37 protein-coding genes and 1 pseudogene are annotated in these 40,583 nt (G+C 35.1%); 16 read left to right on the top strand and 22 right to left on the bottom strand.

Annotated features, from left to right (window positions below):
- The 8 genes and pseudogenes from CIGNP109_RS06770 to CIGNP109_RS06735 all read left to right on the top strand — a co-directional run.
- Positions 1 to 647, top strand: a pseudogene (locus tag CIGNP109_RS06770) (radical SAM protein); the annotation flags it as partial.
- Positions 648 to 996: 349 nt separating this feature from the next.
- The gene (locus CIGNP109_RS06765; RefSeq protein WP_086228695.1) at positions 997 to 1,353 is read left to right on the top strand and encodes an HMA2 domain-containing protein; all 357 of its coding nucleotides are present in this window, start codon (positions 997 to 999) and stop codon (positions 1,351 to 1,353) included.
- Positions 1,350 to 1,934, top strand: a complete 585-nt coding sequence (locus tag CIGNP109_RS06760; protein WP_086228694.1) for a hypothetical protein — start codon at positions 1,350 to 1,352, stop codon at positions 1,932 to 1,934. The genes CIGNP109_RS06765 and CIGNP109_RS06760 overlap by 4 nt, the downstream gene beginning before the upstream one ends.
- 3 nt (positions 1,935 to 1,937) lie before the next feature.
- Positions 1,938 to 2,252 (top strand): hypothetical protein, encoded by a 315-nt coding sequence (locus CIGNP109_RS06755; protein ID WP_086228693.1) that lies wholly within the window; start codon positions 1,938 to 1,940, stop codon positions 2,250 to 2,252.
- Complete coding sequence (locus CIGNP109_RS06750; protein ID WP_086225588.1) at positions 2,249 to 2,608, top strand: hypothetical protein; 360 nt, start codon at positions 2,249 to 2,251, stop codon at positions 2,606 to 2,608. Before CIGNP109_RS06755 ends, CIGNP109_RS06750 begins: the two co-directional genes overlap by 4 nt.
- The gene (locus CIGNP109_RS06745) at positions 2,598 to 2,906 is read left to right on the top strand and encodes a YtxH domain-containing protein (RefSeq protein ID WP_236845884.1); all 309 of its coding nucleotides are present in this window, start codon (positions 2,598 to 2,600) and stop codon (positions 2,904 to 2,906) included. The genes CIGNP109_RS06750 and CIGNP109_RS06745 overlap by 11 nt, the downstream gene beginning before the upstream one ends.
- A gap of 3 nt (positions 2,907 to 2,909) precedes the next feature.
- Positions 2,910 to 5,018 (top strand): heavy metal translocating P-type ATPase, encoded by a 2,109-nt coding sequence (locus CIGNP109_RS06740; protein WP_086228692.1) that lies wholly within the window; start codon positions 2,910 to 2,912, stop codon positions 5,016 to 5,018.
- A gap of 96 nt (positions 5,019 to 5,114) precedes the next feature.
- Positions 5,115 to 5,327 carry a hypothetical protein gene (locus CIGNP109_RS06735; RefSeq protein WP_086228691.1) on the top strand — a complete coding sequence of 71 codons (213 nt, stop codon included), beginning with the start codon at positions 5,115 to 5,117 and terminating at the stop codon, positions 5,325 to 5,327.
- Between the two features lie 109 nt (positions 5,328 to 5,436).
- Here CIGNP109_RS06735 and ccoS read toward each other — a convergent pair whose 3' ends face one another.
- On the bottom strand, positions 5,437 to 5,670 hold the full coding sequence (gene ccoS / locus CIGNP109_RS06730) for a cbb3-type cytochrome oxidase assembly protein CcoS (RefSeq protein WP_086228690.1): 234 nt from the start codon (positions 5,668 to 5,670) through the stop codon (positions 5,437 to 5,439).
- A 2-nt stretch (positions 5,671 to 5,672) separates the two neighbouring features.
- The gene (locus CIGNP109_RS06725) at positions 5,673 to 8,030 is read right to left on the bottom strand and encodes a heavy metal translocating P-type ATPase (protein ID WP_086228689.1); all 2,358 of its coding nucleotides are present in this window, start codon (positions 8,028 to 8,030) and stop codon (positions 5,673 to 5,675) included.
- Between the two features lie 140 nt (positions 8,031 to 8,170).
- Between CIGNP109_RS06725 and CIGNP109_RS06720 the strand changes: the two genes are divergently transcribed.
- The gene (locus CIGNP109_RS06720; RefSeq protein WP_086226873.1) at positions 8,171 to 9,100 is read left to right on the top strand and encodes a ribose-phosphate pyrophosphokinase; all 930 of its coding nucleotides are present in this window, start codon (positions 8,171 to 8,173) and stop codon (positions 9,098 to 9,100) included.
- A gap of 136 nt (positions 9,101 to 9,236) precedes the next feature.
- Here the strand turns inward: CIGNP109_RS06720 and CIGNP109_RS06715 are convergent, their stop codons facing one another.
- The 20 genes from CIGNP109_RS06715 to CIGNP109_RS06620 form a co-directional block, all read right to left on the bottom strand.
- A complete protein-coding gene (locus CIGNP109_RS06715) occupies positions 9,237 to 10,439 on the bottom strand; it encodes a type II secretion system F family protein (protein ID WP_086228688.1) in 1,203 nt (400 codons plus the stop codon).
- Positions 10,440 to 10,451: 12 nt separating this feature from the next.
- Entirely contained in the window at positions 10,452 to 11,975 is a 1,524-nt protein-coding gene (locus CIGNP109_RS06710; RefSeq protein WP_086228687.1) for a GspE/PulE family protein, read from the bottom strand.
- Positions 11,976 to 12,544: 569 nt separating this feature from the next.
- Entirely contained in the window at positions 12,545 to 13,384 is an 840-nt protein-coding gene (locus tag CIGNP109_RS06705; protein WP_236847569.1) for a 3'(2'),5'-bisphosphate nucleotidase CysQ family protein, read from the bottom strand.
- Positions 13,359 to 14,630, bottom strand: a complete 1,272-nt coding sequence (locus CIGNP109_RS06700; protein WP_086228686.1) for a citrate synthase — start codon at positions 14,628 to 14,630, stop codon at positions 13,359 to 13,361. Before CIGNP109_RS06700 ends, CIGNP109_RS06705 begins: the two co-directional genes overlap by 26 nt.
- Before the next feature lie 79 nt (positions 14,631 to 14,709).
- A complete protein-coding gene (locus tag CIGNP109_RS06695; protein WP_086228685.1) occupies positions 14,710 to 15,876 on the bottom strand; it encodes a cation:proton antiporter in 1,167 nt (388 codons plus the stop codon).
- Entirely contained in the window at positions 15,857 to 16,699 is an 843-nt protein-coding gene (locus CIGNP109_RS06690; RefSeq protein WP_236842484.1) for a biotin synthase, read from the bottom strand. The genes CIGNP109_RS06695 and CIGNP109_RS06690 overlap by 20 nt, the downstream gene beginning before the upstream one ends.
- The gene (topA, locus tag CIGNP109_RS06685; RefSeq protein ID WP_086228684.1) at positions 16,692 to 18,776 is read right to left on the bottom strand and encodes a type I DNA topoisomerase; all 2,085 of its coding nucleotides are present in this window, start codon (positions 18,774 to 18,776) and stop codon (positions 16,692 to 16,694) included. Before topA ends, CIGNP109_RS06690 begins: the two co-directional genes overlap by 8 nt.
- A 71-nt stretch (positions 18,777 to 18,847) precedes the next feature.
- Entirely contained in the window at positions 18,848 to 20,254 is a 1,407-nt protein-coding gene (locus tag CIGNP109_RS06680) for an NADH-quinone oxidoreductase subunit N (protein ID WP_086228683.1), read from the bottom strand.
- Entirely contained in the window at positions 20,254 to 21,729 is a 1,476-nt protein-coding gene (locus CIGNP109_RS06675) for a complex I subunit 4 family protein (protein WP_086228682.1), read from the bottom strand. The genes CIGNP109_RS06680 and CIGNP109_RS06675 overlap by 1 nt, the downstream gene beginning before the upstream one ends.
- The gene (gene nuoL, locus CIGNP109_RS06670) at positions 21,726 to 23,531 is read right to left on the bottom strand and encodes an NADH-quinone oxidoreductase subunit L (protein ID WP_086228681.1); all 1,806 of its coding nucleotides are present in this window, start codon (positions 23,529 to 23,531) and stop codon (positions 21,726 to 21,728) included. Before nuoL ends, CIGNP109_RS06675 begins: the two co-directional genes overlap by 4 nt.
- Positions 23,521 to 23,829, bottom strand: a complete 309-nt coding sequence (nuoK, locus tag CIGNP109_RS06665) for an NADH-quinone oxidoreductase subunit NuoK (protein ID WP_086228680.1) — start codon at positions 23,827 to 23,829, stop codon at positions 23,521 to 23,523. The genes nuoL and nuoK overlap by 11 nt, the downstream gene beginning before the upstream one ends.
- Complete coding sequence (locus CIGNP109_RS06660) at positions 23,822 to 24,316, bottom strand: NADH-quinone oxidoreductase subunit J family protein (RefSeq protein WP_086228679.1); 495 nt, start codon at positions 24,314 to 24,316, stop codon at positions 23,822 to 23,824. The genes nuoK and CIGNP109_RS06660 overlap by 8 nt, the downstream gene beginning before the upstream one ends.
- The gene (locus tag CIGNP109_RS06655) at positions 24,316 to 24,813 is read right to left on the bottom strand and encodes a NuoI/complex I 23 kDa subunit family protein (protein WP_086228678.1); all 498 of its coding nucleotides are present in this window, start codon (positions 24,811 to 24,813) and stop codon (positions 24,316 to 24,318) included. The genes CIGNP109_RS06660 and CIGNP109_RS06655 overlap by 1 nt, the downstream gene beginning before the upstream one ends.
- Entirely contained in the window at positions 24,803 to 26,077 is a 1,275-nt protein-coding gene (locus tag CIGNP109_RS06650; RefSeq protein WP_086228677.1) for a complex I subunit 1/NuoH family protein, read from the bottom strand. Before CIGNP109_RS06650 ends, CIGNP109_RS06655 begins: the two co-directional genes overlap by 11 nt.
- Positions 26,074 to 27,453 carry a 2Fe-2S iron-sulfur cluster-binding protein gene (locus tag CIGNP109_RS06645; protein ID WP_086228676.1) on the bottom strand — a complete coding sequence of 460 codons (1,380 nt, stop codon included), beginning with the start codon at positions 27,451 to 27,453 and terminating at the stop codon, positions 26,074 to 26,076. Before CIGNP109_RS06645 ends, CIGNP109_RS06650 begins: the two co-directional genes overlap by 4 nt.
- A gap of 3 nt (positions 27,454 to 27,456) precedes the next feature.
- Positions 27,457 to 28,671, bottom strand: coding sequence for an NADH-quinone oxidoreductase subunit NuoF (nuoF, locus tag CIGNP109_RS06640; RefSeq protein WP_086228675.1), 1,215 nt, complete (start codon positions 28,669 to 28,671; stop codon positions 27,457 to 27,459).
- A complete protein-coding gene (locus CIGNP109_RS06635) occupies positions 28,658 to 29,149 on the bottom strand; it encodes an NADH-quinone oxidoreductase subunit NuoE family protein (RefSeq protein WP_086228674.1) in 492 nt (163 codons plus the stop codon). The genes nuoF and CIGNP109_RS06635 overlap by 14 nt, the downstream gene beginning before the upstream one ends.
- Positions 29,146 to 30,828, bottom strand: a complete 1,683-nt coding sequence (locus CIGNP109_RS06630; RefSeq protein WP_086228673.1) for an NADH-quinone oxidoreductase subunit D — start codon at positions 30,826 to 30,828, stop codon at positions 29,146 to 29,148. Before CIGNP109_RS06630 ends, CIGNP109_RS06635 begins: the two co-directional genes overlap by 4 nt.
- Positions 30,821 to 31,327 (bottom strand): NADH-quinone oxidoreductase subunit B, encoded by a 507-nt coding sequence (locus tag CIGNP109_RS06625; protein ID WP_086225610.1) that lies wholly within the window; start codon positions 31,325 to 31,327, stop codon positions 30,821 to 30,823. Before CIGNP109_RS06625 ends, CIGNP109_RS06630 begins: the two co-directional genes overlap by 8 nt.
- The gene (locus CIGNP109_RS06620; protein ID WP_086228672.1) at positions 31,318 to 31,680 is read right to left on the bottom strand and encodes an NADH-quinone oxidoreductase subunit A; all 363 of its coding nucleotides are present in this window, start codon (positions 31,678 to 31,680) and stop codon (positions 31,318 to 31,320) included. Before CIGNP109_RS06620 ends, CIGNP109_RS06625 begins: the two co-directional genes overlap by 10 nt.
- A gap of 494 nt (positions 31,681 to 32,174) precedes the next feature.
- On the opposite strand from CIGNP109_RS06620, the gene CIGNP109_RS06615 reads away from it, so the two are divergent.
- The 7 genes from CIGNP109_RS06615 (at position 32,175) to argS (ending at position 40,353) form a co-directional block, all read left to right on the top strand.
- Entirely contained in the window at positions 32,175 to 34,466 is a 2,292-nt protein-coding gene (locus CIGNP109_RS06615; protein WP_086228733.1) for a carbon starvation CstA family protein, read from the top strand.
- Between the two features lie 8 nt (positions 34,467 to 34,474).
- A complete protein-coding gene (kcuS, locus tag CIGNP109_RS06610; RefSeq protein WP_086228671.1) occupies positions 34,475 to 34,675 on the top strand; it encodes a KCU-star family selenoprotein in 201 nt (66 codons plus the stop codon).
- Positions 34,676 to 35,027: 352 nt separating this feature from the next.
- Positions 35,028 to 35,801 carry a flagellar biosynthetic protein FliR gene (gene fliR / locus CIGNP109_RS06605; protein ID WP_086225619.1) on the top strand — a complete coding sequence of 258 codons (774 nt, stop codon included), beginning with the start codon at positions 35,028 to 35,030 and terminating at the stop codon, positions 35,799 to 35,801.
- A 60-nt stretch (positions 35,802 to 35,861) separates the two neighbouring features.
- On the top strand, positions 35,862 to 37,898 hold the full coding sequence (locus tag CIGNP109_RS06600; RefSeq protein ID WP_086228670.1) for a hypothetical protein: 2,037 nt from the start codon (positions 35,862 to 35,864) through the stop codon (positions 37,896 to 37,898).
- Positions 37,898 to 38,509, top strand: a complete 612-nt coding sequence (gene gmk / locus CIGNP109_RS06595) for a guanylate kinase (protein ID WP_086228669.1) — start codon at positions 37,898 to 37,900, stop codon at positions 38,507 to 38,509. Before CIGNP109_RS06600 ends, gmk begins: the two co-directional genes overlap by 1 nt.
- Before the next feature lie 36 nt (positions 38,510 to 38,545).
- Positions 38,546 to 38,758: a twin-arginine translocase TatA/TatE family subunit gene (gene tatA / locus CIGNP109_RS06590; RefSeq protein ID WP_086225622.1), complete on the top strand. Its 213-nt coding sequence runs from the start codon at positions 38,546 to 38,548 to the stop codon at positions 38,756 to 38,758.
- Positions 38,758 to 40,353, top strand: coding sequence for an arginine--tRNA ligase (gene argS, locus CIGNP109_RS06585; RefSeq protein WP_086225623.1), 1,596 nt, complete (start codon positions 38,758 to 38,760; stop codon positions 40,351 to 40,353). The genes tatA and argS overlap by 1 nt, the downstream gene beginning before the upstream one ends.
- The last annotated feature ends 230 nt before the right edge of the window (positions 40,354 to 40,583 follow it).

Here is a 40,583-nt window from a genome sequence, read left to right as displayed (position 1 = left end):
GGGGGGGGGGTATAAATAGATTTCACCTTATGGGAGGTGAACCTTTATTACATCCAAGCCATAATGAATTCTTTAAAATTACTAGAAAATACTTTCCAAAAAGTCAAATTTGGCTTGTGACAAATGGAATCTTGCTAGAATCTAGAGATGATGAATTTTGGCAAACCTGTAAAGATGAAAAAATTCAAATCCACCCTACGAAATATCCAATAAAAATTAATTGGAATTTTATAGAAAATAAATGTAAAGAATATGGAATTCCTTTAATATTTTATAATAATGCAAATATAGAAAAAACATCTTATCAACTCTTATTAGATAGAAACGGCAAACAAGATCCATTTCGTAGTTTTATTAACTGTCATCAAGCTAATTGTTGCATAAGGTTCCATAAAGGTAAATTGTGTACTTGTACAGTTGCTGTAAGTATTGAACATTTTAATAAAAAATTTAATAGCGATTTTCCAATGGATGAAAATAACTATTTAGATATTTATAAAGTAGAGAACTATAGTGAAATCTTACGCTTTTTAGCCCAACCTATACCGTTTTGTAGATACTGCAAAATGGGAGAATGGAAAAGTATTGGTTCCTGGAGAAGATCTAAAAAAATAGAGGCTGAATATACTCAAGAATATAAAGAATGATGCAATTTATACAATCAATCCAAATTTAACTCTAGCAGCGCTCATCACTGATACAAATTTACAAATTTTCATATACTATTTTATTTAAAGTAGTTTAACGATAATAAAAAAATAAACAAAATATAAATATTAAACTAATATAATCATATTATCAAAATATATATGATAATGATTTTACAAATATGGTTAAGAAAATTGCGAATTTATCAAATTTTATTATTAAAATATACTAAATTTATTGATTTAATGATATGAAAATCAATATCAATATCTATAAATTTAAGTTAAGATTTATCATCATTAATATATAATTTTACCTGTACAAAATAAGAGAAAATCGAGTAAATTTATGGATAAAAATGATCAGATTTCACTTAATAATCTACAGATAAAACCTAATGATTTAGAGCTTTTAAGTGATTATTTTAGCATTATTCATCACACACCTGGTAGAATTAGGCTACGAGCTAGTCTAAAGCTTAAAAACCTAGCCCAACAAAGCAAAATAGAAGCTAAAGAATTAATAGATAAACTAAATCAAATTCCACTAATCAAAGAGATTAAATTTAATAAATTAATTGGCTCTTTAACCTTGCATTATGATAAAGATATGCTTGAGCCAAGTCTATGGGAAGATGCTATAAATGGGCGCAATCTAGATAAAATTGCTATGATAATAAATAAAAATCTAAAGGATATAAAATGAGCATAGATAATCTTTTAAAAGCGTTAGATGATGAGTATAAAGCTTATAGCTTCTACTTTAGCGCTAGTGAATTTGGAGCACCATTTACTAATCTTTTAGAGGCTGAGGCAAATCATATAAATGCTATTATTTTCCATCTAAATGAGCTTGGTGCGCAAATACCGGCAAATCCTTATAGTTTTGCAACCCCTAAAAGCTTTGAAGAAGCAGCTGCTATAGCACTACAAAACGAACAAGCAAATGTAGAACTCTACAATACTCTAGTAACAAACGAGAACGATGCACAAATAATAGATACATTTTACAGACTTCAAGCAGCTAGCTATAATAATCACATCCCATCCTTGCAAAATGCTCTAAATTTAAATCAAAATAACAATCTTTTAGAACAATTAAATCAAGGTAAAACACTAATAAATGAGACTGCTATAATGGTGAATAAATTAAAAGATGGCTCACTAGGCCAGGATGAATTAGAGGGATTTTTAGGTAAATTAAATTACAGCTTAGTTGGAGGTGCGATTATTGGCGCTTTTAGCGTGATTATCGCAAATGAACTACTAAATAAAAATAAGGAGTAAATAATGGCATTACCATTTATCGCTGGAATCGCATTAGGTGCTGGAATTGCATTTGCATTTAGCAAAAGAGATGAGATAGCAAAATCGCTTGGAAACTTAAATTTAGACAAAAAATTCCAAGATGGCATAACTGCTAGCAAAGCTACTATAACAAACATTAAAGAAAAAGTTCAAGCCAAACCAGAAAGAAAAAAACCAGGCCGCAAACCAAAAGCAAAAATAGAAACTCAAGCGACTCCAAACTCTCAAGATGAGTCAAACCTAAAATCAGCTACCAATCTAAATTTAGAAAATAGCAATCCAAGGATTAATCAATGATAAACACAGGTGCACCTCGTTCAGTGAGCGGACATGCAGTTAGTGGAGCAATTTTGGCACTTATGGCAAGCGGTGCATACCAATATGCTAAATTAAAAGATGGTCAAATCACTCAAGATGAAGCTATTAAAACTACAATAAAATCAACACTTGAAGGGGCTGCAATTGGAGCATGTGCTATTGCCGCATCAAACACCATTGGCAATCCAAATAAAAGCACCTCAACTAAAATAGTAGAAGCTGCTACATATATTGCAATTGGCGGAGCCTTTGTCTATGGCGTCCAAAATGCATTTAAACCAAAAGAGTGTAAAATATTAAAAAATCAACAAAAAAGGTTAAATAATGATAAATAATAATCCTTATATTAAAAATGTAAATTCAAGCTCAAATCAGTCAAATTTAAATTTTCAAAATACACAAAGTAATCAAAATACTCAAAATGGATTTTTAGATGGTATTTTTGGCGCTGGAAATAGTGGCGATTTCTTAAAAGGAGCATTAATTGGCGCAGCTGCTACATATATTTTAACAAATGAAAATGCTCAAAGAGCAATTTTTAAGGGATTTGCTAAAATTTCAACACTATTTGAATGCGGCTTAGAAGAGCTAAAAGAGCGTTACGAAGATGCAAAAGCTGAAGCTAGCGAGTAAGATATGCCTATAAAACTTCTGCACAAAACCAAATCTAGAGCTAGATTTGGCTATGAAGGTAGTGTAGATCCGCTCTTGCTTAGAGTTGCTATAGACTCTTTGCCAAATGTGATAGATGTACGCATAAATGGGATAATCAAAAGTATAATTATAAGCTATGAAGGCTCATTAGATCAAATTCAAAATCAAATTTCAGATATTTTAAAATCTAATGAAATCAAAAGCCAAAGCAAGAGCAAAAAAGATAGCTACATCGCACTAAGAAGCGAAATCCCAAGCTCATCTGAAGTGGTACGTGCTGCTAGTGCTTTAGCTATAGCTCCATTTCTTAGAAGTCCAGGGCTTAGTCTTAGTTTTAGCCTTTTAGCCTCCTTTCCATTGCTAAAAAGCGGATTAAAAGAGACATTTAGCGAAGGCATCACATCTCGTAGCCTTGAAGCTGCAGCCGTAGCAATTTCACTATATTTAAAAGACTATAAGGCAGCAAATTCAACCAATTTTATGCTGACTTTGGGTGAATATATAGAAGAGCTTACAATGTATAAAAGCGATGATCTTATCAAAGAACTAGCTAAGCAAAAAGGCGGTATGGCGTGGGTTGAGAGTATAACTGATAGCAAAGTAACACTGCGTCAAATTCCAAGTGATAATATACAAATTGGCGATATTGTAGTAGTAGGTGCTGGCGATACTATATATATAGATGGTCACATCATCGATGGAGAAGCTTTAATAAATCAAATTTCAATGACAGGAGAAGCTACTCCAGCTAGTAAAAGTAGAGGCGATAGAGTGCTAAGTGGTACAATAGTTCAAGAAGGTAAGATTAAAATATGGGCTGAAGCTGTAGGCGATCACACTGCTACTAATCGCATAAAATCATATATCCAATCTACATTAGACGAGCGTTCAAACCAAGAATTAACTGCTTCAAAAATGGCTGACTCTTTAGTGCCAATTACTCTTAGTCTTGCTGGACTAAGCTATGCTATGACTGGCGAACTAGTGCGTGCTGCTAGCGTGCTTCAAGCTGATTATTCTTGTGCTTTAAAACTCACTACTCCAGTAGCATTTAAATCAGCTATATCAAGTGCTGCTAAAGAGGGAATTATCGTAAAGGGTGCTAAAAGTTTAGAGAGTCTTCAGCTAAGTGAAATCTTTGTCTTTGATAAAACTGGAACGCTAACAAATGGCGATCTAGAAGTATTAAAAGTGCACTCATTTCATCAAGAATGGGATGCTAATCAAGTATTAAATTTAGCAGCAAGCATTGAAGAACACTACTTTCATCCAGTAGCACAAGCCGTAGTAAGAGCAGCTAAAGAGAATAATTTTGACCATTTTCATCATGATGAGGTAACATTTATAGTAGCTCATGGTGTAAAAAGTGAAGTAGGTAAAAAAAGTGTAGTAATTGGCTCAAGACATTTCTTAGAAGATGATGAGTGTATAAGCTTTCAAGAGCACTCTAAAGAGATAGATGAAATATTAAAAAATGGAGATACGCCTTTATTTATCGGATTTGATGGTAAACTATTAGGAGTTATACTGCTTAAAGATACTATTAGACCAAATTCCAAAGAGGCTCTAAAAAGACTTAAAAAAAGCGGTGTAAAAGAATTTATAATGCTTACTGGAGATAGTAAAAGTAAGGCAAAAGCCATTGCTAAAGAGCTTGGTATAACAAATTATTATGCAGAGCTGCTACCGACTGACAAAGCTAAAATTCTAGATGAGATTATACTAAAAGCAGCCAAACATGGTCAAAAAGTTGCTTTTGTAGGTGATGGAATAAATGATGCTCCAGCACTAGTGCGAGCCGATATAGGTATTGGAATGCACAAAGGTGCTGACATAGCCAAAGCTAGCGCAGATGTAGTATTGCTAAGAGATGATATTGAGGCTGTAGCAGATGCTAGAGAGCTGGCTATATCTTGTCTATCAAAGGTTAATAATAGCTTTAAAGTCACAGTGGGGGTAAATTCACTCATATTGATACTAGCAAGTTTAGGCAAACTCTCACCTATACAAACCGCCATAGCGCATAACGGTACAACAATAGCTTTATTGCTTAACGCACTTAGGCGAATTCGTATCAAGAGGGATGGATAATGCCAATTTTAATTGCTATAGGAGTGATTGGTAGCCTAGTATTGAGCGTGCAAACTAATCTAAGAGCATATAAAAAAATCAAAAATAGGAAAAGAAATGAACGCAGTAAAAGAGCTTAAAAAACCAAAAATTAGCCTAGATACTAAAAGAGAAATAGCAAAGATTGGTATGAGTAGTAGCCTGCTTTTAACCGCTAGTACGGCACTATTTATGAAAAATAAAACCGCCAAAGCTGTACATATTGTAAGCGGTGTAGCGCTAGTAGGATTTTGCCTATATCACGCATCGCTTTATCCTAAAGGGAAATAAAATTATCACTAAGTATGAAAGTGTAGTAATATAAAAATTATAACTATGCTTTCATCGTACATATAAAAATAGCATTATCTTATATTGCCGCTTTGCTTAAACTCAAAAATTAATCTGGCGGCTTATAACCCCTATCTTTATCACGCTTTTTCATTAGATCCTTTTTACGATTTTCTAAATTTATAGCATCATTTAATGCATCTTCACTATCAAATTTAGTACCATCTAAAAATTTTGAATAATCATCAAATTGTCTAGTTTTTACTCCCCACAAAAGCCCAAAAAGCGCAGCAGCACCAAGCAAAGTAGAGATCCCTAGCATTATAGCTATTACACCACTCATTTTTATCCTTTTAATTTGATTTTTGTAGAGTTTAATACCACTATAATGGAACTAAGCGACATCGATATTGCCGCAAATAGCGGGATAATAAACCCAGCCATAGCTAGTGGAATAGTAAGGGCATTATATATTAAAGTAAAGCCTAAATTTTGCTTAATAGTTTTAAATGTCAATCTTGAAAGATTAAGTGCTTTTACAAGTGAGCTTAAATTATCATCTAGCAGTACTACATCGCTTCTTTCAACGCTAATTTGCGCTCCACTACCCATACAAATACCCACACTAGCCATACTTAGCGCAACCACATCATTAACCCCATCTCCTACCATAACTACTGGAGTTTTTGCGTTTAATTCCTTAATTATTTGCGATTTTTGCAATGGATCTTTACTAGCATAAAACTCGCTAATTCCTAATCTTTTAGCTATCTTGCTAGCAGTAATTTCATTATCTCCAGTTAGCATCACAACTTTATATCCACTATTTTGTAAAGACCTAATCACATCTGCAGATTCATCCCTTAATTCATCTTCAAGTTCAAATTTAGCCACAACCTCGCCATCTATAGCAAAATAATAATTAAGCCCATTATCCTCAAACTCCCCAAATCCTAACTTACTCATAAATCGCGAACTACCACCATAAATAGTTAAATCGCCATATTTTGCACTCATTCCTAGACCGCTATAGCTTGTTATATCGCTCAAATTTAGCTGTTTATTAATACTAAAATCCCTAATAGCCACACTTACTGGATGAGTAGAAGCAAGAGCTAAAGAGTATAATAAAGATGAATTATACTCTTTTAGTTTTATTGCTTTAATTACACTTAGTTTTGATTTTGATAAAGTACCAGTCTTATCAAAAACTACACAATCACACTTTGCTAAACTCTCAATTACCTTAGCCTCTTTAAAGATTATTCCACCACGCATTGCGCTACCTAAAGCTATTAAAGTAGCTACTGGAGTAGCAAGACTTAAAGCACACGGACAAGCGATGATAATCACACTAATAGCTACTATAATTGCTACACTAATCTCTCCAGAATTAAATAGCCATACCCCAAATGTCCCAAGTCCTAAAAGCAAAATCACTAAAGAGAATTTGGCCGAAATTTGATTAGCTAAAAGCTCTATTTTTGGTTTTTTAAAGCTTGCTTTATTTAAAAGATCTATAATCTTACTAAGAACTGAACTTTTAAAAAGCTCAGTTGCTTCATACTCTATACTTCCATCTATGCACATAGCCCCGCTTATAATCTTCTTACCAGGACCAATCAACACTGGCAAGCTCTCTCCAGTAATGCTACTTAAATCAAAGCTACCAGCCCCACTAACTACACTACCATCAATCATTACACGCTCACCGCTACGCACTTTGATGATATCTCCTAATTTTACATCATTGACATCTTTTAACTCAAATTTATCATTAGATTTTACATAAATTTGATTTACCAAAAGAGAGCCAAGCAGATCAAGAGTATCTATTGATTTTTTCTTGCTAATAACCTCAAGAAATTTACCAACAAATACAAAAGTAATAATCATCGCTACAGAGTCAAAATATACCTCGCCATTTCTACTAAGCATCGCATAAACTGAGTAAAAATAGGCTATACTTGCTCCAGCAGCAATACTTAAATCCATATTGGCTTGGCGATTTTTAATAGCATAATATGCCCCTTTAAAAAACTCACTACCAGTATAAAAAAGTACCGGCGAGGCCAAAATAAACTCTGCAAAATGTAAGATATCTTTTATATCCTTACTCATTCCACTAAAGTATCCGCCATATAAGGCTACAGCCACCCACATAATATTCATCGTACAAAATATCCCTACAAGCATCTTAGCATAAAACTCTCTACGCTTTTGACTTGCTCTTGCATCGGCTTTTTGTGGATCATATGGGATTGGAGTATAGCCAATAGAGCTGATTTTATGCAAAATTTGATCTAATGTGATAATGCTATCATCCCATTTTATATGCGCTTTTTGACTGGCTGAATTTAGCGATACTTCTATAATTCCATCGCTTGAGATTAATACTTTTTCATTTAACCATACACAAGCCGAGCAATGAATTCCTTCTATAATCAGATAAATTTCACAAAATCCATCGCTATTTTTGACATAATTTTTATAAAATGTCTCAGTATCAATTTTAGTTAAATTTGGTGCTTTAAAATGTTTTTGATTGCCTAATTTATCGTAGAATTCAGATAGATTATGAGAATTTAAAAATCCATATACATTCATACATCCATTACAGCAAAACTCATGTCCGCTATCATCTTTTATAGCAACACTTTGATCAAACTCGCCCTTACAGTGCAAACAGATAAAATTTCCCATACTAGCCCTAAATTTTTATAAGATTTTATAATAAATTTACTTACATATCGCTCATAAACTCAAATTTAGCCTACAAAATCCATCTAATTTTTAAGCAAATTTAGGCTAAAATTAACCCTATACTTCCAAAAAGGGCAAAAATGCGTGGATATAAGATTTTTTCTGGGACAGCAAATGTAGAGTTTTCAAAAATGGTGGCTAAATATCTTGGAATTCCGCTTAGCGAAGCTAGTATAAAGAGATTTAGCGATGGAGAGATTAGCGTACAAATAGGCGAAAGTGTGCGGGGTAAAGATGTCTTTATCATTCAGCCAACCTGTGCTCCAGCCAATATAAACCTAATGGAGCTACTAATCCTAACTGATGCTCTAAAACGCTCAAGTGCAAGCTCTATAACAGCAGTGGTGCCATACTTTGGCTATGCTAGACAAGATAGAAAAGCTGCCCCAAGAGTACCAATTACAGCTAAATTAGTAGCAAATATGATGCAAACCGCCGGCATAGATAGAGTAGTTACTATGGATCTTCACGCTGGGCAAATTCAAGGATTTTTTGATATTCCAGTAGATAATCTTTATGGAACTATTGTATTTTTAGACTATGTAAAGAGTAAAAATCTTAAAAATCCTATTGTGGCAAGTCCTGATGTAGGCGGCGTAGCTCGTGCTAGAAGCCTAGCTAAAAGCTTAAATCTAGATATGGTAATAGTAGATAAACGCCGTGAAAAGGCCAATGAAAGCGAAGTTATGAATATCATAGGCGATGTAAATGGCAAGGATGTAATCCTAATCGATGATATGATCGATACAGCAGGCACAATAGTCAAAGCCGCTGAAGTATTTAAGAAAAATGGCGCCACAAGCGTAATGGCCTTTTGTACTCATCCGGTTTTAAGCGGGCCTGCGTATGATAGGATAAATAGCGGAGTCTTAGATGAGCTAGTCACGACTGATACCATCCCACTCAAAGAGCAAAGCCCATATATTAAGGTTTTAACCACAGCGCCACTATTTGGCGAGGTAATCCGCAGAGTATATCATGATGAAAGCGTAAATAGCCTATTTTCGTAAAAGATTATGGATTTTAATGCAAAAGTCTATCTTTTATCATCTAATTAAATAAAATAGTTTTACTCATTATGATTTAAAATGTATTAGCCTTAAATAAAATATTCAAGGCTAATACATAAAGTATAAGTTAAATAAATCAATACAACCCAGAACCACTAGAGAGTTCCCAAAGTGGCATAAAAATTCCAAGCCCCAAAAGTAGTACTGCCCCAGCTATTGCTATTAGTAAAACTGGCTCTAAACTCCCATTTAACCCATCGATAAGCGTGTCATATTTTTGCTTATAAAACTTTGATACATGAGCAAACATCTCATCAATTACTCCACTTGTTTGTCCAGCCTTTATAATCTGGATAGCTATTTTATCATATAAATGAGCACCTTCAAAAGCCTTGCTAAGCGTCTGCCCGCTATGGATATCCATTGCTACAAAAGCGATTTTACTGCTTATATAACTATTTTCTACAACACCATTTGCGATATTTATAGCCTTATCAATTGACATTCCAGCACTTATCAATCGTGATAAAATCAGACTAAATTTAGTCAATGAACCATATAAAATCAACCCCTTAAGCAATGGAATTTTAAGCAAAAAATTATCAAATTTTATCCTAAATTTAGAGTTAAATCTATAAAAATACCAAATCAAAAATCCAATAAAAATTATCCCAAATAATGCCAAAAATCCATAACTAGCAATAAAACTCTCAAGCCCTAAAAGTATTCTAGTAGCCAGCGGAAGCTCTCCGCCTATAGATGCAAATACTCCAGCAAATGATGGTACTACCATCACAATTAATAGATTAAACGCTATTATCAAAGAGAGTAAAACTATCATAGGATAACGAAGCGCTCTTTTAAATTTTGCCTTATTTTCTGCCATCTCATTGAGCATATCACTAAGCATAAAAAGTGCCTCAGGCAACCGTCCGCTATTTTGTCCCAGAGCAAACATCGCTACGCTAACTGCTCCTAGTTCACTTTTAAACCCGCTAAGAGCTTGCTCAAGACTCAGGCCAGAGTGTAAATCTGAGCTAATATCATCTAAAATTTTCCTAAGTATAGGGTTATGACACCCTTGCGCCACGCTAGAAAAAGCCTCAAGAACACTTACTCCAGCCTCCATTAAGGTTCCAATCTGCCTAATATAAATAGCTAAAACTCCGCTATCAATCCGCCTAAATTTTACTACAAACCCAACTTTACTCTCCTCACTAATAGCAATAATCTCGCCGCTTGAAGATAAAATCTCTTTAGCATTTTCTAAATTTGATGCAGTAATAGTACGAGTTATTGTAGCATTATTGGTAATAATTTTAGCATTATATCGTTTCATTGTCTTAACTAATTAAATCAGGCTTAATATCTCTTCAAGACTAGTAACTCCACTATCTACTAGCTCCATAGCGCTTACTTCCATAGGGATAAAACCTTCACGCTTAGCCTCTGCTAGAATAATCCCACTAGACTCGCCACGAGCCATAAGCGAAGCTAAATTCGCACTAATTTCTAAAACCTCACTAATGACAACTCTACCACTATATCCAGTTCCTACACAGTTAGGGCAACCATGAGCCTTATATCGTCCATCCTCAACCATCTCTTTGCAATACAAGCAAAGCTTTCTAGCCAAACGCTGTGCCATAATCGCTATAATAGCACCACTAATAAGATAACGCTCCAACCCCATATCCATCATTCTATCTATAGCACTAATAGCATTATTAGTATGTAATGTACTAAGTACCAAATGGCCAGTAAGAGCTGCGCCCACAGCTGTACGCAAACTTTGATAATCCCTAATCTCACCTATCATTATAATATCTGGATCTTGTCGAAGCGCTGAACGCAACGCCTCTTCAAAACTAATTGCGCTTCTATGCCCAACAGCAACTTGCTGAAGATAGCTCATTTGATACTCTACTGGCTCTTCTATGGTAATAATCTTTTTAGTTGGCCCTTTTAGCTCATTAAGTGCTGAGTAAATAGTAGTAGTTTTACCGCTTCCTGTTGGGCCAGTAACTAAAATCATTCCATAGTTTTTATAAATCGCACGCTTTAAAGTGCTAAAATTCAACTCATTTAATCCTAAATTTTGCAAATTTACAATCATCTTATGACTATCAAGAATCCTAAGCACTACACTTTGCCCATCAATAATAGGCAAAACTGAAATTCTAAAATCAATACTTCTGCCATTTATATCATATGAAAATCTACCATCTTGTGCTTTTTTATGTTCAGCAATATCTAAATTTGCAAGCAGCTTTAACCTACCAATTAACCCAGCGTATATATCACTATCAAATTCAAATAACTCACATAAAACCCCATCAATACGCACTCTAATCACACAACCAAAACTAGTTGGCTCAATGTGAATATCGCTAGAGTTTAGATCTATAGCACTATTTAGCACCCTATCAATAAGCCGTAAAACTGCGCTATCATCATTAGATCCTTTGGAATTGATTTGCACTTTTACCTGTGAAATTATGGCATTTAAACCATAATGAAGCGGAAGTTTAGCAAGTATTCTATCTAGCTTAGCTGGTTGGATGATTAGAGGTTTTATGATTTTATCTTTATAGATATTGCGAAGCCTTAAAAGTGCACTTGTATTAAATGGATTTTTCATAGCAACACTAATGATATTAGCCTCAAATTTAATAGGTAAAATCTCAAATTTAACCATTATATCTAATGGCAAACTATCAGCCAAAGTGTAATCTACCACACTTATATCAGCTATCTCATAGCCAAATTGTTCACTTACAAGCTCACAAATCTCATCTTCGCTTATAGCTAGCTCTTTAGCTGCAGCAGATAGAGTTATGCTAGAGTTTTGCAGCTTTTTTAACATCTCGTTCATAGCGTTCTCTTTAGTTTGAGCTTATTTAGTGTTATTGGCTCGTTAGTTAAAAATAAAATTATAAATTTAAGGTTTGATTATATCGATATATACTTTAAACAAATTTAAATTTAGACAACTTTTATTAGGATATTTGTTATGTTTCATTTTTAAAATAATACATATCCTAATCAAAATACAATACAAATATTTAATACTACAAGCTAATAAAAGAATATCTGCTATTATATAAGGCTATGCCTAAGCCCAGTTGAATTTATCATTTGTTTTAAGCCTTATAGTAATCTCTCGAAAAATGCAAAAACTATTGTAACATAATCTAAAATCTCTATAAGCTCAATCGTCTCTTTTAAAATTTCCATCAATACTCCTTAAACCTAATATATTTAAATATGGAAATTTTTTGATTACTCCATCTTAAATTAGCCCTTTAGGGCCTTTATCCTAAACAAAAAGCATAAGATGTTATTAAATATTGTGTTAAAAAGAATTTAAAATAAAATTATATGGGTAATGTTATTTTTATTAAAAACTATTCATTATAACGATAAATTATTCCATAAATTAGATCAAATAATTTGTAATTTTATATATTCTAGATATCGTTTTAAATTTGACTTTTGACTACGACTCAATGCAATGAAGCTATCATTTAATGTAATTTTTTTAGCATAATTTAACGGTTGAAGCGTACTAAGTGAGAGCATAATCCCGCCACTTTGATGCAATAAAAAATCACCCGCAGCCGTATCCCAAATATGCGAACCATAAAATCTTATAAAAACTCCAACTTCTTGGCTTGCTAGTTTGCTAAATTTAATCGCTGAACCAAGCGTAGCTAAATTTAAATTAAACTCTTTAGCAAAATTTTCAATCTGCGTCATATCAGCTGAACGACCGCTAATTAAAATATTTGAACTATCTAAATTTAAAGTATTATTTACTAGATTTAGACTTTGTAAATTTTCCTTATATTCCCCTATTTTCTCAAAATTTCTAAATACTGGCGCACCTGCAAAGCTACTATAAATCTCTTTGCTAAGTGGAATATATATAACTCCTAAAATAGGCCTAGAATGCCAAATTAAAGCTATACAAACGCAGAACTCTCCATTTCTAGCAATAAATTCCTTTGTTCCATCAAGCGGATCAACAAGCCAAAAAAGCGCATCTTCATTTCGCATATGAAAAGGCAAAATACTCTCTTCAGAACATATAGGAATTTGTGTCGATTGCAAGTGGGTAAATATCGCTTGATTTGCTACTAAATCAGCAGTAGTTAAGGGTGAGCTATCACTTTTTAAAGATAGCTCAAATTTATCATAAACAGCTAAAATAGCCTCTCCTGCAGCCAAAGCTGCAGAGATGGCAATGTCGTGAAGCTTACTCAGGTTGAGATGCTGGTCCAACATATAGCTGTCTTGGGCGAACAATTTTGATATTGTCTTGAGATTTTAGCTCCATCCATTGGCTAAGCCATCCTGGAACTCTACCCATTACAAATATAGCCGCAAACATCTCATTTGGAATTCCTAAAGCTTTTAAGATTACGCCACTATGGAAATCCACATTTGGATATAGATTTCTAGATACGAAATACTCATCATTTAGAGCTATCTCTTCGATTCTAGTAGCGACTTTAATTAGATTGCTATCTATACCGATTTCATCGATTAGTTTATCTCTTAATCCTTTTAAGACTTTGGCTCTTGGGTCAAAGTTTTTATAAACTCTATGCCCAAAGCCCATTAGGCGGAATGAATCGTTTTTGTCTTTTGCTTTTTTGATGAATTCATCAACTCTATCTGGAGTTCCGATCATCTCAAGCTGTCTTATAACGCCCTCATTAGCACCGCCATGAGCATGACCCCAAAGTGCGCCAATACCAGCGCTTATGCATGAGTATGGATGAGCGTGAGTAGAGCCAACTGTCCTAACAGTCGTAGTGGAGGCATTTTGCTCGTGGTCAGCATGAAGCATTAAGATCGTATCAAAGGCTTTAACTTCGATTGGTTTTAGATCTACTCTATTGTGTGGGAATGCTCTTAACATATATAAGAAATTCTCTGTAAATCCACGATCAAGATCTGGATATACAGTTGGGAAGCCACGAACATGACGATAATAAAATGCTATCATAGTAGGGATTTTAGCTACCATTCTTTTAGCTAATTCCATATAATCTTTCATATCATCAAAGTTCATATCTCTTTTATAGTAAGCACTCATAGTAGCTACACTTGCTTGTAAAACCGCCATCGGATGAGCCTTATCAGGGAAACAATCAAATAGTTTTATCATCTTTTCATTTAGATAGCTTCTCTCTTTTAGCTCTTGGCGAAATGCGTCTAGCTCCTCTTGGCTTGGGAGTTTGCTATTAAATAATAGATATACCAAATCTAAATATCTTTTATTTTCAGCAAGCCACGCTATATCATAGCCTCTATGCATCAAAGTCCCAGCCTCACCATCGATATATGTGATAGCTGAACGACACATTGCGGTGCTAGTATAGCCCCTATCAAATGTAAACATACCAGTATCTTTGTATAGATTAGATATATCTATAACGCTAGGCCCTAAAGTACCATCAAGAATAGGAAATTCATAACTTTTTCCATTTCTATTGTCAGTTAATGTTACTGTGTTGCTCATTTTTATCCTTTTATTAAAATTTTTTTATATCTTACCTAAATTTTATTTAAATTAAATTGCCCTTAAATATCTAACTTAATTATTTAAGGCGAAATTTAAGATAATTTGTAAATTTTATTAATATCATAGACAAAATCACCTCAAAAATACTAGCGATAATAAAAGCAAAATATAGCTCTTTTGCTATATTTCCAGCATTATAAGCTACCGTAGCCACCGCTACTAAAAGCGTAAGTGGCATTGAGAGTGATAAGCCAAAAAGAATACTATCATATAATCCAAAACGCTTTACAAATATCATTGAAGATATCACTCGCACAATAATCATAAATATCATCAATTTCATAGCATTATCAAGCACTCCAGGAACCAAAAGATATTCAAGCTCCACGGTTGTACCAATATAGACAAAAAATATTGGCACCAAGAATCCAAACCCAAAGCTACCTAGCTTATGTGGAAGATCTTTTTTGTGATTAAAAAATGTAGCGATAAAGCTCCCAGCGATAAAAGCTCCAAGAACAATCTCTAAATTCAGATATATCATCACCGCTACAGTACTAAAAAATAGTGCCATAGATAGGCGGATATCCTTTTCACTCTTATCATCGTGAGGCATTAGTAGAATTTTGAGATTTGGATACCACCAAAATAGCACTTCAAGCCCCTTAAATCCAAGCACACAAAGCACAATAAATAGTATAAGATAGTATATACTACTAAATAACTCAATAGAATTACCAAATTCAATATAAGCTGACATAAGGGTTAAAAGAGCGATACTAAGCACCTCGCCTATACCACCAGCGATCATAGCAGTATTTAGCCAAGGCTCGTTTTTACCATACTCTTTAAATAGGGTAGATAAAATTCCAACCGACATAAGTGGCACCACCACAATAACCAAAAACGCCGGCGATATAAACGCACTAAAAACCCCAGCTACAATATACAAAATAGTTAGATAAGAAAGAACTAGCTTTATAATGCTTTTTTCTATTTTAAAAAAAGATTTCAGATCTATCTCAGTCCCAGCCAAAAACATTAGATAAAAAAACCCAACTTCAGCTACTATCTTAAATGGCTCACTATGCGGTATAAATCCAAAAAACCCAAAGATTATCCCCATCATAATCTCTATAGGGGCGATTGGGATTTTAGAAATTTTAGAAAAATATGGCGATATAAAGATTATAAACGCCAAAACAAGTAAAATAGAAAGCTCACTAATGGCACTGTGTTGCAAACTCAAAGCCTCGTTTTTTAAGCTCTTCTATATCCTTACTAGCAGCCTCGCCACTAGTAGTGAGATAATCCCCCACGACAATAGCACTAGCTCCATTTTCTAATATCTCATATTGTCTATCGCCAAGGATTACCTCTCTACCGCCAGCTACCATTATTCTAGTGTTAGGTAGAGCCTTAGCGCTATCTCTTAATATCTCTAAGGCTTCATCGGCACTAAGCTTTGGCTCTTTGATTTTTAAAGCGGGATTTGGGATAAAGAAATTTATCGGACTAGTAAATGGATTTAGCTCTTTTAGTGAGTTTCTAAAGCTTATTCTATCTTCATTACTCTCTCCAAGACCATAAATCCCGCCACAGCAAAGCTCAAGCCCAGCTCTTTTGGCATTTAAATTCGTCTCAAATCTCTCATCCCAGCTATGAGTAGAACAAATTTTAGGAAAGTATTCACGGCTTGTTTCAAGATTGTGATTATAGCTGAAAATTCCAGCATTTTTAAGCTCTTTTAAGCTCTCATAACTCGCACTTCCATTACATGCTATCAGCAGCAGTTCGGGCACCTCTTTTTGTAGTGTTTTGGCAGTTTGGCAGATAAACTCAAGCTTTTTATCATCAAGCCCCCTACCGCTAGTAACTAAGCAAAAGCCAAGAGCTTTATTTGCCTTAGCCATTTTGGCCTCTTTTAAAATTTGCTCTATGCTTTTTTGTTTATATCTATTTATATCAGCTTTTACATGAGCACTTTGAGTACAATACGCACAATCTTCAGGGCAGTTGCCACTACTAACATTACATATCGCACATAGCATTACTACTTTATTCATTATTGCTTACCTCTTCTTTAAATTTACATTGTGGGCACTCTTTGAAATTCCCTTTTTTAAGCTCTTTTAAGACCATTTGTGTATTACATTTTGGGCATTTGTCTATAATTGGTCTATATTTACTTATAAAATTACATTTTGGATAGTTGGCGCAGCCATAGAATTTACCTTTTTTACCAATTCTCTCGACCAATTCTCCACCGCAATCAGGGCATTGAATGCCGATTTTAGATGGCTCTTTCTTCTCAAATTTATTAGAGTTAGCTAGGTTTTTGGTATATTTACATTTTGGGAAATTTAAACAGGCTATAAACTCGCCAAATCTACCCTTTCTTTTAACTAACTCCCCACCGCAATCAGGGCATTTCTCACCTATTGGCTCGGCTACTTTTTGGCTTTTTATATTTGTTTTTCCTTCATCAATCTGTTTGATAAAAGGGTGATAAAAATTAGATAAAACCTCTTGCCAATCGGCTTTATTTTCGGCTATATCATCAAGCTTTTCTTCCATTTTAGAAGTAAATTCGCTATCTACAATATCTTTAAAATTATCTTCTAATACTGAAGTTATAGTAAATGCTATATCATTTGGGATTAATTGCTTTTTTTCTACTTTGACATAATCACGGCTAGTTAGAAGCGAAATAGTAGGCGCATAGGTGCTAGGTCTGCCAATTCCAAGGCTCTCTAGCTTTTTGACAAGGCCAGCCTCAGAGTAGCGACTAGGTGGTTCGGTTTCGTGTTTGGTGCTTTTGATACTTTGGATACTCATATTATCATCGATTTTTAAAGGTGGGAGAATTTTATCTTTATCCATATCGCCATAAACTCTATAAAATCCATCGAAAGAAACCTTCTTACCTAAGAGTTTAAACCCGCAATTTTCGCCCTTTATAATGATATTTTGAATTTCACACAGGCTAGGGCTCATCTGTGAAGCCAAAAATCTATTATAAATCAATGTGTATAGCTTTAGCATATCTTTATCTAAATATTGTGAGGCAATTTGTGGTGTAAAGCTCAAATTCGTAGGTCTGATCGCCTCGTGAGCCTCTTGGGCGCCTTTGGATTTTGTGGTGTAGATATTGGCAATTTTTGGTAGATATTTTGATCCAAATTCGCTCTTTATAAGCTCCCTAGCAGCGCTTAAAGCTTCTTTGGCTATATTTAGGCTATCTGTTCTCATATAGGTTATAGCACCCATAAAACCGCTATTTGTCTGGACGCCTTCATATAAACTTTGGGCTAACATCATGGTTTTTTTAGGGCTAAAGCCAAGTCTATTTGATGCACTTTGTTGTAGAGTTGAGGTCATAAAAGGTGGTTGGGGATTAGTTTTACGCTCTTTGGATTCTATGCTTTTGACTTTGAATTTATCATCTTTTATATTATCTAAGATATATTTGGCTCTTTGAGCGTTTGTGATGGTGAGCTTTTCTATCTTTGAGCCTTGAAATTCGATTAACTCAACTTCTAAATCATCTTTAAATTTAGTATCAATGCTAAAATACTCAATAGGTTTAAATTCTCTAATCTCACGCTCTCGATCGACTAGAATTTTAAGCGCTGAGCTTTGGACTCGCCCAGCACTTAAACCTCTTTGAATTTTGATATTTAAAAGCGGACTAAGCTTATAGCCAACAATCCTATCTAATAGCCTTCTTGCTTGTTGGGCATTTACGCTATTCATATCTAATTTTCTAGGATTTGCCAAAGCCGCTTCGATAGCGCCCTTTGTGATTTCGTGAAATACTATTCTAGGTAGGGTTTCGGGCTTTTTGCCAATTGCTGTGGCGATATGATAAGCTATAGCCTCGCCCTCTCTATCCTCATCGGTTGCTAGATAGATGGTATCGGCACTCTTAGCAAGCTCTTTAATCTCTTTTACGATAGCAGAGTGATCGCTGCTAATCCTATACTCAGGAGTAAAGTTATCCCCATCTATCTTAATCCCAAAGCTAGATTTAGGCAGATCTCTAATATGTCCCTTACTAGCTATAACCTTATACTCAGAACCTAAGAAATTTTTTATAGTTTTAGCTTTAGCTGGAGATTCAACTATTATTAATTTACTCATATTTCGCCCCAAATTCAGTTAGGCGTAATTTTACCAAAAAACTATAAAATTGATATAAAACAACTTCAAATTTACCCCATTATAAGATTAAAATATCCTAAAATTGACCCAGCTCCAACTCCTTCAAGCACAATAAATAAAGTGGCTAAAATGCTTAAAATTCCTATCCAGACAGCTCTACATTTTGGGATTATGATAGCTTGATTTGGCGATTTAAAATATATACTAATAATAATTCTTAGATAATAATATACCGATATAATAGTATTTATAATACCAAAAATCGCCAAATACGCATTACCGCTTTCAAAGGCACTTGAGAATACATAAACCTTACCCAAAAATCCCACCGTATATGGAAATCCGATAAATGAAAGGCAGATAAGAGTAAATGCCAACGCCCCAAGCGGTGAACTCTTATAAATTCCAGCAAGAGAGTCAATCTCAACCCTTTGATCTTTAAAAAACGCATTTAAGAGTAAAAATGCAAATCCCGTTGTAATAGCATAAATAGCGATATAATACACCCCAGCAAATAAAGAGCTATCACCATTGAAACTAGCTAAATTTATAAAGATATACCCAGCATGAACTATCCCAGCAGCTATCAAAATCTTTTTAACATCTATCTCTTTAAGGCTCAAAAAGTTACCGATAAACATACTAAATATCGCAATCACACTAAACATAATCGCTAAAATTTCATCCCAGCCGCCGCTATAAAGCAGGGCAAATTTGATTAGCAACCCAAAACTAGCTAGTTTAAACGCCCCAGCCAAATATCCAGTTATACTAGTGCTAGCTCCATAATACACATCTATACTCCAGCGATAAAAACCAAAAATCGCAATCTTAAAAAATATCATCGCAATCACCATTAACACGCCAATTGTGGTAATCAAAGATGGTGATAAGAGTTTGCTAAGAATCTCATATTTTGTACTTTGAGTAGTCCCAAATATCAAGGCCGCTCCAAGCAAGTAAAACGCACTCATAAATGATGAGAGTAAGAAGTATTTAAAGGCCGCTTCAATGCTTTTTGAGCTTGAATTTAATGCTATCATCGCATATATGGATATGGAGGCAATCTCGATGAAAATCAAAGTAGTTATAATTTCGCTTGAGATTATCATCCCCATCATGCCAAAGGCAGCTAAATTTGCTAATGCTATTAGCTCAGATTTAAAATAGCTCTCATCATCGCTAAAATATACCGTAGCCAAAAATATCATCGTAAGAAAGGCTATAATCACACAAAATATAAACTCAAATTGCCCAAGAGATATAAATTCAGCACAAAAAAACGGCAAATCCCCACTAAGAAGCTCAACCCTAAAAACAAAAAACGAGATTAAAATAACAGCCCAAAAGGCTAAATTTATACCTAAAAGCGATATTTTATTGATTTTTGTAACGCTTAAAAATATATTAGCTACAATAGCGGCGATTGATAGTAAAAAAGGTGTTAAAGCTATCATTATTGCCCCTTTAAATTTGATTTTATGTATTTTTCATAGTGGCTTTGGATCGTGCTTTGCGATAGATCTAATATTGGTTTAGGATATAGGCCCATTACAAATATCACAATCGCTACCAAACCAAAGGCTATAACTTGAGATTTACTAAGCTCTTTAAATTTATCTGTAACTTCATTTACACTTTGTAAAATCGCCTTGCGATAAACCACAAACATATAAACCGCACCGATGATAATAGAAGTTGTAGCGATAACTCCATAGATTAAATTTGATTTAAATAATCCCACTAAAATCAAAAGCTCCGCCACAAAGCCGATAGTAGTAGGAAGCCCCACGCTTGATAGCATCATAATGCCAAATAGCGTAGCAAAAATCGGAGCCTTAGTAGCTATACCACCAAGCTGACTAACCTTGCGAGTGCCTAGTTGATTAGAGATAATACCCACCATCAAAAACATCGCTCCACTAGTTAATGCGTGAGCTATAATCTGATATAAAGCCCCGCTCATTGCCACACTATCAAGGCTGAAAACCCCAGCTAAGATTAATCCCAAATGCGACGCCGAAGCAAAGGCCAAAAGGGTCTTAAAGTCATCGCACCTAAGAGCAATTATCCCAAAATATATCATAGAAAATATCCCAAGTGCCACAAAATAACTAGAAAACTCAACAAAGCTAAGCGAAAATATCGGCAACACAAATCTCAAAATCGCAAACACCGCCACCTTAGACGCAATGGCTGAAAGCATAAAGGTAGCCACGCTAGGCGAGTGTGTGTATGCCCCACTAAGCCACATATGAAATGGAAACAAAGGAAGCTTAATCACAAAAGCTATCATAAAGCTAAAAAATAGTATTCGCTCTACGCTTAGACTTAAATTTAAATTCACCAAATCAGCCAAAGCAAAGCTATAAAATCCAAATTCCAAATAGTGTGCCACGCCAAGATAGATAATCGCCCCAAGCATAATCATCGACCCAAATATCGCATAATACATCATATCTAGCATAGCTTTAGCTCTTTTAACGCTCTTACCATACAAGCCAGTCATTATAAATATTGGCAAGAGCATCATCTCCCACCCAGCATAGAAAAATATCAAATCAAGTGAGCTACAAACAGCCAAAAACCCACTCTCTATAAATAGCAAATTCGCCCAAAAGCCCTTTTCTTGATACCTAAGCACAAAAAACAAAAAAGGTAAAAATATCGTAATAATCAAAATAAGATAGATATTAATCCCATCTACACCAACCATATATGTAATGCCATAGTTTTTAACTAATGGGACGATATCTACAAACTGCATTCCACCAGCCCCATCAAAGCCAAGAGCCATAATAATAGCCAAAATAGCGACCAAAATAGATCCGCCAAAGGCTATAATCTTGCCCCAAAAATTATTACAAAATAGAGCTATAAAAAGCCCCAATAAAAATGGTATAAATATAATTAAACTCAAGATACTACTCATAAAATAGCCTTTGAAAATATGATAATAACACAGATGAAAAATAGCATATAAAATGCATATGAACTAGCTAAACCGCTTTGAGTACATCTAGCATAAATTTGGCTAAATGCCTTAAATATCAAGGCGCTAAACTCGACAAGCGGATATAAAATTTTATCATCTATAATCTCACGCAAAAAGTGGCTAATTCGTTTTAAATTCGCCACAAAAACAAGATCATATATCTCATCTATATAGAATTTATTTGCTACAATGCTCTCAAATTTACCCATTTTTTCTTCGCAGTTTTTGTAGTTGTAAAATTTCTTATAAGCGATAAAAATCCCAATAGCAGATACCGCCATGCTCACAACTCCAGCCACTATCTCTACCATTAAAGTTGGATGATCAATATCTAAAAATATCGCCATAAATCCACCGCCTAAGGCAAATAGACAAAGGATATAATTCACCCCAAGCATACTAAATGGCACCTTATGCTGTTTTGGTGCGGGATTTTGTGAGTAAAATACCAAGAAAAATAGCCTAAAACAATAATACGCAGTAAGCCCAGCAGTAAATAATAAAATAGCAAATATAGTATAATGCCCAGAAAGAAGCGCCCCAAGTATAATGGCATCTTTGGAGAAAAATCCAGCAAAAGGGAATATCCCGCTAATTGCGAGCATACCAAAAAGCATTGGATAATATAGCGATTTATTATCTTTTAAATTCCCCATTTTAAAGATATTTTGCTCATGATGAAGCGCTATGATGATAGCCCCAGCACTCAAAAACAGAAGCGCTTTAAAAAATCCATGAGTAAATAGATGATACATAGCAGCCCCAGAGCTGTAGCTAAGCGCAGCGAACATATATCCTAATTGACTCATAGTAGAGTAGGCTAAAATTTTTTTGATATCAGTAGCCTTTGTAGCAATAATCCCAGCAAAGAGCGCCCCAGCCGCACCAATACCGGCTAAAACTTCTATTGGCAAGCTAAGCCCAGCAAACAAAAACTCAAATCTAACAACCATATAAACCCCGGCTGTAACCATCGTCGCAGCGTGGATCAAGGCTGAAATCGGAGTAGGCCCAGCCATCGCATCAGGTAGCCAAGTGTATAGTGGAATTTGAGCTGATTTAGCTAGCGCTCCAGCAATGAAACAAAATGCTATAAATATCGCTACACCAGGGCTAAAGCTCACTTCATTTAAGCCAATATAATCAAATTTAACTCCACTACTAGCAAGATACAATGCAATCAGCCCAATCAAAAAGCCAAAATCGCCAATTCTATTTAATATAAAGGCTTTATTGCCGGCTTTAACATTATCTTTATCGCTAAAATAAAAGGCGATTAATAGGTATGAGCATACGCCCACGCCCTCCCAGCCGACAAACATCAAAATCGGATTATTTGCTAAAACTAAAATCAGCATAGAGGCTAAGAATAAATTCATATAACAAAAAAACTTACCAAAGCCCTCATCACCATCCATATAGCCTATAGAATACAAATGTATAAGCATACCCAAAAACGCCACAAATATCGCCATCACAAGGCTAAGATCATCAAGATAAAATCCCACATTTATGCTAAATCCAGCGATATCAAGCCAGCTAAATATATCCAAATTCAAGCTACTACCATAGCTATTAATAAACAGCACAGCCATAGCTACAAAGCTAACTACAGGCCCAACCATCCCCAAAAATGCGAAAAATCTTTGAGATAAGCCAAGACTCTTTCTAGCCAGATATAAAACCCCAAGCAACAAACTACCAATAATTGGCGCTAAAATTACGATATTAACTAGCATCGCTATCCTTTAACTCTTTAAAGCTATCTATATTTAGGCTCTGTTTTGATTTGTGAAGCAAGGTGATGAGCGCAAGACCAAAGCTCGCCTCAGCAGCAGCTATAGCGATAACTAGCATTACGATCACTTGACCATCTAAATTTAAATTAACCCTAGCAAATATCGCAAAAAGCAAAGCAACCGCATTTAACATAAGCTCAATAGACATAAAAATAGTAAAGATATTTTTACGCAAAATAACACCAAAAATTCCAATCACAAAGAGCAAAACCGCTACAAATATATAATTTTCAACCATTATTTTTGCCTTTTAAAATCGCCACAACCCCTACCAAAGCAGCGGTTAAAAGCAGTGATATCATCTCAAAGCTAAATCCCCATTTAAAAAAGAGATACTTTCCAAGTGGTGCGATCTCTCCAAATCCATCAGGTGCTACCTCGAAGTTACCAGGTATCAAGGCAAGCCAGTAAGCCAAAAAGCCAAAAACGACTAAAGGCAAAGCGGCTTGAATCATCTGTATAAAGCTAAATTTAGCCCATAAGCTATCTGATTTGATATTAAAAAACATCATCACAAAAACCGATAAAACCATAATCGCCCCAGCATATACTACTATTTGGATTAAAAATAGAGTCTTAGCGTATAATAAAAGATACAACCCAGCTATAGCCACCAAAGAGACAATCATAGATAAAGCCCCATGGATAGGCGCTTTAAAGCTAATCAAACCCAAAGCTCCCAAAATAGCTAAAAATGAGAAGTTAATAAACAAAAAATTCTCCATCAAAACTCCCCCCTTTTTCTACTACTAAGCTCATTTATATCGCTAATGAAGCTATCTCTACTACCTTCAACCTTTGTAAATATCCCGCTATCCATCCTTATAGCATCCTTAGGGCACGCCTCCACGCAAAGCCCGCAAAATACACACTCCAAAAGATCTATATTAAAGACTTTTGGGGCTTTTTCTTTACTACCAGGGACTTCACAAGCTTCTATAAATATACATTTAGCCGGACAAGCAGTAGCACACATATCGCACGCAACGCACTTTAATTCGCCATTATCATATTTGGTTAATCTATGAAGACCACGATATCTAGGGCTTATATCATTGGGTTTTTGCTCGGGATATTCTAGGAATTCAATATTTTTGGTATTGAGTAAATTTCTGATAAAATGCTTAAAAGTTCTAGCCATCCCAGCGATGATATAAAATATATAAATTCGCTCTAAAAGTGGCATTTTTTTTCGTTCGATTTTTTTGACTTTAACTGACATAAACCACCACCAATGCTGTAATAATAATATTTAAAATTGCTAAGGGCATGAGTTTTTCCCAGCCTAAGCGTTGAATTTGATCATATCTAAATCTAGGTAGAGTCCATCTAACCCAGATAAATACAAGTAGCACTATAAAGGTTTTAAGCGCAAATACTACTAAATTCACCGCAGTAGCTACAATCTCAGCACCAAATTCACCTAAATTTCCATAAAAATATAAGCATATAATATCGATTATAGCCACTATCAGAGCTGTCAAGGTGTAATATATGATATTCTCTTTTTTTCTATGGTCTTTACTTATTTTATATCTAGTAACATTATTTTTGCTAACCCACCAGATAAATAATAAACCAAAGATAGTAGTCACGCCAGCTATGCTAAGTAGCACAATCTCATAATTAGCAGCCAAATCAGCCTGTGATAGATAAGGCAAGGAGTATCCGCCAAAAAATATCGTAACTATAAGCGCACTCATAGCAGTCATTGCGATATATTCAGCCATAAAAAACATAGCAAAGCTCATCGCACTATACTCAAGGTGATATCCAGCTACTATCTCGCTTTCACCTTCAGCTAGGTCAAATGGCGCTCTATTTGTCTCGGCAAAAGCACAGATGATAAAGATAATCGCCGCTAATGGTTGAAGAAATATCCCCCACGCAGGAAGGCCTAAAAATGAGCCTTGTTGAGCTATTACAAAGTCATTTAAACTAATAGAGTTATATGTAATAATCATACTCACAACAGCTAGACCTAGTGGAATTTCATAGCTTATAGCCCCACTAGCTGCACGCAAAGAGCCTAAGAGAGAGTATTTATTGTTTGAGCTCCAACCAGCTAGCATAATACCATAGATACTAAGACTAGCAAATCCCAAATACCATAGCATACCGCCATCAAATGGGATTGCTTGCATAAGGTATTTGACCCCATCAATGCTAAAATATTCACTAAATGGAATCACAGCTATAGTAAGCGTACTCATCAAAAATAGCACCATCGGAGCGATGGTAAATAACGCTTTGGATCTAATAGCTGCTGGAGTAAAATCCTCTTTTATAGCTAGTTTTAAAGCATCAGCCATCGCTTGGATCAATCCGCCGAGCCTTATACCGGCGATATTAGCTCTATTTGGGCCTGGGCGGTCTTGGATAAAAGCTGAAATTTTACGCTCTAATAGCACCAAAACAGGTATCAAAGCCAAAATAAATATCAAAATAAACGCAATCCTAAATATAATTAGCCAAATTTCACTCATGCAAACGCCTTTAATATACTCATATCAAATTCCACTCCACGACCCATCAATTCAGCGATAATATCGCAAATTTTAGGGCTAAGTGGCTCAAAAGCCCCCTTGCTAAATCGCAGTTTTTCATCTATATTTAGGGTATGGCCATCTCTGTGATAGCTACTAGCGCAGACTATATCAGCATCGCTATTTGAGCCGATTTTGATGAGATTATCAAATTCAAATTTATTGATAAACTCAAAATCCCTACCAAGATGAAAAACTATTAAATTTTTAGATTTTTTATCTAAATTTTTATCTATGCCAAGCTTATTTAATCCCACACGATTAGCAGTTTTATTCGGTACTCTAAGCTTTAATCCAATCTCATCTTTAAAGCTCTCATCTCTAAAATCGCTAAATCCATATAAGCCCATATTAAACTCATTAGCCAAAATCTTTAAAGCACTCATCTCTTCAATACTTAATGAGCTTGAAGCTAAGATATTATATTGATCGCCATTTGTCCTAAGATCTAGAGCCAAAGCGGAGATTTTCGCACTATCATCACGCTTAATTACTTGCTCATCTTTATAGCTATAACGGCCATAATCACAGATGAAATAGCCATTTACGCTACTCTCTCTAGGTCTAAACCTATAAATTTTGCTATCTTGATATTTTGCTTTATTGCTATCGATCCATATAGCGCATCCCCTTTCGCACCCTTGACAGATTGCGGGGGTCTTTTGTAGGTGCCAAACTCGCTTTTTAAATCTAAAATCAGCCGAAGTCATAGCTCCTACTGGACAGATATCTACTATATTTCCTGCGTATGGATTGTCTATTTTTTTGCCATTCATTAACATTATGTGGCTATGCTCACCACGGCCACCCACGGCTAATTCATTAGTTTGGGTGCATATTTGAGTAAATCTCACACACCTTCTACAAAGCACACATCTCTCTTCATCATGGATTACCAAAGAGCCAAGATCCTCTCTTTTGCCTTTTTTTACCTTATCGGCTAGACTTACTTTGGACTCTTGTAGATCAAATTTCATATAATAATCTTGTAAATCACACTCACCAGCTTGATCGCACACAGGACAATCAAGCGGATGATTGATAAACTCAAGCTCTAGAATTCCACGCTGGACAGCCCTTGTAAGTTCGCTATTTATCTTGATCTCCATACCCTCTTTTATAGGAGTATCACATGCGATTTGGGGGCGTTTTTGACCTACTACTTCTATTAGGCACATCCTACAATTACCACTTACGCCAAGCGCTTCATGATAGCAAAAGTGTGGAATTTCAATATTATGCTTTTTTAGCTCGGTGATTAGATTGCCCTTTTCATTTACGCTAAATTTTTCGCCATCAACTATAATCTCTACCATATTTTAATCCTTACAAAGCGCTAAAAACTCATCTTCAAATTTGGTTATAAAGCCTATGATTACATCTTTTACCGCTGGAGCAAATACACAAATTGTCTTTCCATCTAGCATAAAGCAGATATCTTTTAATATTTGTAGATCTTTTTTGCTTCCTTCGCCTTTACAAATTCGCTCCACAACTCGCATTCCCCAGCCACATCCCTCACGACATGGAGTACATTGCCCGCAGCTCTCTTCTGTGTAAAACTCAAGCAAATTCAAAAGCACCTTAGGCATACTGATCGTATCATCAAAAACCATCATACCGCCAGTCCCAAGAGCACTTTTATACTCCCATAAATTCTCATAATCCAAAGTAGCCTTCATAACTTCATCTTTGGTTAATACCGCAGCAGATGATCCGCCAGGGATAACGGCTTTTAGCTCTCTATTTTTCCACACGCCACCGCCAAATTCATTGATAAAATCAATCATTTTAGTCCCAAATGGCATCTCTTTAACGCATGGAGTATTCACACATCCTGTTACGGCAAATAGCAGAGTACCAGGGGATTTTGGGGTTCCTACGCTTCTATATTTTTCCCAGCCATTTTTAACTATGAAGGGCACGCTAGCGATGGTTTCGACATTATTTACCACACACGCACTACCAAACAAAAAATCCGGCTCAGCTCTATTATGTGGCTTTAATCTAGGATGCCCCCTTTTGCCTTCAATACTCTCTAAAAGTGCGCTCTTCTCACCGCAGATATAGGCTCCAGCACCTTTACAAACTATAATTTCTAGGCCACGCCTCTCATCTTTGGATTCATTAATGGCTCTTTGGATACTTTGAAATTCTTTCTCATATTCGCCCCTAATGTAGATATAGGCTCTACACGCACCAAGAGCGTAAGCTGAGATTATGATACCTTCTATTAACAGATGGGGATCAAGATTGAAAATATACTTATCTTTACAAGTCCCAGGCTCGCTCTCATCGCCATTTACCACCAAATAGCGTTTTTGGCTAGGCCAAGCTATCATATTTTTCCATTTAGTTCCACAATGGCCACCGCCACCGCCCTTGCCTCTTAATCCACTTTTGTCAATCGCATCTACTATATCCATTCTTGGCATTTTTAGAATTTCATCTAAATTCGCATATGCCCCATGAGCCTTAGCGACTTCTATCTTATTGGCATTAGGTATATCAAATCTAGCACTAACGACCTTCATTTTCTCTCCTTAGCCTTTCTATTAACTCTGTTATACTCTCTTTAGTCAAGTCACCGATTTGCTCTAAATTTGATAACATACATGGTGCCTTTTCACAATATCCCAAGCACTCGCTCTCCCCAAGGCTAAAAAGCCCATCGCTAGTAGTTTCACCCATCTTGATCCCAAGAAGATCGCTAGCGGCTTTTATCACTTCATCGCTGCCTCTTAATTTACAAGTTATGGTTTTACAAAATTTAAGCTCATATTTGCCCTTTTTACTCTCATTAAACATAGAGTAAAAGCCCATAACTTCAGCAAAAAATATAGCCTTAATCCCAAGAGTTTTTTCTAAATACAATATATCTTCAGAGCTGATAAATCCTTGTCTTCTTTGTAAAATCCAAAGAGCTGGTAATACTAACGCCCTATCATCATCTACTTTGGTGCGAAGATTATTTAAGCCTTCTAGCTCATCTTTTGTGAATTCAAAACTCATCTATCTAGCTCCCCAGCAATTATATTTATACTACCTAAATTCAATATACTATCAGCGATCAAGCCACCTCTAACCATATCGCTAAATGCGTTTAAAGCATAGAAACAAGGCGGTCTAAGCTTTAGGCGATATGGCATATTGCCCCCATCACTAACAATGAAAAATCCTAGCTCACCATTACCCCCTTCAGTCGCACCATAGAAATGCCCCACAGGGAGCTTAACTCCATCAAAAATTAGTTTAAAATGATTTATCAAAGCCTCAATATTGCCATATACTTCGCTTTTTGGCGGGAGAATTATATCTTTGTCTTTGATACAGATATCGCCACTTGGAATTCTCTTTATCGCTTGGCGGATGATAGAGACACTCTCTTTCATCTCATAAAATCTCACAAACATCCTATCATATATATCGCCACAGCTACCAACAGGGATATTAAAATCAAAGCTATTATAATAGTAATATGGCTTATCTTTTCTTAAATCATAATCCACGCCACTAGCTCTTAAATTTGGCCCAGTAAATCCATAGCTTAGAGCGTCTTGAGCGCTTATTTTACAGATATTTTGAACTCTATCTAAGAATATTCTATTTTTTTCTATGAGAGTTAGAGTATCATCAAGGCCTTTTTCAACCTCTTTTAAATAGCCCAAAAGCTCATCTTCCCAACCATCATAAAAGTCATGTGCCATACCGCCAATTCTAGCAAATGAATTTGTAAATCTAGCACCAGTTAATCTAGATAAGAAGTTATAAATTTTCTCTCTAGGATTATATAAATACCAGTAATTTGTAAGCGCCCCCATATCCACAAACATAGCCCCAAGGCAAACCTCATGATCTATAATGCGAGCCAACTCACCCAAAATCACACGCATAAAAATCGCTCTATCAGGCAAGGTAACACCCAAGATATCCTCTACCGCCTTAGCATATCCGACATTATTTAGCATAGCAGAGCAGTAATTTAGCCTATCTGTATATGGGATGATTTGGGCATAGGTATGAGTCTCACAAGACTTCTCAAATCCCCTATGTAAATAGCCAATTTCAGTTACACAAGCAGCTATTTTCTCCCCATCGAGTGCCATAAAATTGCGTATTGTCCCGTGCGTAGCAGGATGTGATGGGCCGATATTTAAAAATGTATATTTGATTTTAAATTCATCATTTTCTTCACTAGCAAGGCCGAGATTTAAGAGCTGATCTCTCATCTCATCAACCAAGCTATCGCTTTGAGTTAGAATTTGGTATTTATCAATAGGATAATCCTTTCTTAATGGATATCCGATAAATTCTTTATGATTTAATATGCGTCTAAGGTTTGGATGATTATCAAATTTAACTCCATATTGATCATAGCACTCTCTTTCAGCCCAATTAGCGCTTTTGTAAATTTGACTAACGCTTACTATGCTCTCATTCTCGTCAAGATCAACTTGAATAATAAAATTACTACCCTTTAAAGAGCTAAATATATAATACAAACTAAATCTTTTTGGATTGTTTAAATTCAAATTATCCACACAGGCGATATCAGCCAAAATTTCATATTTCATCTCATCACGAGCGAATTTAACCGCTTCAAAAATACGCTCTTTATCGATTATAGCCGTGATAATGCCATTATATTCAGAGATTTTAGAATTAAATTTAGATATAAACGAATTAACCATCTAAAAGCCCCTTAAAATCTCTATGGCGATCTTTGATACTACCGGCTTTTATCTTTTGTTGGATAGCTAAAATCGCATCGATTATCGCCTCAGGCCTTGGTGGACAGCCGCTGATATAGGCATCAACTGGTATTATCTGATCTATCCCTTGAAGTGTGGTATAATTATCATAAAATCCACCGCTACTAGCACACGCACCCATACTAACAACCCATTTTGGCTCACACATTTGATCATATATCTCTTTTAAAATCGGAGCTTGTTTAAATGATATTGTCCCAGCTACTATCATCAAATCCGCTTGACGAGGCGAAAATCGCATAACTTCAGCGCCAAAACGGCTTAAATCATGCTTTGATGATACAGCACTCATAAACTCAATCGCACAACAGGCCGTCCCAAATATCATCGGCCAAAGCGAGTTGGATCTACCCCAGTTAAAAAGCGCATCTAATCTAGTTAAGATCAGATCATTTTTGACTAAATTTTCTATTCCCATATTAAAATCTTCTTCTTATAAATATAGTATAATCCCACAAGCAAAATAGCCATAAAGACAAACATCTCAACCAAAGCATAAAGGCCAAGCTCCCTAAGGCTCACCGCCCACGGATACATAAACACAGCTTCAATATCAAATATCACAAAGACAATCGCCACAAGATAGTATTTGACATTTATACTAGAATTTATACCGCCATAGAAATTTACAATTCCGCTCTCATAAATTCGATTTTTTGAGCTATTGCTTTTGCCAGTTGGGCCAATCTTTTTGGTGAAATAAAAAGCCACACAAAGTGCTAAAATGATGAAAACATAGAGATAAAAACTCCATACAAGATTACTCTCCAAAGCCTTTTCCTTGAAATTTACTTTATTGATTTGGACGTAATTGTATCAAAAAGATTACCATTAATTCAATATCATAAAGAAATTAATTTTTTGTTTAAGAATATTATTAATAAATTTTATTATCTATCTAAATTCAGCTATAATTACTAATATTATAAATTCAAATTTAAGATTATAAAGCCTATAAATTCGTAATTTAAAAGCTATCTTATTTAAAACTTAAATAAATTTATTAAATTAATTAAATTTGCTTTTATAGCTTTGTATTTAAAATAAATTTACATTATCACTTAAAAAAAGTAAAAATATAAGCCAAAATATTAAATTCCCAACTCAAATTCTAACAAATAGCCCAAATTTGCCTATAAATTCTCTTTAATGTGTAAAATCGTAACATAATATAAATTTATATTTCTATTTTATACACTTTATGGCTATATTTGATTACAAATATGCTACAATCGCAAAATCAAAATAATTTAATCGGAGGTAACATGAATAAAAAGGTGTTGAGCATAGTTATCTGGGCGGCAGTTGTATTTTTGGCTGTGCTTGGATTTGCTAAACTGACTATAGATAGAGGTGAGACAGTAAATGCTCTATGGTTTGTAGTTGCAGCTGTGTGTATCTACTCAATTGCCTATAGATTTTACGCTAAATACATAGCTCAAAAGGTCTTATGCCTAGATGACAATAGAGCCACTCCCGCAGTGGTAAAAAACGATGGTCGTGACTTTGTCCCAACTAACAAAATTGTCCTATTTGGTCACCATTTTGCCGCTATTGCTGGTGCTGGGCCATTAGTAGGGCCGATTTTGGCAGCTCAAATGGGTTATTTGCCAGGTATGATTTGGCTTGTTGTGGGCGTTGTGATTGCCGGTGCAGTGCACGACTTTGTAGTTTTATGGTTATCAACTAGAAGAGATGGCAAAAGCCTTGGCGAGATGATAAAAATGGAGCTTGGCAAGGGTGTTGGAACTATAGCTATGATTGGAATTTTAGGTATTATGATGCTTATTGTGGCTATTTTGGCTTTGGTTGTTGTAAATGCCTTGGCTGAATCTCCATGGGGATTATTTACCATTGCGATGACACTTCCTATTGCTATTTTAATGGGAATTTGGATGAGATTTATCCGCCCAGGTAGAATAGGCGAGGCCTCTATATTTGGTTTTATTATGCTTATGTTATCGCTTTGGGGTGGTCATTATGTAGCCGCTGATCCGTATTGGGCTAATGTATTTACCATATCTCCAGTGGCTTTGACTTTTATCACTATTATCTATGGTTTTATAGCGGCGATTTTGCCTGTTTGGCTACTTTTAGCACCTAGGGATTATCTATCTACCTTCCTTAAAATCGGCGTTATATTTGCTATGGCGGTGATTATAATCTATTTAGGTTTGGGCGATTTTGCAGGTAATCAAAATATCCAAGTAGCAATGCCTATGGTTACTAAATTCACAGATGGCACAGGGCCAGTATTTGCTGGTAAATTATTCCCATTTTTATTCATTACCATCGCTTGTGGTGCTATTAGTGGTTTCCATGCTCTAATCTCTAGTGGAACAACCCCAAAAATGCTAGAAAAAGAGACTCACGCTAAAATGGTAGGTTATGGCTCAATGCTTATGGAGTCAGCTGTTGGTGTAATGGCACTAATCGCAGCTATCATCATAACGCCAGATCTATACTTCGCTATCAATGTCGCCCCAGCAGGTCTAGGCACTACAGAGGCTATATCAGCAGCTAGAAGTGCTGGCGAGGTATTTGGGGTATTCCAAGGCGAAGCAAGTCAAAGCTACTTAGCAGGTATTAAAGCTGCTGCTGCTAGTATCAACGCATTTGCTGGAGATATTATCAAAATCACTCCAGAAATGATAGAACAAAATATTCTAGCATTTACTAAAGATGTTGGCGAACCAAGCATTCTAAGCAGAACCGGTGGTGCGCCTACATTCGCTCTTGGTTTTGCTGTGTTAATCTCTAAAATGCCAAGCTTTGAAGGCACAATGGCGTTTTGGTATCACTTCGCTATCTTATTTGAGGCATTATTTATCCTTACAGCAGTTGATGCTGGTACTAGAGCTGGAAGATTTATGGTGCAAGATGTTTTAGGTAACTTCTATAAACCAATGGCAAATATCAGCTCAGTTCCAATGGGTCTAATAGCAACTCTTTTATGTGTAGCTGGTTGGGGTTCTATATTATATATGGGTATCACAGACCCAACAGGTGGGGTAAAAGCATTATGGACGCTATTTGGCGTGGGTAATCAACTTCTAGCCGGCATAGCCTTACTTTTAGCTGTTAGTGTATTATTTAAAATGAAAAGAGCCAAACTCGCTTGGGTCGTTATCGTCCCAGTAGTGTGGGTATTGATCTCTACTATGAGTGCCGGAGTCCAAAAGCTACTTCCAGCAAATGGTGATAGAGTCCATGACTCAGTAAGCCATGTTGCTGCATATCAAATCAATAGCCAAAAAGCCGCCGATCTAAGAGTCAAAATCGATTCAGGCACCCTAGATGACGCAGAGCTAGTAGCAACTGAAAAAGCTTACAGCAGAGCTAGTCAAATCGCTAGAAATAACCTTATCAACGCTATTTTATGCGCTCTATTTATGGGTATTACTATAATTGTCTTGATCGCTACTTTAAGAGTCGTCGCTAGGGCAATAAGCGGCAAAGACCCTATAATCCCACTAGCAGAATCACCATATCTCAATGCCAAAGATTATGAGGGCAAAGCTGGTTGTAACGCTCATCACTGCGGATGTGCTCACTAGGGGTAAGTATGCGAATTTGGAGTAAAATATCAGCATTTTATAGAAAAATTGATAGGTTTTCCCACTTATTAGTGGGGATGCCTAGCTATGATAAATATGTAGAATATATGGAGAAATTCCATCCAAATCAAACCCCAAAAAGCCAAAGAGAGTTTTTCAAAGAGGCTTTAGAGAAAAAATATGGCGCCGGCAGCTCCAGATGCTGCTAACCCTGCCTACGCTTGTAGGTAGGGTTTTCTTACCATAAATTATTATTTTATAACATTTTATCATCGCAAATCACTACAACAACAAAAACTCAATCTTATTAAATTTAGTTTAATATGCAAACCTTAACTTGCATTTATATATTATTTGATTTTTACTTGTGATTTATTACCACAAAGATACAATGACTACATAATACAAACGCTATTAGCGACAATGTATTTGCAAAATTATATTAGTATTTTCATCATTTATTTTAGTATTTTTATGCTAAAAAATCTAAATTTATTTAAATATTAAGCCAAAATTTCGCAAAAACTAAGTATCATAAGCGCCAAATTAATTAGGTGAATTGTGGAATTTGTAAATTATTTAGGGCAGGAAAATGTCGTAACATTCTTTTTGCTTCTTGTGCGAACTGGTGCTTTGATGGTGTTTTTTCCATTTTTTAACCATATGCAAATTCCTATGACAATCAAAGCCACACTCTCATTTATGCTTACATTATATCTATTCCCGCTAGCTACTCCGCCAGCAAATTTAGATGGTATAAATGTTCAGTATCTTATACTTGAAGCGCTCTCTGAGCTTATGCTTGGGTTATGTGTTGGGGTGCTTTTGATGCTTGTTTTTGGCGCAGTGCAACTAGCAGGTGAGCAGATATCGATGATTATGGGATTTTCAATGGCAACAGTTATTGACCCACAAAGCGGAATAAATGCCCCACTAATCTCAAATATCTTAAATTTAATAGTTTTACTGGCATTTTTGTTATTTGATGGGCATCATTTAGTGTTATATTTTTTGGCTTATGGACTTGAATATATCCCACTTGGTGGCTTCTATCCTGAGCAAAATATCTTAAAATATGCTTCCCAAGGTATGGTAAATCTCTTTTTATATGGCTTTATAATCTCATTTCCGATTTTAGCACTTACTCTAATGTCGGATTTGATTTTTGGAATGCTTATGAAGACCATGCCGCAATTTAACCTACTAGTTGTAGGATTTCCAATTAAAATTACTATCGCTTTTGTTGTACTAATGGCGATTTTGGCTGTTATTGTTAAGGTATTTACAACACTAATGATGAGAGTTTTAAACGATTTACCAAGTTTATTTTTCTAAATAAAGCAATACATAATGAAAATTTGCGTAAAATAGCGTAATTTTTTTAAGGGGTAGTCTATGAAGGTGATTTTGCTAAATAATAATCCAGCAGTTTCAAAACTTGTGAGTGTGAGTTTAAATAAAGTTGGATATACTTTTGCTGAGATTGATAATTTAGAGTATTTAACTAGCAATGATGCTGATTTAATTATATGTGATAGCGGGCTTTATGATAGTAAAATTAATTACTTAGAATATGCAAAAAATCAGCTATTTTTAATCCCTAGAAATCGAGCTGATGAGTATAATCTAGCTAAAAGCCAAACTCTACAAAAGCCATTTTTGCCAACTGATTTTATTGATGTAGTAAAAAGAATCTTAGTTGAGACTCCAAAATCAACTAAAATAGTAGAACCTAAACCTAGCGATATCAAAGTAGGGGATGAATTTGGTCAGATTCACACTAATGATAATATAGATGTATTTAGTGATTTAAATAGCGATGAATTGCCTGATGATATCAATAAACTCCAAGATGATTTTGAAAATAGCTCATTCGATGATGAAAATCATGAAGAACAAGAGCTTGAGCAATTTGAGAATTTAATCGAAGTAGCTGAGCCTGAGCTAGCTAAGGATGAATTTGATGATGATTTAGGACTTGATGATGAGTCTGGCAAGATTGAGAGCCTAATGGATAAATCAAAAGATGTTAATAATCTTACTGATGATTTAATTAGCGACAATAAAGAGTTAAATATTGCAACAGATGAGTTTAATCTAGATAACATAGATGATGAAATAGCTAGACTTGATAGTTTAGAATATGAGACAGATAATTTAGCAGATAAAAACCTCAATAAATCAGTAGATGAATCACAAGCTAAAAGCGTAGATAATCGGATCAACGCAAATAACCAAATTCAAGAATTAGATGATGCTGATTTAAATCTAGATAATCCAGGTATCAAACTTAATGAGATAGATAGTTTAGATGATAAAAAAGAACTTGATACTTTAGATAATAAAGCCAGTGAGATTGAGGCATTAGATGATTTAAGCAACGATGAACAAATAATAGATAATTTAGATAATCAAGCGCAAGAATCAAGTCCAAGCAATAAACTTAACGATGAACAAAAGCATCAAAATATTAAAGATATAACCAGCGAATATGAGAATATCAAACTTGATATCTCAGCATTGGATGCGCTTCCTGATGGCGATAGTGAGGTTGATAATGCCGAATTTGACACTACATTTAAAGATGAAATAAAAGATGAATCAGCTATAAAACCAGTTGGCAAACCAGAACTTGAATCTAAATTTCAAGATGACTCTGTGGCAGATTTGGCTGCTATACCACAAGAGATTACAGAATGTGATAAGATAGATAAAGAGTCAATTATCCAGCCTGAAGCAGCTGCTAAGTGTGTGACTGATGAATTTAAACAAACTCAACCAGTACAAGAATCAAAGAGCGAATTTGAATTTAAAGATAAATCAATGGATGAATCAACTCAAAAAACTAAGCCAGCATTCTTGGTCGAAGAGATTGGCCTAGATAAATCTGATAATGAGCTAGATGATCTTGAGAGTGAACTAGCAGGTTTTGAGAGCGATCTAGCAAATATTAAAAGTAGCCAAGATGATGAGCCTTTAGATTTTGATGAAAGTCAAGATTTTAATGAGCTAGCCAACGAGAATGACCAAGTTAAAGATGTTGAATACACTGAGAATTTAAACAAATTAAGCAGTATGCTTGATGAGATTGATAATATGGATTGTGAGAATAATATGAAAAACCAAGATTTAAGCAATAGTTATGAAGCTAGCACAATTGATGAGATAGAAGAAGCTGCTATAAAAGAAGCCCTTCATGAAGAAAATAACAAAGAAGATAGCCAAACCCAAAACGAACCAAAAGTTAATCAATCAGATAAGAACGCTGTAGAAAACAAAACAGAACCAAGTCAAAATGAACAAAAAGAGATAGCCCAGGTTCTAGCCTCACAAATTGGCGAGGGATTAGGAAGAGCATTTAGCACTAGCGCCTTAAAAGATGTATTAAAAGATATTAATATTAATATTAATATTAGTTTTGAAGGCAGATAATGAGCGGTCAAATTCTAATAATAAGCGGCCCAAGCGGAAGTGGAAAAAGTACGCTATTATCACGCTTAATGGCCGAATTTGACAATCTTTATTTTTCTATTTCTAGTACAACTAGAGAACCACGAGCTGGAGAGAAAAATGGGGTTGATTATAACTTTATTAGTACTGATGAATTTAAACAAGGAATTGAGCAAGGTAAATTTTTAGAGTGGGCAAATGTGCATAAAAATTATTATGGCACTAGCCTAGAACCAGTAGAAAAAGCTCTAAAAGATGATAAAATTGTGATTTTTGACATTGATGTTCAGGGATTTCATCTAGCAATGAAGCAATATAAGGAGTTAATTACCTCAGTTTTTATAACTACAAAAGATAGACTCGAACTAAAAAAACGACTAATAAAGCGTGGTAGCGATGATGAGCAAACCATTGAAAATAGGTTATTTAACGCAGCTACCGAAATCGCTCACATTGGCGAATATGACTATCTTATCATCAATGATGATTTAAATAGTTCATATGAAAAACTTAAGGCAATTTTTATCTCTATGAGATCAAAAACACAAAACTTTATCATAAATGATGTGATAGAGAGCTGGAGCGAATGCTAAATTTAACAAATTTAAATTTTAATTAAGGAGAAAATTATGGGTAGTATGAGTATAAGTCACTGGTTGATAGTTTTAGCAATTATTGTTTTGCTTTTTGGTGCTAAAAAAATCCCTGAATTAGCAAAAGGTATGGGTAAAGGAATTAAAAGCTTTAAAAAAGAGATGGAAGATGATACCTCATTAGAAAAAATCGAAAAGACTGAGGATACAACTCAAATAAAAAAAGATGAAACTCAAAAGAGTGCCTAATGAGTGCTAAAGATACTCTAAAAAATGAGATAAGCGCTATTTTAGGGCGTGAAGTTGTAATAGAAAAACCAAAAGATAAAACCCTAGCTCACTATGCTACACCACTTGCTTTTGGATTAGCTAAAGAGTTAAAAAAATCCCCAGTAGCTATCGCTGCTCAGATGGCACAGCAATTTAGTTCGCCAAACTACGAAGTAACTGCCGTAAATGGATATATAAATTTCAAACTCAGTGGCGATTTTTTAGATTCTTTGGCTAATGACGCACTTAAAAGTGGAGATAAATTTGGCTCAAAAGAGATTACAAATCCTAAAAATATATTTTTAGAATATATAAGTGCCAACCCAACAGGTCCATTACACATTGGCCATGTAAGAGGCGCAGTCTATGGCGATACATTGGCTAGAGTAGCTAGACATATTGGCGTAGGAGTTCATACTGAGTATTATATCAATGACGCTGGCAATCAAATCGATCTACTAGGCATATCTATTACGCTTAGAGCAAAAGAGATTTTATTTAATGAGACAGTTGAGTATCCTGAGAAATATTACAGGGGTGATTATATTGATGAGTTAGCGCATAAAGCTTACGATAAATTTGGCAAAGAAATTTTTGAGTCAAGTCGTAACTCTGAACTAGCTGAATTTGCCAAAGATGAAGTTTTAAAAATTATCAAAAAAGACCTAGCTGATGCTGGAATATTCATAGATAATTGGGCTAGTGAAAAATCATATTATGATCAATTAGAACAAACTTTAGAGCAATTAGAAAAAAGCGGTCAAGTATATAAAAAAGATGGCACTACCTATATCGCTTCAAGCAAACTTGGCGATGATAGTGACAGGGTAGTAGTACGAAGCGACGGCCGTCCAACATATTTAGCTGGTGATATTATCTATCATAATGTCAAATTCGCTAATGATTTTGATACATATATCAACATTTGGGGTGCAGACCACCATGGATATATCGCTAGATTAAAGGCTGCGATTAATTTTCTAGGTTATGATGAGAACAAACTAGAGGTAATTTTAATGCAGATGGTAAGCTTATTAAAAGATGGTAAGCCATTTAAAATGAGCAAAAGAGCTGGAACATCAGTGTTAATGAGCGATATTTTAGCTGAGATTGGAAGTGATGCGCTTAGATTTATTTTCATATCTAAGGCTGGCAATTCAAGCTTAGAATTTGATATTGATGAGCTTAAAAAACAAGATAGTTCAAATCCAATATTTTATATCAATTACGCTCACGCTAGAGTAAATCAAATCTTTGCCAAAGCTAACAAGACTCCTGCAGATGTAGCTAATGCTTCGCTTACAAATTTAAGCGATGATGGTAAGAATTTATTATTTGAAGCGCTTACCATGCCTGAAGTCTTAGAAGATGCTCTAAACCAAAGAAGTTTACACAAAATTCCTGATTATCTCAAATCGCTTAGCGCAAGTTTTCATAAATTCTATAACGAAAATAGAGTTGTAGGAAGTCAAAATGAAGATGAATTGCTAAAGCTTTTTAGCGTTGTAGCACTTAGTATAAAAGTAGCATTAAATTTAATGGGAATAAAAGCTAAGGATATAATGGAGAATTAATCTAAGGGCGTATATGCCCTTAGATTTTAGTTTTGCCTTAGCATTGCTTTATTGCTTAATTCTTTAGCTACAAACCGATTTACTAGCATAAATTTCTAATAATTCATTTAAATTAGCGATGACAAACTTAGCATCATCATCACTCATCATCTGATGGCACGGCAGACTAAGCTCAGCTCTATAAAAATCCTCAGCACCATCTAATCTCATCTCACCATATAAATTTTTAT

Source organism: Campylobacter sp. P0109 (genome assembly GCF_002138755.1).
Lineage (GTDB): Bacteria > Campylobacterota > Campylobacteria > Campylobacterales > Campylobacteraceae > Campylobacter > Campylobacter devanensis.
This window is presented reverse-complemented; position numbering and strand designations above follow the sequence as displayed.

Excerpts from the sequence above, each read along its gene's own strand:
- CIGNP109_RS06765 (WP_086228695.1), top strand. The coding sequence starts at position 997 with ATGGATAAAAATGATCAGATTTCACTTAATAATCTACAGATAAAACCT.
- CIGNP109_RS06760 (WP_086228694.1), top strand. The coding sequence starts at position 1,350 with ATGAGCATAGATAATCTTTTAAAAGCGTTAGATGATGAGTATAAAGCT.
- CIGNP109_RS06755 (WP_086228693.1), top strand. The coding sequence starts at position 1,938 with ATGGCATTACCATTTATCGCTGGAATCGCATTAGGTGCTGGAATTGCA.
- CIGNP109_RS06750 (WP_086225588.1), top strand. The coding sequence starts at position 2,249 with ATGATAAACACAGGTGCACCTCGTTCAGTGAGCGGACATGCAGTTAGT.
- CIGNP109_RS06745 (WP_236845884.1), top strand. The coding sequence starts at position 2,598 with ATGATAAATAATAATCCTTATATTAAAAATGTAAATTCAAGCTCAAAT.
- CIGNP109_RS06740 (WP_086228692.1), top strand. The coding sequence starts at position 2,910 with ATGCCTATAAAACTTCTGCACAAAACCAAATCTAGAGCTAGATTTGGC.
- CIGNP109_RS06735 (WP_086228691.1), top strand. The coding sequence starts at position 5,115 with ATGAACGCAGTAAAAGAGCTTAAAAAACCAAAAATTAGCCTAGATACT.
- ccoS (WP_086228690.1), bottom strand. The coding sequence starts at position 5,670 with ATGAGTGGTGTAATAGCTATAATGCTAGGGATCTCTACTTTGCTTGGT.
- CIGNP109_RS06725 (WP_086228689.1), bottom strand. The coding sequence starts at position 8,030 with ATGGGAAATTTTATCTGTTTGCACTGTAAGGGCGAGTTTGATCAAAGT.
- CIGNP109_RS06720 (WP_086226873.1), top strand. The coding sequence starts at position 8,171 with ATGCGTGGATATAAGATTTTTTCTGGGACAGCAAATGTAGAGTTTTCA.
- CIGNP109_RS06715 (WP_086228688.1), bottom strand. The coding sequence starts at position 10,439 with ATGAAACGATATAATGCTAAAATTATTACCAATAATGCTACAATAACT.
- CIGNP109_RS06710 (WP_086228687.1), bottom strand. The coding sequence starts at position 11,975 with ATGAACGAGATGTTAAAAAAGCTGCAAAACTCTAGCATAACTCTATCT.
- CIGNP109_RS06700 (WP_086228686.1), bottom strand. The coding sequence starts at position 14,630 with ATGAGCAACACAGTAACATTAACTGACAATAGAAATGGAAAAAGTTAT.
- CIGNP109_RS06690 (WP_236842484.1), bottom strand. The coding sequence starts at position 16,699 with ATGAATAAAGTAGTAATGCTATGTGCGATATGTAATGTTAGTAGTGGC.
- topA (WP_086228684.1), bottom strand. The coding sequence starts at position 18,776 with ATGAGTAAATTAATAATAGTTGAATCTCCAGCTAAAGCTAAAACTATA.
- CIGNP109_RS06680 (WP_086228683.1), bottom strand. The coding sequence starts at position 20,254 with ATGATAGCTTTAACACCTTTTTTACTATCAATCGCCGCTATTGTAGCT.
- CIGNP109_RS06675 (WP_086228682.1), bottom strand. The coding sequence starts at position 21,729 with ATGAGTAGTATCTTGAGTTTAATTATATTTATACCATTTTTATTGGGG.
- nuoL (WP_086228681.1), bottom strand. The coding sequence starts at position 23,531 with ATGCTAGTTAATATCGTAATTTTAGCGCCAATTATTGGTAGTTTGTTG.
- nuoK (WP_086228680.1), bottom strand. The coding sequence starts at position 23,829 with ATGGTTGAAAATTATATATTTGTAGCGGTTTTGCTCTTTGTGATTGGA.
- CIGNP109_RS06660 (WP_086228679.1), bottom strand. The coding sequence starts at position 24,316 with ATGGAGAATTTTTTGTTTATTAACTTCTCATTTTTAGCTATTTTGGGA.
- CIGNP109_RS06655 (WP_086228678.1), bottom strand. The coding sequence starts at position 24,813 with ATGTCAGTTAAAGTCAAAAAAATCGAACGAAAAAAAATGCCACTTTTA.
- CIGNP109_RS06650 (WP_086228677.1), bottom strand. The coding sequence starts at position 26,077 with ATGAGTGAAATTTGGCTAATTATATTTAGGATTGCGTTTATTTTGATA.
- CIGNP109_RS06645 (WP_086228676.1), bottom strand. The coding sequence starts at position 27,453 with ATGGTAGAGATTATAGTTGATGGCGAAAAATTTAGCGTAAATGAAAAG.
- nuoF (WP_086228675.1), bottom strand. The coding sequence starts at position 28,671 with ATGAAGGTCGTTAGTGCTAGATTTGATATACCTAATGCCAATAAGATA.
- CIGNP109_RS06635 (WP_086228674.1), bottom strand. The coding sequence starts at position 29,149 with ATGAGTTTTGAATTCACAAAAGATGAGCTAGAAGGCTTAAATAATCTT.
- CIGNP109_RS06630 (WP_086228673.1), bottom strand. The coding sequence starts at position 30,828 with ATGGTTAATTCGTTTATATCTAAATTTAATTCTAAAATCTCTGAATAT.
- CIGNP109_RS06625 (WP_086225610.1), bottom strand. The coding sequence starts at position 31,327 with ATGGGAATAGAAAATTTAGTCAAAAATGATCTGATCTTAACTAGATTA.
- CIGNP109_RS06615 (WP_086228733.1), top strand. The coding sequence starts at position 32,175 with ATGAATAAAAAGGTGTTGAGCATAGTTATCTGGGCGGCAGTTGTATTT.
- kcuS (WP_086228671.1), top strand. The coding sequence starts at position 34,475 with ATGCGAATTTGGAGTAAAATATCAGCATTTTATAGAAAAATTGATAGG.
- CIGNP109_RS06600 (WP_086228670.1), top strand. The coding sequence starts at position 35,862 with ATGAAGGTGATTTTGCTAAATAATAATCCAGCAGTTTCAAAACTTGTG.
- gmk (WP_086228669.1), top strand. The coding sequence starts at position 37,898 with ATGAGCGGTCAAATTCTAATAATAAGCGGCCCAAGCGGAAGTGGAAAA.
- tatA (WP_086225622.1), top strand. The coding sequence starts at position 38,546 with ATGGGTAGTATGAGTATAAGTCACTGGTTGATAGTTTTAGCAATTATT.
- argS (WP_086225623.1), top strand. The coding sequence starts at position 38,758 with ATGAGTGCTAAAGATACTCTAAAAAATGAGATAAGCGCTATTTTAGGG.